This is a genomic window from Streptomyces sp. DS1-CR2, from assembly GCF_055760475.1.
Window position 1 is genome coordinate 8,639,224 of sequence record NZ_CM147085.1, and the last position, 54,676, is coordinate 8,693,899.

The window sequence follows — 54,676 nt, forward strand, 5'->3', positions numbered from 1 at the left end:
CGGCGGGCGGTCGAGATCCCAGTCCGCGGGCGGCCGTCCGTCCGGGGTCAGGTCGGGACCGGCCATGATGAACCCCCGCTGGTCCCGCAGCACCGTCCCCTCCAGCCAGCCGGTCAGCGGCGCCGCCCCGATGAACACGAACAGCCATTGCGCGTCGACGAGTTCGGTGTGCCCGGTCGCCACGTCGCGCAGGGTCAGCTGTTCCAGATGACCGGAGCCGTGGGCGGCCTCGAGGACGGTGCCGGTGCGTACGGAGATGTTGGGCGCGTCCTCGATCTGCTGGACGAGATAGTGCGACATCGAGGCGGACAGCGACTGGCCCCGCACGAGGAGGGTGACGGCCTTGGCGCCCCTGGCCAGGAACATGGCGGCCTGTCCCGCCGAGTTCGCGCCGCCGACGATGTACACGTCGTGCCCCTGGCAGGCACTCGCCTCCGTCAGCGCGGAACCGTAGAAGACCCCGCACCCCGTGAGTCCCGCGAGGCCCGGGGCGTCCAGCTGCCGGTACGACACACCGGTCGCGAGGATCACGCTGTGCGCGGAGACGGAGGAGCCGTCCGAGAACAGCACGGTGCGCGCGGCGCCGTTCACCTCCAGGCCCGTCACCTCGCGGGCGGTGAGGATCTCGGCGCCGAACCTCGCGGCCTGGCGCCGGGCCCGTTCGGTGAGCTGCGACCCGGACACGCCGTCCGGGAAGCCGAGGTAGTTCTCGATCCGTGAGCTCTGGCCCGCCTGTCCGCCGGTCGCCGAGCGCTCCACGAGCACCGTCCGCAGCCCCTCGGACGCGCCGTAGACGGCCGCACCGAGCCCCGCGGGGCCGCCGCCGACGACGACCAGGTCGTAGAAGTCGGCCGTCGGCGTCGTCGCCAGGCCCACCCGCGCGGCCAGCTCCGCGTCCTCGGGTTCGACGAGCGCGGTGCCGTCCGGGGTGATCACGATCGGGAGCCGCGAGCCGTCCTCGCCGGCGGCGGCCAGCAGACACCGGGCTTCCGGATCCTCGGACGAGTACCACCGGTACGGCACCTGGTTACGGGCGAGGAACTCCCGTACGTCCGACGACCGCGCCGACCACCGGTGCCCGACGACCTTCGTCGTGGGCACAGGCTTGCGGTCGGTGGCCCGCCAGGTCTCCAGCAGGTCCTCCACGACGGGATAGAGCTTCTCCTCCGGCGGGTCCCAGGGCTTGAGGAGGTAGTGGTCGAGGTCGACGACGTTGATCGCGTCGATGGCGGCGCTCGTGTCGGCGTACGCGGTCAGCAGGACCCGGCGCGCGCCGGGATAGATGTCGATGGCCTGCTCGAGGAACTCGATGCCGTTCATCTCGGGCATCCGGTAGTCGGCCAGGATCACCGCCACGAGGTCGCCGCGCAGCTTGAGCTCGCGCAGCGCGTCCAGGGCCGATGCGCCGGACTCGGCGCGGACGATTCGGTACGACTCGCCGTAGCGGCGCCGCAGGTCCCGGGCGACGGCGCGGGAGACCCCCGGGTCGTCGTCCACAGTCAGAATGACAGTGCGCGCTGGGCCTGCGGCCTGTGCCATTGCGTCTTCCACCCCGAACTCATCGGCGTCTCGCCCCGGCGCCGGCCCCCGCGAGCGTGCGCGGGGGAGCGGCCGGAGAACCCCATCGTAGGTTCGATCGCCCGGGTCTGCGCTGGAACGCCCGCGGGGGTGCACGCTCAGGACACGAGGCGTGCGCTCTGCGTCAGGTCGCCGGGGTCCGTGTTCGCGCCGCACAGGATCACGGCGACCTGCTCGCCGGGTGCGGGCGTGTAGACCCCGGAGGTCACCGCCGCGAGCGCCGCGGCCGCCGCGTGCTCCACCGCGAGCCGCCGGTCGTCCCACAGGGCCTGACGTGCGGACACGATCGCCTCATCGGTGACGAGAACGGACCGTACGTGGTCCTGGCCCGCCCATTCGAGCGCCATCTCGGAGGTGCGGCGCGCGCCGAGGGAGTCCGCCGCGACCGAGTCGACCGGGACGTCGACCACTGCGCCCGCCCGCAGCGCGGAGTGCAGGGCGCAGCAGCGCTCCGGCTCCACGGCCACGACCCGCACGCCGTGCTCCCGCGCCGACGCGGCGATCCCCGTGAACAGCCCGCCGCCGCCCACCGACACCAGGACGGTGTCGACGCCGGGCCGCGCCTGAACGATCTCCTCCATGACCGTGCCGGCACCGGCCGCGATCAGCGGGTGGTCGTACGCGTGCGACTCCAGGGCGCCGCTCTCGGCCGCGTACTTCTGCGAGGCCGCAAGCGCCTCCGCGTACTCCGAGCCGACCTGCCGGACCGAGGCGCCCAGGCGCCTGAGCCTGTCGACCTTCACGGCGGGCGCCGTCTCGGGGACGAATACGGTGGCCTGGACCGAGTGGCGGGCCGCGGCCCAGGCGCAGGCGAGCCCGGCGTTGCCCCCGGAAGCGATGACGACGCCCGCGTCCGGCATCAGGCCCGCCTCTATGTGGCTGCTCACGAAATTGACGGCGCCGCGCGCCTTGAAAGACCCGGTGTGCTGCAGGAACTCCAGCGCCAGCCACCCTTCGGCCTCGCCGAACGCACCGTCGAACGCACCGTCGAACGCCCCGTCGCCCACGGGAGCCGGCACGAGCGGGCGAGTGTGCCCCGCGATGCGGTCGGCCGCGGCCCGTACGTCGTGGAAGGCAATGGTCACGAGCTTCTCCTCGGATGTGCGCGTGGTGACTGGTGGTGACGACCCTACGGAATGCTCGGCCTGGGCCTCGCGGCGAGCGTGCTCATCGACGCCACGGTCGTACGACTGCTGCTGGTGCCCGCGGTGATGACGCGTGATGACGCTCCTCGACCGGTCCGCGTGGTGGACGCCGCGCCGGCTCGACCGCGTCCTGCCGCACCTCGCCGCGGAGGGCGACGCGGAAGCACCACCTGCCACCGTCAAGAGCCCCTGACCACCCGCCAAGGTCCGCGAACTGGACATCTCCGCGTTTGAATGCCGTGTGCAGCTAACCTGTGCCGGTCCATTCGACAGGAGGCGTCAGTGAGCAACGGACGGATCGTCGCCGCCCTCGACGGGGCCTGCGTGCGCAGGTTCACGACGGGCCAGGTCATCCTCGACGACATCAACTGGACGGTGCGCTCCGGCGAACACTGGGCCCTGCTCGGTGCCAACGGTGCCGGCAAGACCAGCGTGCTCCGCCTCATCGGCGCACTGATGCACCCCACCACCGGCACCGTCGAGGTCCTCGGCCACCGCCTCGGCAAGGTCGACGTACGCGAACTTCGCGCACACATCGGCCTGGTGTCGAGCGCGCAGCGCGTGCCGCAGGACCTCACCGGGCACGCCGTCGTCCTCACCGGGCACACCGGCACCGTGCAGCCGCTGTGGCGCGCGTACGACGCCGACGTGCGCGAGCGCGCGCACTTGCTCCTGGCCGAACTCGACATCAAGGAACTCGCCGACCGGCCCTACGGCGTCTGCTCCGGCGGTCAGCGGGCCCGTATTCTCATCGCCCGCGCGCTGATGGCGGACCCGTCCCTGCTCCTGCTCGACGAGCCCTTCAACGCGCTCGACCTGCCCTCGCGCGAGGACCTCATCGACACCATGCGTCAACTCGCCGAGGAGCGGCGGGAGTTGGCGACCATCACCGTCACCCACCACCTGGAGGAGCTGTCGCCGGCGATCGGCCACGCGCTGCTCCTGCGCGACGGCCGCGTTCTCGCGGGGGGCCGGGCCGACGAGGTGCTGACGGCCGCCCGGATGACGGAGTGCTTCGGCCGCCCCATCGAGGTGTCACGCCACGGGGGCCGCTGGCTGGCCCGCTCGGGCACGGCGGGTTAGCGGGTGTCCGGCGGAGCTTGGCCGGGGTCGCCCTAGTCTTCGTCCTGCACCGCCTCGGGCCACGGCGCACCACGACGACCGAGCACTGCAGGAAGCCGACGGCGAGTTGGCTGTCCACGGCGCTGCCGACCGTCCGGATGAGGCCTGGGCGGTTCGGCGCGGCGAGCCGGGGCCTCTCGCTCGGCCCTAGACCCACCCGGTGACAGGCGGCCGGTCGCCCCATCCGGTTGCCGCCAGCACCTCGTGGGCGATGTCCGCGACCGTCCGCCCGTCGGTCGCCACCCGCACGGTGTCCGCGGGTGCCCGCTCGTCCAGGAGGCGTGCCTTACGGGCGCTGCCCCGCAGCTCCTTCTCCAGCTCCGAGCCGATTTCCCGGGCGGTCAGCCGCTCTTTGGCGGTGGTGTCGGAGGCGGTGAGCAGGACCCGTACGATCCGGACGCCCGCTCCCATGGCGCGTTCGAACATGCCGGCCGCTTCGGGCAGCACACTGACCGTGTTCGTGTAGATGAGGCGGCGGTAGCCGCGCCGGGCGAAATTGCTCCACACGGCCGTCAGATTGTCCTCGGTGACCCCGGCCCGGTGCGGGTCGCCCTCCGGCGCCGGATGCACCTGCCCCATGAAGTCACCCTCGATCACGGCGTGCGACACCTCCATGCCGCGCAGGAGGGCCGACACCTCCCACCCCACGGTCGTCTTGCCGACACCGGCCCGTCCGCCGAGAAGCAGCACTTCCGCATCACTCATGAGAGCAGGGTGACAGGGGGCGGCGGTCTCGCGCGATCCGAAATCGCGCGATCTTTTGAGCCGCGGGCCCTGGACCTCAAGTGCGGTTGAGTTTCTAGGCTCGGATGCACCGAAGGATCGTGCGCACCGGACGGAGCGAACCAGCCATGGAGTACTCGCACAACGACGCGGAACTGATCGAGCAGCCCATCGGCTACTGGGCCTGGGCCGCCTACAAGGCAGTCGTCACCCGCACCAGGGGCGCCCTCGCGGAGAAGGGCACCACCCAGCCGCAGTGGTGGGTCCTCGCGCAGGTCGCACGGGCCGAGCACGTCAAGACGCGGGGTGAGGTGTCCGAAACCCTCAGCGGCTACCTCGACGCGGGAGAAGCCGTCCTGGCGGAGGAGATCGACGCGACGATCGCCCGCGGCTGGCTCACCGAGGACGCCGAGGGGAGGCTCTCGCTCACAGCGGCGGGCAAGGACTTCTTCGACGAACTGGCCGCGCTCCAGGGGGAGTTGTGGGCCGAGCGGCACGCGGGCATCTCGGACGAGGAGTATCTGACCACCCTCAAGGTGCTTCAGCGCTTCATCCACAACACGGGCGGGCACGCCTGGCACCACTGACGGCGGCCGGGCGGTCCGGCCATCGGACATGGAACTGGTTCCGCGAAGATGTACAACACCCGCTAAAAGCACCCGAAGCGCTCACGGGGCGGTGCGGGCGTAGCGGCCGGGGGTGGTGCCGAGTACGCGCTTGAAGTGCCGGGTGAGGTGCGACTGGTCGTAGAAGCCGGCGGCGGTCGCCACTTCGCCCGGCGGCTGCCCGTCTAGGAGCAGGCGGCGGGCCAGATCGACGCGGCGGGACATCACGTACTGGTGCGGCGGGATGCCGAAGGCGCCGCTGAAGGCGCGTACGAGATGGGTCGGGTGGGCGTGGACGAGACGCGCCGCCTCGTCCAGGGCGATGCCGTCCAGGAGCCGTGCGTCGAGGAGGTCCCGCAGATCGTGGGCGACGCCCCGGCCGGGCCGCTCGGTGTCGGGGGAGCCGGGGCGCAGGTGGGTGCGCAGCCGTTCGCCGATCAGGGCGAGGCGGCTCTGCGCCTCGAACTCGTCGCCCCGGTGCTCGAGCGCGCTGTGGAGTTGGCCGACTCGGGTGCGCAGGACGGGGTCGGTGAGGTCGGGCCCGTCCACCGCCGCACCGATGAAGGACTCGTCGAGCTGCGTCATGTCGAGGTAGAGGACGCGCTTGCGGAAGCCGTGTGCGGTGGCGGGCGACCCGTTGTGCGGGACACGCGGCGGAAGCAGGCTGACGGTGTCGTCCGGCGTGCCGCGCTCGTGGCGGTCCAGGTGGTAGCGGACCGCGCCGTCGTCGACGATCAGCAGCGTCCACGCGTCGTGGACGTGCATGGGGTACGCGTGCTCGGTGAAGTGGGCGTGGAACACCTCCACGACACCCGCGACCTGCGGGCGCCAAGCGGAGATCTCCGGCCGGGGCACCATGCAAGGAACGTACAAGACCTGACCGGGGTGGACAGCGCAGTCTCGAAACATGAGAACGATGGACGAGACCCTCACCGACATTGCGATCCAGACGCCGGCGTCGACCCCGGCCGGGGCGGACGACCCTTCCGGCCGCGCGCCCGTCCGCTTCGACACCAAGATCGCCGTCCTGCTGCGCGACGACCTGGAGCCCTGGCAGCGGCTCAACGTGACCGCGTTCCTGGTCAGCGGGCTCGGTACGGCGGCGCCCGAGGTGGTCGGAGCCCCGTACGAGGACGCCGACGCGACCACTTACCTGCCGATGTTCCGTCAGCCGGTGCTGGTCTTCGAGGGGTCGAAGCAGACCCTGACCACGGCGCACGGACGCGCCCTGTCCCGCTCGCTGCCGACAGCGGTGTTCACGGCGGAGCTGTTCGGTACGGGCAACGACGGGGACAACCGTGCGGCGGTCCGGGCGGTGCCCGCCGACCAGCTGGACCTGGTCGGCATGGCCGTGTACGGCGCGCGGGGCGCCGTCGACAAGGTCCTCAAGGGGGCACGGATGCATCCCTGAGAGATACGCCTCCGGGCGCTTTTAATCGGGTGCCCGGCACGGGCCCGGTTCCCTACACTCGCCACGTATCCACGCCGCTGCCCTACGTCGCAGCGCGCGCCGTGACAAGTGAGGGGAGCCGGGCCGTGCGTCACCGCACCGCTGTCGTCGTTCCCCGGTCACGGTTCGAGGTGATCCTGGTGTCTCGGTGTGCCCGGCACCGGCTGCGCGGCCGGTACCGGACCCCCGCGACGAACATCTGACACCTCACGTGTCCGCACCACCCTGAACCGACCCTTCGGCAGGGCCCGTTGCGTTGTACGTCCGGTCATCGCGCTGCCTCTGTGTGGAACCACCCGAAAGGCCACAGGCGTGCGTACCAACCTGCACCGTCATGACACCGACCCCCTGACCGCCGTCCGCAACGTGGGCATCCTCGCCCACGTCGACGCCGGCAAGACCACCGTCACCGAACGGATCCTCTACGTCACCGGCGCCACCTACAAACGCGGCGAAGTCCACGACGGCACCACCGTCACCGACTTCGACGTCCAGGAACGCGAACGGGGCATCACCATCTCCGCCGCGGCGGTCAGCTGCGCCTGGGACGGGCACCGGATCAACCTGATCGACACTCCGGGCCATGTCGACTTCGCCGACGAGGTCGAGCGCTCCCTGCGCGTGCTGGACGGTGCGATCGCGGTGTTCGACGCCGTCGCGGGCGTCGAACCGCAGAGCGAGTCGGTCTGGCGTCAGGCCGACCGGCACGGTGTGCCGCGCATCGCCTTCGTGAACAAGCTCGACCGTGCCGGTGCCGACCTCGACACGGCGGTCGAGTCGATGCGCCGGCGCCTCGACACGGTACCGATGGTGGTCCAGCTGCCGGTCGGCCGCGAGGACGCGTTCACCGGAGTCGTCGACCTGATCCGCATGCGCCTTCTCGTGTGGCGAGAGGGCGGCGACACGTACGAGGAGGGGCCGGTACAGGCAGAGCTGCTCGAGGAGGCGCGGCGGCGCAGACGGCTCCTTGAGGAAACGGTGGCCCAGCTCCATCCCGGCGCGCTGGAAGAGTTCTGTGACGGATCGGCCCTGTCCGCAGGGACGATGACCACGGCGCTGCGTGATCTGACACGCAACGGTGAGGGCGTCGTCGTGCTGTGCGGATCGGCGTACCGCCACCGCGGTGTCGAGCCACTCCTGGACGCCGTCGTCGCCTACCTGCCGTCACCGCTCGACGTGCCCGCGGTCCGCGGTGCCGTCGGCGACGACGAGCAGGAGCGTGTCTGCGATCCGGCGGCGCCGCTGGCCGCGCTGGTCTTCAAGGTGCAGGCGACCCCTCGTGGGCGTCTGACCTATCTGCGGGTGTACTCGGGAACGGTGCACAGAGGAGAGGCGGTGTGGGATGCGGGCGCACGGCGTACGGAGCGGATCGGCCGGATCCTGCGCGTCCAGGCAGACCGGCACACCGAGGTCGAGCACGCGGTGGCCGGTGACATCGTCGCGGTGGCCGGCGTGAAGGCCGCCCGCAGCGGCGCCACCCTGTGCGCGCCCGGCGCGCCTGTCGTCCTCGAACCGCCCACGGTGGCCGAACCGGTCGTCTCCGTGGCGGTCGAGGCACGCAGGAACGCCGACAGCGCCCGGCTGGTGTCCGCGCTGGCACGACTCGTGGAGGAGGACCCCTCGCTCGTGGTCAGGACCGACCGCGAGAGCGGCCAGACGGTGCTGTCGGGCATGGGTGAACTGCATCTGGAGGTGGCGGTCGAGAAGATCCGCCGGGCCCACGGCCTGGAGGTCGGCGTCGGCAGGCCGCAGGTGGCCTACCGGGAGACGGTCTCGCGCGGGGTGTCCGGACTGGTGTACCGGCACGTCAAACAGGAGGGAGGAGCGGGCCAGTTCGCGCACGTCGTCATTGATGTGCAGCCTCTGCCGGTGACGCAGGACGGTACGGGCGACGGCGCGGCGGAGTTCGAGTTCCGGTCGGTCGTCACCGGCGGACGGCTGCCGCGGGACTACGTGCAGGCCGTGGAGGCCGGATGCAGGGACGCCCTGAGCGAGGGCCCCCTCGGCGGCCACCGCGTCACCGGGGTACGGGTCACGCTCACCGACGGGTCCACGCACCCCAAGGACTCCTCCCCGATGGCGTTCCGCACGGCCGGCCGCTTCGCGCTCAGGGCGGCCTTCCGGGCCAGCGCCATGGCCCTCCTCGAACCGGTGGCCGAGGTCACGGCCACCGTGGCCGAGGACGCCGTGGGCGGGGTGCTCGGGGACCTGGCCGCGCGCCGCGGCCAGATCTCCGCCTCCGCGATGCGCGCCGGCACCGCGGTCGTCACGGCGACGGTGCCGCTGGCCGAACTGTTCGGCTACGCGTCCCAGTTGCGCGGCCGGACCCAGGGCCGGGGCACGTTCACCAGCCGGGCGACCGGCTACGCCCCGGTGCCGGATACGGTGACCGACCAGGTGGTTTCGCGGTAGCCACGAGAGCGCAGGCCCCGTCCGTCCGAGGACGGGCGGGGCTGTCCGGCCGTTGCGCGGGCCGAAGTCGAGCCCTTGTGCTGACGGGCCGGACTCGACTCCCAGGGCGTGGCGCCGACGGCCTCCCCGGCTGCGTACCTTCGCCCTGTGCAGCTCATCGAGATATCCGATCTACTCGTGGACCGCGACCCCGGCACGCGCCTCGCCGCCGCGGGTGACCGCAGCGTCACCCGTATCGCAGCCGGGCTGGCGTGCGACGACGACGGGAACCTCGATCCGCTCGCCGTGGACCGCCGGCTCGTCGCCGTCCACACCGAACTCCAGCGGCTCAGCGACGAACTGCGCCTCGGCGACCGCATCGCCGAACTCCTGCGTCCGCTGCTCGCCGTGATCCGCACAGCCGGGCGGACCGACGGTCCGCTGCGGGGTGTCGGGCTGCACGAACTGCACCCCGAGAGCTACGGCTACGACGGCGTGACCCAGTTCGACTTCTATCGCCAGGACGGCGCCCGGCGATAGACAAGAACGCTCGCTCTCACGTGTCGAACTCGCCGTGCCAGGCCCGGTCGAGGAGATAGGTGGGCAGATACGGCGACTTGCTGTCGACCGGGAACTCCGAGTCGAAGGCGAGGCGGTGAAGGTCCACCGCACCGACTCTACGAAGACGTGCGGGAGCCGGTGACAGTCGGGCCCGTGCGTGCGGACCTGGTCGAGCTCGTGTAGGCGAACCGGGGCAGGAAGAACTGTGTGACGGGGCCGACGGCCAGGGCGTACAGCACGGTGCCGAGCCCCACGCCGCCGCCGAGCAACCACCCCGCGGCGAGCACGGCGATCTCGATGAACGTGCGGACCACGCGGATGGTACGCCCGGTCAGGGCGGACGCTCCGGTCATCAGCCCGTCCCGGGGCCCCGGACCGAACCGTGCGCCTACGTAGACGGCGACGGACAGGGCGTTGGCGAATATCCCGGCGAGGAGGAGCCCGACGCGTTCGGGAAGTGGCAGGCCCTCGGGGACGAGCGCGAGCCCGAGGTCGGACGAGAAGGCGATGACGACGATGTTGGCGGCGGTCCCGAAGGTCGGCCGCTGCCGCAGGGGGATCCACAGCAGCAGGACGGACACACCCACGACGGCGGTGAGTGTGCCGAAGCTCAGCGAAGTGTGCTTCTCCAGCCCCTCGTTGAGGACGCTCCAAGGGCTCAGCCCCAGCGCGGAGCGCACCATGACGGCCATGCTGAATCCGTACAGGGCGAGGCCGATGAACAACTGTGGCAAGCGGCGGAGCGGGCGTTCCCTGAAGCGTACGTAGGTGAGTGGGGGAGTGGTGCGGGTGCCGCCACCGGGCTTGCGGGGTGCGGTCGCCGGGTTCCCGCCGCGTCCGGGAGGCGGGGGCGTTGCGCCGGTGTCGTCGCTCTGGGGTGCCGCCTTCTCGGGGTGGTCCGTCATACCCGTGTCGTGCCGCATGTGTGTCTGTCTCCGCCCTGGGTGTCGTATGCCTTCAAGGCCATTGCGGCAACTCTGTAGAGTCATTGGCCCGCATGACATGGCCAATCTGGGGAGAATGGTTTGACTGACGCGAACGCCTTCCTGCCCGTGGACAGGGTGGGCCGCGCGGACCGGACGCTGGGCAGCCGTCAGCTCGCCGCGATGCTTCCTGACACCTCGGGCACGAGACCCGCCTACCGCCACCTCGCGCAGGCGATCAGCGCGCTCATCCTCGACGGACGCATCGCGCTGCATGTCAAACTCCCCGCCGAGCGCGAACTGGCCGCAGCCCTCGCCACCAGCAGGACCACGGTCACCGCCGTGTACGACCTGCTGCGCGAGAGCGGCTACGCGCACAGCCGCCAGGGATCGGGCACGTGGACCGCCCTGCCCGAAGGCCGCACCCCCAGTGGCATCACGCGCCTGCTCGGCACCCCGGACACCGCGATCGACCTGGCCAGAGCCTCGCCCGGGCTGCCCCGGCAGACACTCGTCGATGCCCTCGCGCACATCACCCCACAACTGGCCGAGCAGGCGCACACCCCCGGCTACCACCCGTACGGCCTGCCCGACCTGCGCGCCGCCATCGCCGAGCGCTACACCCGACGCGGTCTCGCCACCCTGCCCGAACAGATCCTTGTGACGTCCGGCGCGCAGCACGCGCTGACACTCGTCCTGGGGCTCCTGAGCAGCCCCGGCGACCGGGTCATGGTCGAGAACCCGTCCTACCCCAACGCCCTTGACGCCCTACGTCGAGCCCGGCTGCGTACCGTGTCCGTCCCCGTGACCGACACCGGCTGGGACATCGAGATCACCGAATCGACCCTTCGCCAGGTCGTGCCCCAACTGGCCTACCTGATCCCCGACTTCCACAATCCGACCGGGTGCCTCATGCCCGAGCAGGAGCGGGCGCGCATCCTGCGCGCGGCGGAGCGCTCCGGGACATGGCTGGTCATCGACGAGACGCTGGCCGACCTCGCGCTCGACGTTCCCGCCCCGCCTCCCTTCGCCTCCCACGCCGCGAAGGGCGGCACCGGCCAGATCATCGCCATCGGCTCGATGAGCAAGACCCACTGGGGCGGCCTGCGCATCGGCTGGCTGCGCGCACCCGCACGGCTCGTCACCGAACTCGCGGGCCAGCGCGTGGCCACCGACATGGGCGGATCGGTCGTCGACCAACTCCTGGCCCTCGCCCTCCTGGACCGGTCGGACGAGCTTCTGCCGCCCCGTCTTGAGCAACTACGGCTACAACGCGCGGCGTTGGCCGACGCGCTGGGCGAGCACATGCCGCACTGGACCTGGCAACTGCCGCCCGGCGGGCTGTCGTTCTGGGTCGACCTGGGCGAACCGGTCGCCTCCGCGCTGTCCGAGCGGGCCCTCGGCAACGGCGTTCGGATCGAGAGCGGCACATACTTCGCCACCGACCCCGGCATCTTCGAGCAGCGGATGCGCATCCCGTACACGACCTCGGCGGACACTCTGCGCGAGGCCGTCCACCGCATGGCGACCGCGCTCGCCGCCGGCCTCCCATCGGCATCAGCCGCGCGCAGACCGCACTGGGTGGTCTGAGCGCCAGCGCCCGAAGGAGATCACTCGATGCCGTCCCCTCAGGCGAGGGGGCGGCCGAGGTCCGCGCCGAGCTGGTGGTACGCGGCGGTGACCGTCTGCGCCAGGAGGACGGCGATGGTCATGGGGCCCACCCCGCCGGGAACGGGAGTGATCAGGCGGGCCCGCTCGGCCGCGGTGTCGAAGTCCACGTCGCCGACGTTGCCCGCGTTGTAGCCGGCGTCGATGACGACCGCGCCGGGCTTGATGTCCTCGCCGCGGATGAGCCGGGGCCGGCCCACCGCCGCCACCACGATGTCCGCCTCCCGCACGAACGCGCTCAGGTCGGCAGTCCGCGAGTGGCAGTACGTCACCGTGGCGTCCCGGGCGAGCAGCAGCATCCCGGCCGGCTTGCCGAGAATCGCGCTCCGTCCCACGACGACTGCGTGCCGGCCCGCGAGATCGACGTCGTACTCGTCGAGGAGCCGCATGATCCCGCCGGGTGTGCAGGAGACGAACCCGGGCAGCCCGAAGGCCATCGCGCCGAACGAGCTCATGGTGACGCCGTCGACGTCCTTCTCCGGAGCGATGGCCTCGAAGGCCGCGCGTTCGTCGATGTGCGGGCCCACGGGGTGCTGGAGCAGGATTCCGTGCACCGACGCGTCCTGTGACAGTTCGCGCAGGGTGGCGACCAGCTCCGCGGTCGTCGTGGTGGCGGGGAGCTGGACGCGCCGCGACTCGATACCGGCCTTGGCGCAGCGGGCCTGCTTCATACGGACGTACGTGACGGAGGCGGGATCCTCGCCCACCAGCACGGTCGCGAGGCAGGGGGCTGAGCCCGTTCGCCTCACCAGCTCCGCCGCCTTGCCCGCGGACTCCTCGACGAGGCGCCGGGCGGGGCCGGTGCCGTCCATGAGGTGGGTTGTCTGTGTCGGGGACATGGTCGCCTCCCAGGCGTCATTGACGACTCGCCCAGGCGCACGGCATACATCGACCCTTTGGTCAGGCCGCTCCCCGGTGGTTCTCCACCTCAGCGCCAGTCACGGCCCGTGTGCCACTGTAACGGCTTCGGCCAGCCGCGCGAGAGCCGCGGCCTCCTCGCTGCCGTCCTCGGCGCTGAACGCATGCACGACCAGGCCCGTCTCGCCGGGAGCTGCCGGTACGTGCAGCGTCTCGAAGTCCAGCGCGCCTGCGCGCGGCGGGGCACGATCTCGGCGCCCGCGATCCTCCTATTTGAACGCGTTCAAATATCTGCGCTAAGGTGATGCCGACACGATGAGGGGGCTCCATGAAGATCGTGATACCCGGCGGCACCGGGCAGGTAGGGACGATCCTGAAGCGTGAACTGGCCGCAGCGGGACACGAAGTCGTCGTCCTCACGCGGCGGCCCGTGCACGACGGCGAAGTCCGGTGGGACGGCGAGACCCTGGGCCCGTGGGCCGAGGTCGTCGACGGCAGCGACGTCGTGATCAACCTCGCCGGACGCAGCGTGAATTGCCGCTACACACAGGCCAACCTCCGGGCCATGATGGATTCGCGCGTGCGGTCCGCCGAGGTCGTCGGCGAGGCCGTCTCCGCCGCCGCGCGACCTCCGAGGGCGTGGCTGCAGATGAGTACGGCCACCGTCTACGCCCACAGCTTCGCCGCACCGAACGACGAGACAACCGGCGTACTCGGCGGCGACGAGGCCGGCGTACCGGGCTACTGGGGGTACAGCGTCGAGATCGCCAAGGCGTGGGAGCGGGCGCAGGAGCGGGCCGACACCCCGCACACCCGCAAGGTCGCCCTGCGCGCCGCGATGGTCATGAGCCCCGATCGCGGCGGCGTCTTCGACGTCCTCCTGCGCCTGGCCAGGCTCGGCCTCGGCGGTCCGGTCGCGGGCGGTGGCCAGTACGTGTCCTGGATCTACGACCGTGACTTCGCCCGAGCGGTCCGGTTCCTGATCGAACGCGACGACCTGGACGGGCCCGTGAACCTCGCCGCCCCCGAGCCGCTCCCGCAGCGTGACTTCATGCGTGCGCTACGCGCGGCCTGGGGCGTTCCGGTGGGTCTTCCCGCGACGAAGTGGATGGCCGAACTCGGCGCGTTCGCCCTCCGCTCGGACACCGAACTCCTGCTGAAGAGCCGCCGCGTGGTCCCGGGCCGGCTACTCGGCGCGGGCTTCTCCTTCGGCCACGCCGCCTGGCCCGATGCCGCCGCCAACCTCGCCCGACGTGTACGCGGTGGGCGTGACGTCACACGGGCCATGGCGGACGGGCTCGTGTGAGGCGGGGCGTCTCCGTCGGGCGACCTGCGTCGTCACCAGGGGAGCGGGCCCTCCGCGGCGACGTACGTGCCGGTCGGGCCGTCGGGGCCCAGCTGGGCCATGCGCACGATGATCTCGGCGCCCTCCTCGACGGTCTGGGTACCGGTGTGGGCGTTCAGGTCCGTCGCGGTGTAGCCGGGCTCGACGGCGTTGATCCGCATGCCGGGGAACGCCTTCGCGTACTGCACGGTGATCATGTTCACCGCCGTCTTCGACGCCGGGTAGGCGACTCCGGGGTACGCGTGGGTCGGCGTACCCGCGTCGGTGACCCGGGTCAGCGAGGCCAGGCCGCTGCTCAGGTTGACCACGACCGGCGCGTCGGACTTCTGCAGCAGGGGCAGGAACGCGTGGGTGACACGTACGACGCCGAAGACGTTCGTCTCGAAGGTCGACCGCATCTCATCGGCGGTCACGTCCGCGGCGCCGATCACGCCGCCGTCCGGGGTCCGGCCCTCGATGCCGGCGTTGTTGATCAGCACGTCCAGGCCGCTGTCAGCCTCGATCGCCTTCGCGGCGGCGTTTACGGACGCGTCGTCCGTGACATCGAGCTGGACCCAGCGGGCGCCGAGCTGCTCGGCGGCGCGGCGGCCGCGCTCGGCGTCGCGGCTGCCCACGTAGACGGTGTGGCCTGCGGCGATGAGTCGACGGGCGGTCTCGAATCCGAGACCCTTGTTGGCTCCGGTGATGAGTGTTTTCGTCATGTCACCAGCGTGCGGCCCCGCACTGCGATCAGCCAGGAGTCCCGTCTTCCTGGGACTGGCGGTACCAGGCGGGTGCCGGGCGGCTCCCAGGCGCGGTCCCGGCGTCCCACGCCCGGCCCCAGGTGTGGTCCCGGGCGTGGTCTCATCGAGTGACGCCTCGACCTCAGCTTTAGGGTGAGGGTTCGGTGATCCTGGGGGTGCGCCTCGTGCGGGGTGCGGCCCGTGTCACCGGCCGCCGAACGTCCTCCGGTAGGCCTCTGGCGGCAGGCCCGTGACGCGGGTGAAGTGTCGCCGGAGCGTGGCGGAGGTCCCCATACCCGTCCGTGCCGCGATCCGCTCGACGGTGTCGTCGCTCGACTCCAGCAGCTCCTGCGCCTCCCGCACGCGCTGGCTCAGCAGCCACCTCAGGGGTGCCGTCCCCGTGACGGCGTGGAAGTGCCGCACCAGGTTGCGGCTGCTCATGCCCGCCTGGCGGGCCATGTCCTCGACGGTGAGCGGCTGGTCGATCCGGGCCAGCACCCAGGGGAGCAGATCGGCGAGCGGGTGGTCGCGCCCGTGCGTCACCGGCGCCGGGATGAACTGCGCCTGGCCGCCGTCCCGATGGGGCGGCGTCACGAGGTGCCGCGCCAGGGCGTTGGCGACCGTCGCCCCGTGGTCCGTGCGCACGATGTGGAGACACAGGTCCATCCCGGCCGCTTTACCGGCGGACGTGAGGACGCTGCCCTCGTCGGTGAACAGCACCTCGGCGTCGACCCTGACACCCGGGTACCGCGCCGCGAGCCTTTCCGTGTGCGCCCAGTGAGTGGTGGCGCGGCGGCCGTCGAGGAGTCCGGCCGCGGCCAGGACGAAGGCGCCGGTGCACAGCGAGGCGATCCGGGCGCCTGCCGCGTGGGCGGTGCGCAGCGCGTCGAGCAGTTCCTGCGGAGGCTCCTGCTCGACGTCGCGCCAGGCCGGGACGATCACCGTCTGCGCATCGGCGACGGCCTCGAGTCCGTGGGTGGTGTCGGCCCGGAGCCAGTCGCCGACGCGGGACCCGGCGGGTCCGCAGGTGGTGAACGAGTACCAAGGCGCGGCCAGGTCGGAATGGTCGGAGCCGAAGACTTCGAGCGCCCCCGCGGCCTCGAAGAGCATCGTGCCTTCGGGAAGCGCCATCGCAACCGAATGCGCAGCGGAACGTGCAACGGAAGGCGCACTGGTAGGCATGTCTGAAACTGTACGCCCCTCGTCATTCCTGCCACTGGCTGGGCGGGCATCGCGCCAGGATCATTGCTGTCGCACCGCACACCACCGCCCTTCGGACACTGGAGCCAACGATGAGCAACACCCTCTCGGGACCCGCCGCGCACCACACCGCCGGGTCGCTCGACGGGCGGCCGGTCGTCGTCTTCGGCGCCTACGGACACACCGGCCGTTTCGTCGTGGCGGAGCTGCTGAGACGGGGAGCGACGCCGGTGCTCGTCGGACGGGACACGGGCAAGCTCGACGCGGTGCGCGACCTCGCTCCCGGCGCGCCCGTGCGTCAGGCGCTCCCCGACGACGCGGCCTCCCTCGACCGGGCCCTCGAAGGAGCGGCGGCGGTCATCAACGCCGCCGGACCGTTCCTCGACACGGCCCGCCCCCTGGTGGAAGCGGCCCTCCGCGCGGGCATCCCCTACCTGGACGTCGGGGCCGAACAGGCCGTCACCGCCGACCTGTTCGACACCTATGGCGACCGCGCAAGGGAGGCCGGGATCGCCGTCGTTCCGTCCCTGGCGTTCTACGGCGGGCTGGGTGACCTCCTCGCCACCGCCGCTCTCGGCGACTGGCCGGACGCGGACGAGATCACGCTCGCGTACGGCCTCGACAGCTGGCACCCGACGCAGGGCACCCGCCGCACCGGCGAGAGTAACGCCGGACGCCATCTCACCTACACCGCAGGCAAGTTGAGCCCCTTCTCGTATGCGCAGGAAGTCTCCCCGTGGACCTTCCCGGAACCGCTCGGCAAGCAGGACACCCTCGTGTTCGCGACGGCCGACCAGGTCACGCTCCCGCGCCACGTACGCACCCCCGAGGTGCGCGCGGTGATGAACCTCGCGCCGCTGCGCGACATCCGCGCGGAGGACACCCCCGAGCCCCTACCCGCCGACGCCGACGGCCGCTCCGCGCAGTCCTTCCTCGTGGAGGCCGTGGTGACCCGCGGCGACGCGACGCGCCGCGCGGTGGCGGGAGGCCGTGACATCTACGCCGTCACGGCGCCGCTCGTCGTGGAGGCCCTCGCGCGCATTCTCCAAGGTGACCGCGTGGTGACCGGCGTGGTCGCGGTCGGCGAAGCGTTCGACGCCCAGAGCTTCCTGCACGCACTCACGCCCGAGCACCTGACGCGCCTCGAGCTGCCGACCGAGCGGAGCTGAGCCCGGAGTTCCGCGCGGGATGGCGTGCCAGGAGCGGGGTGGGAGTACCGTGAGGCTCCTGCGGGCAAGTGTCTCCGGAGTGCGCATCGCCCCAACTAGACGTGTATATACGGGTGTTGACCGTCCGTCGAGTGGTTGGCTTTCGGCCAAGACGGGACCCGTTGAGGTCCGGTCCACTCATGGGTGCAGCGCGCGTCCGCCCGGCCGGATCCGCTGTCGAGCGACCGGCAACCCTGGCCCGGCCGCATCGAACCGGCCATCCCTGCCTGACAGTCGTAATGATCTTGGGTAGGTTCCTCAGGGCTCTCGCCCGCGGGGCGCGTCATCCTCCGGCCCCAAGATCCCGACCAGGCAGGAGCCACTTCATGGGACCGCAACCCGTCGCAATCGACCCGGCCGGTGCCGACGTCCACGCCGAGGCCGCGCGGCTGCGCGCCTCGGGCCCGGCGACGCTCGTCCAGCTCCCCGACGGCCCCGAGGCATGGGCCATTACCAGCCACAGCCTGCTCAAGGACCTGCTGACCGACCCACGTGTGTCCAAGGACCCCAACCTGCACTGGCCCGCGTGGCAGCGCGGCGAGTACCACGAGTCCTGGCTGGCCACCTGGGTCGGCGTGAACAACATGTTCACCGCGTACGGGAGCGACCACCGACGGCTGCGCAAGCTCATCGCACCGGCGTTCACGGCCCGCCGCACCGACGCCATGCTGCCCGCGGTCGAGCGCATCACCGCCGCCCTCCTGGACGAACTCGCCACGGCGCCGCGGGGATCCGTGGTCGACCTCCGCGAGGGCTTCACGCACCGGCTGCCGATGCAGGTCATCTGCGAGCTGTTCGGTATCCCCGAGGGCGACACCCGCGCCGAACTGGCCCGGCTTTCCGAGATCATCATGACCTCCGTCGACCCGCAGGAGGCGGGCGCCGCGTTCGTCGAAATCCAGGCGCTGCTGAAGGGGCTGGCCGCGCTGAAGCGCGAGGAACCTGCGTCGGACCTGACCAGTGTGCTGGTCGCCGCGCGGGACGAGGAGGGTCAGCGGATGACCGAGCAGGAGCTGATAGACACGCTCCTGCTCGTCCTCGTCGCCGGCCACGAGACCACGGTCAACCTCATCGGCAACGCCGTTCACGCCCTGCTCACGCACCCGGAGCAGCTCGAAATGGTCCGTGCGGGCAAGCTCGCCTGGAACGACGTGATCGAGGAGACCCTCCGCTGGGCCCCCAGCGTGGTCAACCTTCCGCTCCGGTTCGCCGTCGAGGACGTCGAGATCCCGGACGGGCCCACCATCCGCAAGGGCGAGCCGATTCTGGCGTCGTTCGCGGCCGCCGGGCGCGATCCGCGGCAGCACGGGGACACCGCCGACCAGTACGACGCACGCCGCCCGAGCGCCGAACACCTCAGCTTCGGCCACGGAGTCCACCGCTGCCTGGGCGCACCTCTGGCCCGTATGGAAGCCGCGATCGCCCTCCCGGCCCTCTTCGACCGCTTCCCCGACCTGGAACTCGCCCTGCCCGCCGAGTCGTTGGAACCGGCCGGCGGCTTCATCGTGGGAGGCCTGAAGGCGATTCCCATGAGGCTGACGAAGGACTGACCCCGGGGCCTCGGATGCGCGCGGCGGCCGGAGCTCCGCAGGCTCAGCCGGCCACCGCGCGCACCGGGACCGAGGACCAGCCGCGCAGCGTGTTGTGCACGAACGGGGTCTTTGGACCGGCGGGTTCCAGGCGTGTGGGCCAGGGCGCGCAGCAGGTCCGCCGACGGCCGGCTCGTGGACCGCGCCGACCGGGGCTTCGCGCCGATCCGTCGCCGCTCGGATGTGTGTCCTGGGAAAGATCCTTCGCCGATGGCGTGGCCAGGAGGGGACGCGGTCGTTGGTCAGCGCATGAACGACCCGCGCAAAAGCATTCCTGCGCCCCGACCGCGTCACGGTACCCCGTTGGGCACGGGCGGGGCCGCCTCGCCGACGCCCATTTACGACGCGCTCGTGCATCAATGGCGCGCCCTGCACCGCGAGGTCCCGCGCCCGCCCACCACACGGCAGGGCTGGGTGCGCGTAGATCCGCAGGACCTGTTCCGCCGTGGTTGAGCCAATCCCACAAGAACCATTGCACAAGAGTTCTTGTGTAAGTAGGGTCGCCCGTATGGCCCCTCCGATCACTGATTCTCGGGTGCTGGCCGCGATGGCCCACCCGGTCCGTCGCCGCCTGCTCGACCTGCTCAAGCTCGACGGCCCTTCCACTGCCAGCGCACTGTCGCAGGCGACGGGCGAAGCCGTCGGCAATGTGAGTCACCACCTCAAGGCGCTGGCCGCCGCGGGGCTGATCGAGGAGGCTCCCGAACTCGCCCGCGACCGCCGGGAACGGTGGTGGCGGCGCACCACGCCGAAGCTCCTGTGGTCCTCCGTCGACTTCGCCGACGACGCGGCGGGGGAGGCCGTCGCGCAGGCCGCCGAGTCCCTCAACCTCGAGCGGCAGATCAACCAGGTGCGCCGCTGGGCCGATCAGCCCCGGTCCGAGCAGCAGCGCTGGCCGCTCGGCCCCTTTGCCGCCGAGGTGTGGCTGCGGATGACCGATGCCGAACTCGCCCAGTTCAAGGACGAGATCGTGGAAGTCATGGACAGGTGGGCCGACCGGGAACTTCCCGACGACGGCCAGGAACGGGAAAAGGTCTTCACCTTCGCCCGTGCCGTACCGGGTCACCCGTAAGCCGCATCCGCAAGGCGCATCCGCAAGCCGGACCCGTAAGGCGCTTCCGCGTACAGCGCATACAGCGCCCGCGACCCGTGCCACCGCAACAGCACACGCAGTCAGTCACGCTCACGAAAGCAGGAGCCATGTCTGTTTGGTTCATCACCGGCGCCTCGCGCGGCCTGGGAGCGGAGATCGCGCGGGAGGCGCTGGCGCGAGGGCATGAGGTCGTCGCCACCGCGCGCGACGCCGAGGCTGTGCGCCGCGCCTTCCCGGACCCGTCCGACGCCCTGCTCGCCGTCGACCTGGACGTCACCGAGGAGGCGACGATACGCACCGCGGTCGATGCCGCGCTCGCGCGCTTCGGCCGCATCGACGTCCTGGTCAACAACGCGGGGCGCGGCCTCCTCGGGGCGGTGGAAGAGGTCTCGGACGCGGCCGTACGCGACGCGTTCGACATCAACGTCTTCGGGGTGCTCGCCACCCTGCGGGCCGTGCTGCCCACGCTCCGGGAACAGCGTTCGGGCCACGTGATCAACATCGGCTCGGTCGGCGGTTTCGCCACCGCTCCCGGCGTCGGCCTGTACGGCGCGACGAAGTTCGCTGTCGAAGCCGTCACCGAGGCCCTCCACGGCGAACTCGCCCCCTTGGGCGTCCACGTCACCGTCGTCGAACCCGGCGGCTTCCGCACCGACTTCCTCGACGCGTCGAGTCTCTACACCGAACCCCACGTGATCGACGACTACGCGCCCACTGCCGGCGCCACCCGCAAGGCCCTCGCGGACGTCAACCACCGCCAGCCCGGAGACCCCGCCAAAGCGGCAGCCGCCGTCGTCGGCCTGGCCGAGACCCCCGAACCCCCGCTCCGCCTCCTGCTCGGCGCCGACGCCGTGGCCCGCGTCGAGGCCAAACTCGACCTCGTCACCCGCGAACTCGACCGGAACCGGGCCCTGGCCATGTCGACGGACCTGGCGTGACATAGGGCGCCCAGGACCCGTTCACCCGCGCCCGGAGAATCCCGGACGGCGTATCTCAGGGCGCCGGGCGACGATCTTGTGCGTACGGTCGGCGATGGGCGCCCTGACAGGACGGCGCACCCGGGCGGCCTCGCGGACCACTTCGCACGTACCGCGAGGCCGCCCATCACCGCCTCCGGCAGGGGAGGGACGCTCGCCAGCAGGTCCCCGATGAGCAGGACTTGCGCCACCCCAGCAGGCTCGTACGCACCCCACGCCACGCCGTCTGCGCTCACGTCTAGGCCACCCTCCGCGCGGAGACCGACGGAAACGCACCCCCCGACTCGGTCCTGCGCGTGCTGACCGAGGCGCAGCGCCTCGCGCCGGCCGTCCGCGAACTGGCCTGGGGCGGCGCTGCCGTGACAGCGACGCCTCGCCGGACCGGATCACTGAGTGTCCGCCTCGCTGCCCACCTGGCGGAGTCCGCCGCCGAGCTCCTCACCGACCCCGGCATCGCCAGGGTCAGGCAGCGCGAGGCCGAGGACTGCGTGCTGCTGTTCCTGCCTCCCCACCCTCGCCGCCGCTGGTGCTCGGCCGCCCACTGTGGCAACCGCGCGCGTGGCTGCTCCTACCAGCGCCACAAATCGTCCACGGCCAACGGATGGGCGGGGCTGGGGAGTTGGGTGCCGGACCCTCGTACCCGAGTGTGTCCATCCGTTCGCGAGGCGTGGTTCCGATCAACCCCTGAGTCTGTGAAACTTGAAGAGTCACGCTCGACGTGGCAGCCCCCGCCGTCCCATCCCCGTGACGGCGGGGGTGCTACGCCGTCACATCGCGGCGAGCGGCGTCGGCGCGTTCACAGACCGAGATCGCTGAGGCCCGGGTGGTCGTCGGGGCGGCGCCCGAGCGGCCAGCGATAGGTGCGCTCGGACTCCTCGATCGGCAGGTCGTTGATGCTCGCGTGGCGGGTGCGCATCAGGCCGTCGTCGTCGAACTCCCAGTTCTCGTTGCCGTACGAACGGAACCAGTGGCCGGAGTCGTCATGCCATTCGTAGGCGAAGCGGACCGCGATGCGGTGGCCGTCGAAGGCCCACAGCTCCTTGATGAGCCGGTAGTCCAGCTCCCGGTTCCACTTGCGCGACAGGAACTCGACGATCGCGTCCCGGCCGGTGATGAACTCCGCGCGATTGCGCCAGCGTGAGTCCTCGCTGTAGGCCAGGGCGACCTTCTGCGGGGAGCGGCTGTTCCAGCCGTCCTCGGCGAGGCGAACCTTCTCGATCGCAGTCTCGCGGGTGAAGGGAGGGAGAGGTGGGCGTGTGGACATGTTGCCTGCCTTCGCATGGTCAACTGGGGCTGTTCCAACAGGAGAACGTAGGCTTTCGGCGCGTAGGCGACCAGGACACGTTCGATCAGTACAGGATCGAGCACGGCCAGCCGGAAGCAGAGGAGGGGCGCATGGCGAAGTCGTACCGTGTCGGACTCGGGACGCGCGCGGTCAACCGGGTGTTCGCGACCATGACCCGGCTGGGGATCGGCAAGGGCTACCGCTACATCCTGACCGTGAGGGGCAGGAAGTCGGGCCGCCCGTACTCCACCCCGGTCGACGTGATGTCGGCGGGCGGTGAGCGCTGGCTCGTCGCCGCGTACGGGGTCAGCGACTGGGTGCGCAACGCGCGCGTCGCCGGCGAGGTCGGCCTGAGCCGCGGCGGCCGGTCGCAGAACCTGCGCGTGGTCGAACTCGGCCCCGAGGAAAGCGTCCCCGTACTGCGGCAGTACCTGCGGGAAGTGCCGGTCACCCGGGCCTACTTCGACGTGACGCTCGATTCGACCGACGAGGAGTTCGCCGCGGAGTCGGCGCGGCACCCGGTGTTCCACCTCGTGTCGTTTGCCTGAATTCGTGTACGACTGTCCGTCCCCGATCGGGGTGTTGCCGGGAGCGGCGTGCGTGACGCGGGAGACGTTGAAAGTACGATCGCCCAATGTCTGATACGACCGAAACCACGCCCGGCTGGCTCACCTCCGACGACCTTGAACTGGCGCGCGCCCGCATGCCGATCCTGTACGTCGAAGCCGTACCGGTGCGAGTCGACAATAATGGTGAAGTCACCCACATCGGACTGCTGTTGCGCATCGGGCGGGACGGGACGGTCAGCCGCTCCTTCGTCTCCGGCCGGGTGCTGCACCATGAACGGGTCCGTGACGCGCTGCTGCGTCATCTGGAGAAGGACCTCGGCCCGGTCGCCCTGCCGCGCGTGCCGGCGTCCCTGCAGCCTTTCACTGTCGCCGAGTACTTCCCGACGCTCGGCGTCACGCCGTTCCACGACCCGCGCCAGCATGCCGTGTCGCTCGCGTACATCGTCCCTGTGAGCGGTGACTGCCGGCCCCGGCAGGACGCGCTCGACCTGGTCTGGTTCACCCCGGAGGAGGCCTCGTCGCAGATGGTCCAGAACGAGATGCCGGGCGGGCACGGCGTCCTCCTGAAGCAGGCCCTCGCGCACGTGGGGGCCCTTTCCTGAACGATGGTCCAGGGGGATGTCGCGTGAACGCCGCGGCGGCTCCCCGGCAACTACCTCAGAGGTAATCGACCCCTCAAACGCCCCCGGTCTACGTTCGGGTCCTCGTCTTTGCACCGCGAGGACCTGAACGAGGGAGCCCGACCGTGCCCGCCTATGGCTTCGCGCATCTCCGCAGCCGCCGGCATCACGCCGACATCATCGAGTACCTGGAGCGCATCCAGGCCACGCTCGACCCCTTCGAGGGCCGCTTCGTCATCCACGGTCCGCCCGCCGAAGTGGTCGAGGGGAACTGGCCAGGCAGCATGGTGCTGATCGAGTTCCCCGGCCTCGCCGAGGCGCGTGCCTGGTACAACTCGCCCCCGTACCAGGACATTCTGCGGCTGCGGACCGACCACGTCGAGGGCGATCTGTTGCTGATCGAGGGCGTCGGACCGGCCTACGACCCGACCGAACGGGCCGCGAAACTGCGTGCGGAGGCGGCGCGGCCGGGCGAGTGGCCGAGGCCCGAAAGCGTCACCCTCAGGACGCGGTCGGGGTCGGCGAGGCGCCTGTCCCGGACTTCGAGCGCGCCCCGTCGCACACGAGGTTGACGATGATCGTGACCGGCGTCGCGGGGGACGCGGCCGTCGCGGGCGGGAGGGTGGCCGCCGCCGTCCAGTTGCCCTTGCGCAGGGTGAGCGACGCGCTGCCGATGTCCGGGCCGCTCTTCCAGCCGTGGTCGGAACGGGCACGGGCGAAACCGGACTTCAGGGCCGCGGCGGCCTTCGCCGACTCACCACGGCCCGTCAGCCGCTCGGTGCACTCGATCACGATCTGATCCTGGGGTGCCCGATCGAGCGTGACGCCCTCCGCCGCCAGCGCGGACGTCAGCTCGCGCACGGCCGTGTCCGCCGACAGGCTCGGTTCCGCGGACCGTGACGGAAGCGGGCCCTTGTCGTCGATGAGGCGGGTACAGCCCGTCGCGGCCGCTGTCGCGGTCACCGCCATGACCAGTGCCACGATGTGCGTCGTCACCTGACGGCGTCGCATGATCCCGTCCATCCCCTCGAAGCCACATGGCAGACCAGTCTCCCATCCGTGACCTGCGGGACTGCGGGACCCCGGCACTGCGATGCGGTGACCGTGTGTCCAAGGGAATAGCGGCGTCAGATCGGGACTTGAACCTGTATATGACCGACACTTCGTTCAGCCCGCGCACGCTGCTCGCCCAGAGCCGACTCGGTGTTCTCGCCACGATCAAGTCGGACGGCCTGCCTCAGCTTTCCCCCGTCATGCCCTTCTACGACGAGGAGGCCGGTCTCCTCTACGTCTCGATGACCGAGGGACGCGCCAAGACGGCGAATCTGCGCCGTGACCCGCGCGCCGCCCTGGAGGTCACCAGCGCCGACGGCTGGTCATGGGCCACGGCCGAGGGCCCGGTGACGCTCGTTGGACCGGGAACGGACCCGCACGGCCCCGAGGTCGAGGCCCTCGTGAGGTATTACCGCGCCGCATCCGGCGAGCACCCCGACTGGGACGAGTACCGGTCGGTGATGGTGTCGGACCGCAGGGTGCTCATGACGATGACAGTCGAGCGCGTTTACGGGTCACAGGCAGGCTGACGCGTTCGCCGGGTCACTCCTCGTGAGGGAACTCGCAGCCGGCGCTGTCCGCAGCGGTTCTCCGGCGGGCGCTTCGCCCCCGATTACGCACAGTGTTACAAAGGGGATATGACGCAGTCCCTCGGGCGGCCTGCCGCCCGATACGAGGGCGCCGTTCCCGGGGAGCCACGGCCCTCCTGGGGACAGAGCCTCCGCTCCCTTGTCAGCGTGCACAGCGTCGCAGGCCAGGTGTTTCTGCTGCAGCTGACGCTGACCGTGCTGCTCGTCGTCGCGGCCGGCACGGCACTCGTGCTCCAGGCCAGGGACTCCACCATGAAGGAGGCCACGCGTCGCTCGGTCGCGACCGCCGAGGCGTTCGCCCACTCCCCGGGGACGCTGAGGGCCATGAAGTCCGCCGACCCGAGCGCCGTACTCCAGCCCAGCGCGGAAGCGGTCCGCAAGGCAACCGGCGTCGACTACGTCGTGACCTTCAGCCCGGCGGGCATCCGCTGGTCCCATCCCGACCCGAGCCTGATCGGCAAGCGCGTGACCGGCTCGTTCGCGACCGCGCTCGCCGGTCACACGGTCACCAGCACCTCCCGTACGTCCGTCGGCCCCGCCGTGAACACGACCGTCCCGGTCCTCGACACCGACGGCTCCGTCGTCGGCCTCGTGGGCGTCGGGATCACCGTGGAGAACGTGAACGCCGGGGTGTCGGGCAAACTGCCCATGCTCCTGGGGTCCGCCGCGGGCGCCCTACTCGTCGTGACGGCCGGGTCGGTCCTCGTGAGCAGGAGGGTGCGGCGCCAGACCCACGGCCTCGATCCTGCCGAGCTCTCGCGGATGTACGAGCACCATGACGCGGTCCTGCACGCCGTGAAGGAGGGCGTGCTCATCACCAGCGGGGACGGCTGCCTGCTGCTCGCCAACGACGAGGCGAAACGGCTCCTCGGACTGCCGCCGGGTGCGGAAGGGCGGGCTGTCGCGGACCTCGGTCTCGCCCCGCACATGGCCGAACTCCTCGTCACCGAACGGGTCGTGACCGACGAGGTGCACCGCGCGGGCGACCGCCTGCTCGCGGTGAACGTACGGCCGACGGCCCTGTACGGCGGGCCCGCCGGTAACGCGGTGACACTGCGGGACTCCACGGAACTGCGGGCCCTCGCGGGCAAGGCGCAGTCGGCCAGGGAGCGCCTGCAACTCCTCTACGACGCGGGCGTACGCATCGGCACGACCCTGGACGTCATACACACCGCGGAGGAACTGGCCGATGTCGCTGTCCCCCGCTTCGCGGACGTCGCCACCGTAGAACTCCTGGACGGCGTCATTCGGGGCGGCGAACCCAGCGGAGACACCGCCCAAATGCGCCGCACGGCCGTCACGGGCATCTCGCGCAAGGACGTGTTCTATCCCGTGGGCGAACTGATCCGGTACGCCCCCTCGACGCTGATGGCGATGTCCATGAGCAGCGGCCACGCGGTACTCGAGGACGATCTGGGCGTGGCAACCGCCTGGCGAACGCAGGACCCCGAGCGGGCCCGGCGGATTCTGGAACACGGCATCCGTTCACAGATCAGCGTGCCCCTGAGCGCACGCGGCGTCGTGCTCGGCCTCGCGAACTTCTGGCGCATGGAGAGCACCGGGGCCTTCGAGTCGGAGGACCTGTCCACCGCCGAGGAGCTGGCGGCCCGCGCCGCCGTGGCGATCGACAACGCCCGCCGCTTCACCCGCGAACACGCCATGGCCGTCACCCTGCAACGCAGCCTCCTGCCGGGCGCGCTCCCCGAGCAGTCCGCGCTCCAGGTCGCCCACCGGTACCTGCCCGCCGAAGCGGGGGTCGGCGGCGACTGGTTCGACCTCATCCCGTTGCCCGGAGCCCGCGTCGCCCTCGTCGTCGGTGACGTCGTCGGGCACGGCGTACGCGCGGCGGCCACCATGGGGCAACTGCGCACCGCAGTCCACAACTTCTCGTCTCTCGACCTGACCCCGGACGAACTCCTGAGCCACCTCGACGAACAGGTCGCCCGCATCGACGCCGACGTGGCACGCGAGGGCGACGGCGCGGGGATCGTCGGGGCGACCTGCCTGTACGCGATCTACGACGCGGTCACCGGACACGTGACGATGGCCTCGTCCGGCCACCCCGGACCAGCCGTGGTCCGCCCCGACGGCACCGTCACCCTCCTCGACGTACCCGTGTCCCCGCCCCTCGGACTCGGTGACGGCATGCCGATGGAGACCCTCGAACTGCTCCTGCCCGAAGGCTCCCAACTCGTGCTGTACACCGACGGCTTGATCGAGGACCGGCACCGCGACTTCGACACCGGCATCGAGCTGTTGATCGCCGCCCTGTCCAACGGAGCGAACCGCACACCGCAGGAGACCTGCACGGACGTCCTCGACGCCGTGATGCCGGAACGGCCCGACGACGACGTCGCCCTGATGGTCGCCCGTACCCGGCTTCTCGACCCCGGCCGGGTCGTCGAATGGGACGTGCCCCCCGATCCGGCGGCCGTCGCCCCCGTACGCGCCGCGTGCCTGCGCCGGCTCGACGACTGGGGCCTCGACGGGATCGCGTTCACCACCGAGCTCATTCTGAGCGAACTGATCACCAACGCCATCCGCTACGGCACCCAGCCCATCAAGGTCCGCATGCTGTACGACCGCACCCTGATCTGCGAGATTTCCGACGGCAGCAGCACAGCACCCCATCTACGCCGGGCCGCCACCACCGACGAGGGCGGACGAGGACTGTTCCTCGTCGCCCACTACGCCGAGCGCTGGGGCACGCGCTATCCGCCGCGCGGCAAGGTGATCTGGGCCGAGCTGTCCCCGTCCAGCGGAGAACAGGACCTCGTACCCGACCTCAATGACGACTTCCTCGAGCAGTGGGTCGAACCGGAGATGTGAGGGGGCGTCATGCCCATCGACATGCTCTGGCAGGGCTTGATCAGTCGGTGATCAGTCGGTGATCAGTCGGTGATCAGTCGGTGATCAGTCGGTGTCCGTGGCGGCGTGGACGGTGAGCCGGCGACGGTCCGGCGCGAGCGTGTCGATGCCGTAGCCGGCGCAGACGTCGTTGTGGAACCACTCCGCGTCGGCCTCGAAGTGGAACCACGTGCGCACTGCTCACTTCTGAACCCGGCGTGCGGGTCGCTGCCTTGGTGGGCTTACGTGTCGACGGACGCCCGCAGCCGCGCCCTCGCCCGCGACAGGCGCGAGCGGACCGTGCCCGGTGCCACGCCCAGAATCTCGGCGGCGGCCTCGGAGTTGAGCTCCGACCAGCCGCACAGGAGGACGACGTCGCGCTCGGCGCGGTTCAGCGCGTCCAGTGCCGTGCGTGCGGAGGCGACCTGCTCGGCGTCCGCGATGCGGTCGACCACCTCGTCCGCGAAGTCCGGCAGGTGCTCGCAGGCGGGCAGCCGGGCCAGGGCCGCGCGGTGACGGCGGGCCGAGCGGGACTGGTTGCGCAGGACGTTCAGGCCGACGCCCAGGACGAACGGCCGGAGCGGGGCGTCCTCGCGGCGCACCGTCTGCCGGAGCCGCCATATCTCCAGGAAGGTGAGCGAGACGACGTCCTCGGCCTGTGCCCAGTCGCCCGTCGCGCGCAACGCCATGCGGTGCACCTCGGGAGAGGTGTCCTCGAAGAGCTCCGCGAAGGCATCGGCGTCGCCCGCCCTGATCCGGGCGCGCAGTGAGTCCTCCATGACCCCATGTCTCCGTCCCGTGGCAGTCGTTGCGTGAGCCACGCCATGGTGCCGGCCGCCGGCGCAACACCGGACGACTCGCAGGCGCCCTACCGGTGAACACCTGGTTGAGTGCTCAAAAAGAAGGGTGTCGGCCGCAACACACGGGTCTGACCGGACAGTCCCAGACGTGACCAGGACTCCATACGCCGCAATGCGCGCAAGAACGCACGCCGGACAGACAGCAGCCGAACCCGCCACGCAGTCGACGGGGACGGTCGAAGAGAAGCCGGCGTCCATCACCGGGCGCCCTTCACCTCCTCGGGGCGCGACACACGCCGCGCCTGGGCAGCGCCCTGACATCCAGGGGCTCCGGGCCCTCGCCGTCACTCTGGTCGTCCTGGGCCACGCCGGGGTCACACGGTTCAGCGGCGGCTACGTCGGGGTCGACGTCTTCTTCGTGATCTCAGGCTTCCTCATCACGTCCTCGCTCCTGCGCGAACTGTCCGCCTCCGACCGCATATCGATCCGTGCGTTCTACGCCCGCAGGGCGCTGCGCCTGCTCCCCGCCTCGGCCCTCGTCGTCCTGGTGACCCTCGCCGGATCGTGGCTGTTCCTGTCGAAGATCCGCTTCGCCGAGTACATGAGCGACGCGTTCGCCAGCGCCCTGTACGCGGTGAACTTCCGCCTCGCGGCCACGGGCACCGACTACCTCGCGGAGGGCAGCCCTCCGTCCCCGTTCCAGCACTTCTGGTCGCTGGCCGTCGAGGAGCAGTTCTATCTGGTGTGGCCGCTGCTCCTGCTGCTCGGCTGGCGGCTGTCGAGGCGGCGCCGCGCGCTCCTGGCATCCCTGGTGGCGCTGTGCGCGGTGTCGTTCGGGCTGAGCGTCTACGTGACCGGGCAGTCGGCGCCGTGGGCCTACTTCGGTTCGCACGCGCGCGCCTGGGAGCTGGGCGCCGGAGCGCTGGTCGCGCTCGCCCTGCTCCGGCCTCCGCGTCTGCCGGCCGGCGTGGCCGTGGCGATGACGTGGGCTGGACTCGCCTGCATCATCGCCGCCGCGCTGCGCTTCGACGCCGACACGCCCTTTCCGGGAACGGCCGCGGCGGCACCCGTCATCGGCGCCGCCCTCGTCATCGTCGGCGGCACCTCGCCGGCGTGGCCGCGAGCGCGCCGGATGCTCACCGCACGGCCGGTGACCTGGCTCGGCGGCCTGTCGTACAGCTGGTACCTGTGGCACTGGCCGTTCTTGGTCATCGGGCCGAAGGCGCTGGACAGGCCTGCCGGCACGCACCTGGAGCTGGCCCTTGGTGCGGCCGCTCTGCTCCCGGCCTGGCTGACCCTGCGTCTGATCGAGAATCCGGTGCGCTTCCACCGGGCCCTGCGCGGCCGTCCGGGCCGTGGCCTGCGGCTCGGCCTCGCCCTGACCGCCGTCACCGCGTCCACCGCGCTGATCGCGGCGGCCTTCCCGCCGTCGATCAGCTCCGGCGAGCCCGCCCCCGTACTCAAGGACGCCCTCGCCTTTGCCCCGGACCCCGGCGCGCGCCTCACGCAGGCCCTCGGCACGACCGGTACCCGCCTGCCGGACAACCTCACACCGCCACTCACAGGGATCACAGACGTACGGTCCGCCGTGTACCGGGATGGGTGCCACCAGAACTACGCCAGCACGAGCGCACCCATGTGCGTGTACGGAGACCGGTCCTCGAAGGACGTCGTCGTACTCTTCGGCGACTCCCACGCGGCCCAGTGGTTCCCGGCGCTCAACGTCCTTGCCCTGCAGCACCATTGGAAGCTGATACCGATGACCAAGGCCTCCTGCAAGGCGGCTGCGGTCACCATCGTCAACGCACGCCGTCCCTATACGACATGTGACCGCTGGCGCGCCGACGCGCTCTCGCGGATCGAGAAGCTCCGTCCCTCACTCGTCCTCGTGTCCTCCTCCGACGCGGGCACCCCGGCGCGGACGATGCGGGACCCGCTCGCGGGATGGACCGACGGCTACGTCCGGACGTTCCGGAAACTCTCGCGATCAGGCGCCCGGGTCGTTGCGCTCCTCGACACACCCTGGCCTCGCGAGGACGTACTCGACTGCGCGGCCATCCACCCCCTGCACCTGCGGGACTGCTCGGTCCGCGTCCCCAAGGCGTTGCACGACGTGACCCGCAGGAACGCCACGAAGGCAGCGGCACGTTCGACCGGCGTCTCCGTGATCGACCCGCAGCCCTGGTTGTGCACGACGCACGGAGACTGTCCCGTCGCGGTGTACGACACTTTCGTCTACCGGGACGAAAGCCATATGGCAGAGGACTACGCCGAAGCCCTGGCGCCCGTTCTGGGAAGGGCGTTGGAGGTCAGGAGCGGGAGCTAGCGTGCCAGGCCCTGCGAACCCGGCATGATCCGCCGGACACCCCCTAGATGATCGATTCCAAGGGATCGGCTGCGCGCATAAGGGGAGGGAGCCCAACGTCAGTGTGTGAAGACAGAGTTGGACTCCCTCGCCACCGCACTCTATGTGAAGACCGACGACCTGCTGAAGGCATCGCCGCATCTGGCGCCCTGGCGTCCGGCGGTCGGGATCGCTCCGCGACTGACCGATGCCGAGCTGGTCACGCTCGCGATGGTGCAGGCCATGCTGGGCTTCACCTCCGAGGCCAAGTGGCTTCGCCATGCCCGTTCCCACCTGCGGCATCTCTTCCCCTACCTGCCGAAGCAGCCCGGCTACAACAAGCGCCTGCGCAAGGCCGCCGAGCTGCTGCGGCGGGTGACCCGGCTGCTGGCTACCGACACCTCTGTATGGAGCGACGACGTGTGGATCGTGGATTCCACGCCGGTGGAGTGCGGACGCTCCCGCGAGACCGTCAAACGCTCCGACCTGGCCGGATGGGCCGAGTACGGGTACTGCGCCAGCCACAGCCGCTTCTTCTGGGGCCTGCGCCTGCACCTGGTGTGTACCCTGCAGGGCCTGCCGATCGCCTTCGCCCTGACCGGGGCCAAGGCCGACGAACGCGAGACCCTGCTGGACCTGCTCGCCGCCGAACCGCACCTCGTCGCTGCCCGGCCTGGACAGACGCTGATCGGCGACAAGAACTACTTCGGCCGCGACTTCGAGCACCAGGTGGCCGAGCAGGACATCCGGCTGCTGCGGCCGGCCCGCAAGGGCGAGCCGGAACGGCCCGGGGCCCCGCTGTTCAAGCCGTTGCGGCAGGTCATCGAGTCGGTCAACGAGACCTTCAAGGGCCAGCTCAACCTCGAACAGCACCGAGGCCGCACACCGGCCGGCGTGATCGCCCGCGTCATGCAGCGCATCCTCGCGCTGACCGCCGCGATCTGGCACAACGACCACACCGGCCAGCTCGTCCTGCGCTCACTGACCGCCTATGACCACTGATCCCTTGGAATCGATCATCTAGTGCGGCGACGTGACCGGGAACTCCGTACCGCAGGGGCCGCCCCCCTCCGCCTCGTCCAGGAAGACCTCCTGGCCCTCCAGCGTGAACGTGCGGTAGTGGCCGGCGATGCGGCGGGCCGAACGCGGGGCGTAGTGGCACACGAAGCTGCGGCGGAACCGGTCCGTGGTCGTGTTCGGTTCGGAGCCGTGGACCAGGCTGCCGTTGAAGAAGAGGACGTCGCCCGGCTCCATGTCGACGGGCACGCGCGCCAGGCCCGCCGGCGGTGGCACGTACTCCCTCGTGAAGTACGTGTCGGGGTCGGCCTCCTCGGGGCAGAAGAGGTCCATGAGGTGCGTGCCGGGGACGACTTCGAGCCCTCCGTTGTCGCGGTCCACGTCGTCGAGCGCCACCCACGCCGCGACACACGTGCCCGGCTCGACCCGCAGATAGAAGTTGTCCTGGTGCAGCGCCTGCCCGCGTGCGCCGGGAGGCTTGAAGTACAGCATGCTCTGCGCTGCTATCGGCTCCTCGTCGATCAGCTCGGCGACGATCGCGGTGATCCTCGGGTCGAGCAGGTAGCGCATGGCGGTGTCGTCGATCAGGTGGGGGTGCATGATGCGTGGGTACTCGCGCAGCGGATCGTGCGGGCCGTCAGGATTCTGCGCCGACGGCTGGAAGTGGCCTGGTACAGCGCCTCGTTGGGGATATTCCATGAAACTGTCGGTGAGCGCGGCCGCCTCTTCGCGTGACAGGAGCCGGCGGGCGATCGTGTAGCCCGAGGCCTCGAAGGTCGAGATATCGACTGTGTCCATACAACGACCGTAGAACCGCGTCGATGTGCCAGGCTATGCGCGTGTCCGCCACAGACCTTCGCGAAACTGCTGCGCCGCCCCCGGGTGTCCTGATCGTCGGCCGCCACGACGGGCAGCCCGACTACGCGGTCCGCAGGACGGCCGGCGCCCCGAGCTGGCTCCTGTTGTGGACGGAGTCCGGTGCCGGTCACGTCCGCCAGGGCGGCGCCGGGACGGTTGCGGGACCGGGGAGCCTGGTGCTGCTCGCGCCGGGTGTACATCACACCTACCGGACCGCGCCGGACACCGAGTACTGGGGGCTGTGGTGGGCCCACTTCCTGCTGCGCCCCGGCTGGGAGCAGCGCCTGCGCCCGTACGACCTCGGCAGCGGCTGTCACGTGATGCCCGATGTCCACCCCGGAGCCCGTACCGGCGTCGCCGCGGCGCTGCGGCAGGCGCACGCCGACAGCCGCTGGACCGGCGCCGGCGCTCCGCCCCGACCGGTGAGCGCCACGCGCCGCACCGTCCCGGCCTCGGTGGCGACGCGCCCGGACGCCGCCGCGCTGGCCCTGGGCTCCGTGGAGCGCGCCCTGCTGCTCGCCACCTCCCCGTCCGGCGTCACCGGCCCCGGCGACGCGCGCGTGCGCCGCGCCCAGGCCCTGATCGACGCCGACCCAGCAGCCGCGCACACCGTCGACTCCCTTGCCGCGGCGGTGGCGCTGTCACCCTCACGGTTCGCCCACCTGTTCGCCGAGGAGACCGGCTCCACGCCGATGCGGGCCCTGCGGGAGGCGCGGCTGCGGCACGCGGCGTGCTTGCTGACGGGTACCGAACTCACCGTGGCCCAGGTGGCCGCGGCCTCGGGCTTCGCGGGGCCGTTCCACTTCAGCCACGCCTTCCGCGGCAGGTACGGATCGCCTCCGAAGCAATACCGGTCCGCCGCCGGATGAGGACCGGCCTACGGCACGGACGCGGTGTCACGCATGCGCGGACAACATGGCTCGGCGGCCCCCACAGCCGGCCCGGCGATGGCAGAGTCTTGCCCATGCTGACCTTGACGACGCCGCAGCGCAGACGGTGCGCCGCGCTCGCACTCCTGCTGAGCGCCGCTGCCGTGACGCTGACCGGCTGCGGCGAGGAGCACGCCGCGGACACGGCGGCCGGACTGCCGACCTCATCCGCGAGTTCCAGCCCGCCTCCCTCGCCTTCTTCCGCCACGACGCCTCCTTCCGCTTCCCCTTACGTGGAGCCCGGAGTGGTCGACGGCGCGCCGCACATCGGCGACAACAACGCCTACCGCCGCGCGGGCGACATGTCGCCCGCCAGTGAACAGGACGCGCGGCGGGAAGCCGCCCGCATCGAGCCCGTGCTCAAACGCCTCTGGGGGCAGAAGGAGTGGGACCCCGAGAGCGTGCGCGCGGCACTCCTCAAGCTCGGTTACGCGCAGGAGGGGAGCGGCGACGGGGGCGAGCGGGCCGGCGGGACGCTGAGCGTACGGGGGATGGACGCGCGCTACGAGACCGACCAGTACGTCACGCCCGAAGGCGCACAGGTCGGCCTTCGCGTGCATGCCGACGCATGCGTCACGGCGTTCGTGCAGGAGACGAACTACGAGGTCAAAGTCAATGGCCCGTACATGGAGACCGGCTGCTTCGAGCCGCCCTACGGCCATTGAGCGCCGGACTGGTGTCCGGCGAGTGTCTGGGTGCCGATGACGCCGAGGAGCGCGAGGCGCTCGGCGTCCTGGGTGCCGGGCTCGGCGGTGTAGATGATGATGCGCAGGCCGGTGCCCGCGACGCTGAGGATGTCGCAGTCCAGCGTCAGGGCGCCCACCTCGGGATGATCGATGGTCTTGCGCGACGCCGCGGCCTGCCCGACGGCGCCGGAATCCCACAGCTCGGCGAAGCGGTCACTGTTCGCACGCAGTTCCGCGATCAGCCGCCGCAGCCGCTGGTCCTGCGGATAGCGGCTCGCCGCCGCACGCAAGTCGGAGACCTGCGCCGTCTCGAGCGCGCGCAGGGACTCAGGCGTGTGGCGGACGCGGCCGGCCGCGCCGAGGAAGTTGCGCCACACCGCGTTGCGCTCGTCGCCGTGCCGCTCGCCCATCAGCGCCGTGTACAGGGGGTTGGCCAGCAGCAGCGTCCAGGTGGCGTCGGAGACCGCGACGGGCGTCCCGGTCAGCCGGTCCAGCATCCGCTGGACGCTCGGCGTGATGAAGGCGGGCACCGTGCCCTGCCCCGGCGGTACGAGCCCGGCCAGATGGAACAGGTGCTCGCGCTCGCTCGCCGATACGCGCAGCGCCCGGCCCAGCGCCTCCACGACCTGTTCCGAGGGGTTGGTCGCGCGGCCCTGTTCGAGGCGGGTGACGTAGTCGACGGAGATACCGGCCAACATGGAGAGCTCCTCGCGGCGCAGCCCGGGGGCGCGCCGGCCACCGCCGACGGGCAGCCCGGCCGCCTCCGGCGAGACCCGGTCACGCCAGCGCCGCACCGTGTGCCCGAACTCCGTGGTCGCCATGACTCCACTGTGCACCGCCCGGCGCGGATCTACCTGGTACTGGGAGTCCCACCCGGTGAACCCGAACCCGTGACGATCAGGCGACGACCACAACCTGTTGAGGCCTTCGAAGGTCTACTCCGGTCAAGGCGGCCGAGCTCCGCTCCATGAACTCGTCCGCGCCGAACGCCTGTGAAGGGTGCCTGGCTCGTGTTCGTCTTTCTGGCACTGCCCGCTCTGCTCGCGATCCCCGTCTGGGTCGTCGCGGTGGTCGTCAAGGTCATCTCCGTCGCCCTTCCCGGCCGCCGGGCGGACTGGTCACTGGATCTGGTGCGGTGGTGTGCCGCGATGGCGGCGGCAGCGGCAGTCGGCCTGTACGTGCTGGGACTCGGCGCGGTGCAGTTGTCCGAACACGAGTCGCAGAGCGGCGCCTCCTCGTCTCCGGCGCCCTCATGCCGCGACGCCGTCGACGACAGCACCCTCCAGCACCTGGTCGGGCACCGGACTTCCTATGTGCCGCTGCGCTTCGACTGCGTGCTGGACGACGGAACCACCTACCCCAGCAGCAGTGGCTACGCGTGGCTGAACGGCCTCACCGCCGCGTTCGGTGTAACCGCCGGCGTACTGGTGGTGACGGCCGGGTCCGTCACCGAGCGCAGGGCCCGGGCGCATGCGAACGGAGCTAGCGTATGAGCGTGGGGGGGGGAGAGACGACGTAGGGGGCGTGGAGACGCGGCGACTGAGGCGCGCGCCGCGCGTCGAAAGGACGGTGAGCCGGCCATGACGGACGACGAGCGGCAGATCCGGGCCCTGGTCGAGCGATGGGCCGCGGCGGTGCACGCGGGCGACATGAAGGGCGTCCTGGCCGACCACGCCGACGACATCGTGATGTTCGACGTACCGCCGCCCCACGACGGCGTCCGCGGCCTCGACGCCTACCGCGAGACGTGGCCGCCGTTCTTCGAGTGGCAGGCGCAGGGCGCCGTGTTCGATCTCGTGTCGCTCGACGTCACCGCCGGCGACGATGTCGCCTACGCCCATGCTCTGCTGCACTGCGGAACGCCGGACGACCTGGCCGCGCAGCCGGAGAACCGCCTGCGCCTGACGCTCGGGCTGCGCAAGGAGGAGGGACGCTGGACCGTGGCGCACGAGCACCACTCGTTCCCCGACACCTCGGGCAGCGACGCGTAGGGCATGAGCCGTGGAGGAGCGGGGGCCGGTTCACACGGACTCCCGCCCCCTGATCAGGACCCTGCCCTGCTGGGCCCGGCGCGCTCAACCGGCAGCTGTGCCGAACCACTTGGACAAGTGGCTGAGCAGATCCGGCTGATCCTCACCGACCCACGCCACGTGACCGTCCGGCCGGAGCAGTACCGCGGGCACGTCCAGTTGCTCGCTGACGTCGAGGACGTGGTCGACCCGGTCCGCCCAGCCCTCCACCGAGAGGTTGCCTGTCCGGTCGAGGAGCAGCCCGCGGCCGTCGTGCATCAGCTCGTACAGGCGGCCCCGCTTCAGCTCCACGTCCCGCATTCGACAGCCGAGCAGTTCGTGACCCTCGCCGAAGTCGTAGCTGACCCCGACCGCGGTGATGATCCCGGTCACGTACCGGTTCACCTCCTCGAAGTCCATCAGCTTCGAGAACAGCTCACGGAGCGCGGTCGCACCCGGGCCGGTCCCCAACAGGGTGATCTGCGCACGGGTGTTGTCCAGCACGCGGGCACCCACCGGGTGCCGCTCGGCGTGGTAGGTGTCCAACAGCCCCTCCGGCGCCCAGCCGTTGACCGCTGCGGCCAGTTTCCAGCCGAGGTTGAAGGCGTCCTGGACCCCGAGGTTGAGCCCCTGCCCACCGGTCGGCGGGTGGATGTGTGCCGCGTCGCCGGCCAGGAACACACGGTCGACCCGGTAGCGCTCTGCCTGTCGGGTGGCATCGCCGAACCGGGACAGCCAGCGCGGCGAGTGCACCCCGAAGTCGGTGCCGGCGATCGCCAGCAGCCGCTGCTTGAAATCGTCGAGGGTCGGCGCGGTCGCACGGTCCTCGGACACTTCAGCGGCGGGCACGACGATGCGGTACATCCCGTCTCCCTGGGGGATGACGCCGAATCGCAGCTGGGTCTTGCGGACTTCCTCGACGACGGCGGCCATCGTCGCCGGATCCTCGGTCGCCCCCATCTCGCCCAGCAGCGTCTCGATCGTGGCGGGCTCGCCGGGGAAGCCGACGCCGAGCTGCTTGCGCACCACGCTGCGGCCGCCGTCACACCCGACGAGGTAGCGCGAGCGCAGCTGCGTGCCGTCGGTCAACTCGACGGTCACGCCGTCCTCGTCCTGGCTCACACCGGCCACCTCGCACCCCCGCCGGATCTCGGCCCCGAGTTCGAGTGCACGCTCGTTGAGCAGCCGCTCGGTGACCGGCTGCGAGGCGGTGACGCCGAACGGGTGAGCGGTGTCCAACCCGTCCGGCCAGGGCTTCACGATGCCGCCGTAGAGCCCGCCGACGCTGAACTTCTCGCTGACCGCGAGGAACCGGTCCAACAGGCCGCGCTGGTCCATCATCTCCACGCTGCGCGCGTGCAGGCCCTGTCCGCGGGACTCCTTCGTCGGCTCGTTCAGCTTCTCCAGCACGACCACGTTCACGCCGTGCAGCCGCAGCTCACTGGCCAGCATCAAGCCGCTCGGTCCGCTGCCCACAACGATGACATCGATCATGAAATCCCCTACGTGACGAGTTGAACAGCGGCCGGGCGGTCCGCGAAGTCCGGCAGCGATGGCGACGATGAGGCGGGTCACGCATGCCCCGTACACGAACAAAGCGCATGTACTACGCGAATCCTTGACTTCCGCAGGTCCTGGCCCAGGCCGGCCATTCTGCGGCACGACCGGGGCCTTGCCGCAAGGCCCCCCGTGCGCTATATGTTGAAGAGGGCAAGGGAGTGGACACTCTCCTTGCCCTTTGTCGTCTGCTGGGCAGTCAAGGCCGGTCGGAGCGGACTGCATTTCGAGGACACGGTTACGTCGACGCTGAAGAGTGCGTACTGCAAGGCGGAGAATGCTGCGATAAAGCGCGTCCCGTGAGATTGTGATCGACGGCCGCGCTTTTGAATTCCCGTGAGAAAGGGAGATGCGCGTGGCCCGTACCGGACGTTTCCGATACGGGCCACCGCTGGGCGCGTGCGGGCTAGTTGACGGCCGCCAGGTCGGTGATCTTGCGGGTCCGGAGGTCCGACTGGACCTTGATCTTGGTGACCTCGGGGTTGGCGCCGTCGCTCCAGGTGAGCGTGACGAGCGAGGTCGCGTGGCCGGCGCCGGAGCCCGTGTAGTCGACCTTCCACTTCACGGGCACGTTCTGCGCGAACAGGATCCCGTCGGCGTGCTCCTTCGCCTCGAACGCGGCAACCTTCTTCTGCGCCGCCGCCGACAGGTAGAAGGAGCGCAGCGCCTTCGCGTCGGCGCCGGCGGCCGGGTCCTCGTTGTCCCAGATCGAGTCGATGTACGCACCGTAGAAATCGGCGACGCGGTTGGTGGTGCTTCGCGGGTCGCCCTGGGACGGTGCGGGGGCGGCGACGGCCGTGGTGGGGGTGGACGTGCCGGCTAGGGCCGGGGTGATCGCGGTGAGGGAGAGCGTGGCCGCGACAGCGGCGGAGGCGAAGAGAGCGGTGCGGGTGCGAGCGTGCATGGTCGGTGAAACCTTCCCCGTCATTCGGTGCCGCAGTGAATCCTGCGGGCTTCTGGTCACGGGATAAGACTGCACTCGCGGTCCGCCAGTTCCAGCATTCTTCGAATTCTTTTTGCGCGTGGCCGCGCGCATGGCATTCAAGAAATGGTTGTGCGGTCGGATGCAAAAATGACGGCAAAATCGCGCCTGCGTGCAGGCGCCTGAGTATCCGTACTCAGGCCAGGATCCGGTCGGCGCAGGGGAGTTCCGTTCCTGGCCGAAAACGAAGAGCGGAACGCTGGTTGGTCTGCGCAAGGGTCATGGCGCACGCCGGCGGCGAGCTTGTCCGTACAGCCGGTGTCTCCATAGGTTGACCCGATGGGTCTCTTCGGCAAACTGACCGGCAGGCACTCCGACGGGGCGTCAGGCCGTGGGCAGGCCGTTGATCAGCGCGGTGAGCTCGGCCAGTTCGTCCGGAGTCAGGTCGGTCAGTGGCGGCCTGACCGGGCCCGCGCTGTGGCCGACCGCGGTCATGCCCGCCTTCACGATGCTCACCGCGTAGCCGGGCCGCCGGTTGCGGATCTCGGTGTACGGCAGGACGAAGTCGCCCAGGAGCTTGATGACGGTGTCGTGCTTGCGCTCGCGGACGGCGCCGTAGAACTCGAGGGCGAACTCGGGCAGGAAGTTGAAGATGGCCGACGAGTAGGTGGTGACGCCGAGTTCGAGGTAGGGGAGAGCGAACGTCTCCGCCGTGGGCAGGCCGCCGATGTAGGTGAGGCGCTCGCCGAGACGGGCGTAGATCCGCGTCATGGCGTCGATGTCGCCGACGCCGTCCTTGTAGCCGATGAGGTTGGGGCAGCGGTCGGCGATGCGGGCGAGTGTGGGTGCGGTGTAGACGGCGTTGGCGCGGCTGTAGACGATGACGCCGAGCGAGGTGGAGCGGCACACGGCCTCGACGTGGTCGGCCAGGCCCTCCTGCCCGGCCTCGGTGAGGTACGGCGGGAAGAGCAGAATGCCGTCGGCGCCCGCGCGTTCCGCGGCCTGCGTGTACTCGACGGCCGTACGGGTGCCGTATCCGACCGGGGCCAGGACGGGCGTCGACTCGGGGGCGCTCTGCACGGCGGCGGCGACGACGCGCTCGACCTCGGCGCCCGTCAGGGAGAAGAACTCGCCGGTGCCGCCGGCGGCGAACAGGCCGCCCACCTCGTACCCGGCCAGGCGCGTGATGCTGTCGCGGTAGGTGCTCTCGTCGAAGGAGTGGTCGTCGGCCGTGAAGTGAGTGACAGGGAAGGACAGCAGGCCGGATCCGATGCGGCTGCCGAGCTCTGACGGGGTGTAGGACGACGTCATCTGCGTTCTGCTCCTGGAGTCGAGGTAGGGCGTGATGGGTGCCCCCGGTGACGACGCTACGAGCAACGACTCATGCCGGTCCAACACTGATTTCGCATCCGGTGATACAGGATCGGTATTACGCGACGGGGGAGGTGCGGGCATGCCTCCGGCGCCCCCTTGAGGAGGCGCCGGAGGGGTGAGTGTTATGCCATGAGGCGTCAGTGGCGCTTGCCGGCCTCATGGGTGGCCTGGGTCCAGGCGCGGGCCTGGTCGGTGAGGGTGATGCCGAGGCCGGGGCGGGACGGGACGTGCATGCGGCCGTCGCTGATGGTGAGGCGCTCGTTGAACAGCGGCTCCAGCCAGTCGAAGTGCTCCACCCACGGCTCGATCGGATAGGCGGCCGCGAGGTGGAGGTGGATCTCCATGGCGAAGTGCGGTGCCAGCTGGAGGTTGTGGTGCTCCGCGAGCGCCGCGAGCTTGAGGAACTGCGTGATACCGCCGATGCGCGGAGCGTCGGGCTGGATGATGTCCGCCGCGTTGTTGCGGATCAGCTCCCAGTGCTCGGCCACGCTGGCGAGCATCTCGCCGGTGGCGATGGGGGTGTCGAGCGAAGCGGCGAGCGCGGCGTGCCCCTGGGCGTCGTAGGCGTCGAGCGGCTCCTCGATCCAGACGAGGTCGAACTCCTCCATGGCCCGGCCCATCCGCTGGGCGGTCGGCCGGTCCCACTGCTGGTTCGCGTCGACCATCAGCGGGGCGTCGTCGCCGATGTGCTCCCGGACGGCGGTCAGGCGGCGCAGGTCCTGCTTGCGGTCGGGGTTGCCGACCTTGATCTTGATGCCGCCGATGCCACTCGCCAGGGAGGCGGACGCGTTGTCGAGCACCTGCTCGGTCGGGGTGTGCAGGAAGCCGCCGGAGGTGTTGTAGCAGCGTACGGAGTCGCGGTGGGCGCCCAGGAGTTTGGCCAGCGGCAGGCCCGCGCGCTTGGCCTTGAGGTCCCACAGGGCCACGTCGTACGCGGCGATGGCCTGGGTGGCCAGACCGCTGCGGCCCACCGAGGCGCCGGACCACGCCAGCTTCGTCCAGATCTTGCCGATGTCGCTGGGGTCCTCGCCGAGCAGATTGTCGGCGATCTCCCTGGCGTGGGCGAACTGGCCGGGGCCGCCGGCCCGCTTGGAGTAGCTGAAGCCGATGCCCTCGTGCCCCTGCTCGGTCTCCAGTTCCACGAAGAGGAACGCCACTTCGGTCATGGGCTTCTGGCGCCCGGTGAGGACCTTGGCGTCGCTGATCGGTGTGGCCAGCGGCAGCGTTACGGAGGAGAGCCTGATCCAGGAGATCCTGTCGAGCGTCGCCTCGCCTGCGACGTGCGCGGCGTTGGTGGTCGTGTGGGTCTTCGTCACCACTGCGTGTCCCTGGGGTGTGAGGCGGATGCGCCCGGCCGGCCGGCAGGCCGCGCCCGGCCGTGTCGGCGGGCCCTGTCGGCCTGTGGCCGACGGAGGCGTTGACCCTTGAAGCTAGAGTCGGCGATTGATCCACGTCCAAGACCAATTTTGCATGCGCTGATACCCGGAGGGCATCATTGTTCACGCTGGCACAGCTCGTGAGCTTCGTGGCGGTGGCCGAGGAACTGCACTTCACCCGCGCCGCGGAGCGCCTCCAGATGACGCAGCCCCCGCTGAGCCGGCAGATCCAGCTCCTCGAGCACGACCTCGGAGTACAGCTCCTCGACCGCACCAACCGGTCCGTGCGGCTCACCCCGGCAGGCCGCACCTTCCTCAACGAGGCGCGCCACATCCTGCGCCAGTCCGAGCACGCGGCCCTAGCCGTACGCCAGGTGTCGGCCGGTGAGGCCGGAGCCATCGCCATCGGATTCACGGCGGCCAGTGCGAACTCGGCCCTCGGCACCCTGCTCGAAGTGGCCCGCTCGGCCATGCCCCGAGTGGAGGTCGTGCTGCGCGAACTGGTCACCCGCGACCAGCTGGAGGCCATTACCGAAGGCTCCCTCGACCTGGGCATGATCCGCCCCGCGAACACCGGGCCGGACCTGGAGACCCGGCCCGCCGTCAGGGAGGGTCTGCTCGCCGCCCTGCCCACCGGCCATCCGCTGGCCGCGCGCGAGGGCGACCTGCGCGTGGAGGACTTCGGCGGGGAGCAGGTGCTGATGTACTCGCCGGTCGAGGCCCGCTACTTCCACGAGCTGCTCGTCAGCATCTTCCGCGCGGCCCAGGTCGCACCCGTCTTCACCCAGTACCTCAGCCAGGTGCACAGCATTCTGGCGATGGTGAACGCCGGCTGGGGCATCGCCCTGGTCCCGGAGGCCGCGGCTCAGATGAGGTTCAGCGGGATCACGTACAAGCCGCTGTTCCTGAGGGAGCCCAAGCCGGTCGAGCTGAATCTGGTGTGGCGCAAGAACAACGACAATCCGGCGTTGGAGGCCCTGCTCCGGCACCTGTGACGCAGCTCAGGGCTCACTCACGAGGCACCGACTCACCGCCAATCGGGCGCCCCCGAGCGAGGCGACAACACCGCCTCGATCTTCGTCTGTACGTCCCGCATCACGGCGACGACGCGTTCCTGGCGTTCCCCGGTGAGGCGGGCGACCGGGACCGAGCAGCTGATGGCGTCGACCGCCGGTGTGTCGTACCGCAGGGCGAAGCCGAAGCCCGCGATACCGATCACCGTCTCCTCGCGGTCGAGGGAGTAGCCCCGCTCGCGGACGCCCGCGAGGTCGGCGAGCAGCACGGCTCGGTCGGTGTGCGTGTTCGCAGTGAGGGCGGCCAACGGGCCGTCGCCGAGCGGTAGTTCGCCATCCGCACGCTCGGCGAGCAGCGCCTTTCCGAGGGCGCCGGCGTGCGCGGGGACCCGGCGGCCGACGCGGCTGATCGTGCGCAGGTACTCGTGGGACTCGCGGGTCGCGAGATAGACCACGTGCGGACCGTCGAGCCGCGCCAGGTGGATCGTCTCGCCGAGTGCGTCCGACGCCTCGTCGAGGTATGGGCGCACGGCGCGCACGCGTGGGTCGCTGTCGAGGTAGCTCGTACCGGTGAGGAGGGTGCGGATCCCGATCCCGTACAGCGAGCCGGTGGTGTCCGTGCGCACCCAGCCGCAGTCGACGAGGGTGCGCAGCAGTTGGTACATGCTGCTGCGCGGCACGTCCAGTTCCCCGGCGAGTTCGTCCAGGCGCGCGGGCCGGTCGCCCCGCGCCGCGAGCAGCTCCAGCAGCGCGACCGTGCGCAGCGCCGACTTCACCCCGCGAATCCCTGATGTCACCTGTGTCCCCCTGCTTCCCGTTGCCGGTCATCGTAAATCGGCGGGGCTTCACCCATTGACCCGGCCAGTTCACCGACTTAGCCTCCATTCTCATACATGGACGCCATCTGCATATGGGAATCACATCTATGAACAAGATCGGCACGCAACCCGAGGATGTCGCGCAGAAGCTGCGTGACGGGATGGCGAACGGGGTGCTGTCCTTCCCGCTCACGAGCCTTCGGGATGACGGCAGCCTCGACCTGGACGCCTACCGGACGTATCTGACCGCCCAGTTGACCCACGCGCCGGGCGTGGTCTTCCCCGCCTGCGGAACCGGGGAGTTCTTCTCGTTGGACGAGGAGGAGTACCGGGCCGTTGTCAGGGTCACGGTCGAGGTCGCCGACGGGCGGCTGCCGGTGGTCGCGGGCATCGGCTACGGCTGGGCGCAGGCGCTGCGGTTCGCCCGGATCGCGCAGGAGGAAGGCGCGGACGCCCTGCTCGTGCTGCCGCACTACCTGGTCGGCGCCCCGCAGGACGGGCTGGTGGAGCAGTTGCGCCGGATCGCCGCGGGCACCCGGCTGCCGCTGATCGCGTACCAGCGCGACCAGGTCACCTTCAACGCCGACGCCCTGCGCCGGATCGCCGAGATCCCCACCGCCATCGGTCTCAAGGACGGGCACTCCGACCTCGACCGGCTCCAGCGCCTGACACTCGCCGCGCCCGACGGCTTCCTCTTCTTCAACGGCGCCGCCACCGCCGAGATGCAGGCCCGCGCCTACGCAACCGTCGGCGTGCCCGCCTACTCCTCCGCGGTCCACGCCTTCGCGCCCGAGATCGCGAACGCCTTCTTCGCCGCACTGCGCGCGGGCGACGACGAGGCGGTGAACAAGCTGCTGCGCGACTTCTACGTGCCCCTGGTGGACCTGCGCGACCGCGTCCCGGGCTACGCCGTCTCCCTGGTCAAGGCCGCGGCACGGCTGCGGGGTCTCCCGGTCGGCCCCGTACGCGCCCCGCTCACCGACCCGTCCCCGGCCGACCTCGCGGATCTCGAGAAGGTGCTGGACGCCGGGCTGGACCTCGTCGGAGCCGTACGGCGCGTCAACTGACCTTCACACACACGTAGTTGAAGCCCTGCCGCTTCGACGCGCTCACCCCCGTAACCGCCCGACTCACGCTCCACAGTTCAAAGGGGAACTGACTTGCCTCTCGTCGTAGTGGGAATCAGCGTTCTGATTCTGCTCTTCCTCATGACCAGGCTGAGAATGAACGGGTTCGCCGCCCTCCTCCTCGTGGCGATCGGCGTCGCGCTGGTGCAGGGGATTCCGGCGGCGACGATCCCGGACGTCCTCTCGGAGGGCATCGGCGGCCAGATCGGCGACACGATGCTGACCATCGGCCTCGGCGCCATGGTCGGCCGCGTCATGGGGGACTCCGGAGCGGCGCAACGAATAGCCAACCGGCTCCTCGACGCCTTCGGGCCACGCTGGGTGCAGGTGGCCATGGTGGTCACGTCCATGCTCATCGGCGTCACCATGTTCTACGAGGTCGCCTTCATCATCATCGTGCCCATCGCGTTCACCCTGGTGCGGGTCACCGGCGCGAAGCTGCTGTGGGTCGGGCTGCCGATGTCGATCGCCCTGTCCACCATGCACAGCTTCCTCCCGCCGCACCCCGGCCCCACCGCCGTCGCCGCGACCTTCCACGCCTCCGTCGGACATACCCTGTTCTACGGCCTCTTCATCGCCGTACCTGCCGGAGCGCTCATCGCCCTCGCATGGCCGCGCCTGCCGTTCGTCAAGGCGATGAACCCGTCCATCCCCAAGGGCCTGGTCAGTGACCGGGAGTTCACCGACGAAGAGATGCCCGGCATGGGCTGGTCGCTGCTCGTGGCCCTCTTCCCCGTGGTCCTGATCGCGGGCGCCGCGGTGATCGACATGGCCACCTCCGGCGAGAGCCCGCTCCTGCACGCGGTCGCGTTCATCGGCTCGGCGCCGATCGCGCTCATGCTGACGCTGCTCCTGGCGATCTGGGCCTTCGGGCCGCGCATCGGCCGCAGCCTTACGGACGTCAGCGCCTCCTGCGCCTCGGCGGCCCAGGCGATGGCGATGATCCTCCTGGTCATCGGCGCCGGCGGCGCCTTCAAGAACGTCCTCGTGGAGGGCGGAATCTCCGACTACATCAAGGACGTCACGGACAGCTGGGCCATCTCGCCCCTCATCCTGGCGTGGCTCATCGCGGTCATCCTCCGCGTGGCCCTCGGCTCGGCGACGGTCGCCGTCGTCACGGCGTCCGGCGTGGTGCTTCCGCTGCTCGCGGGCAGCGGCATCCACCCCGAGATCATGGTGCTCGCCGTCTCCTGCGGATCGATCGCGTTCTCCCATGTGAACGACCCCGGATTCTGGCTCTTCAAGGAGTACTTCAACCTCTCGGTCATCGAGGCGATCAAGGTCAGGACCACGTACACGACGGTGCTCGCGGTGCTGGGCCTGGGCGGCGTACTTGCCCTGGAATGGGCCTTGGACGTCCTGAGCCTGTGACACACATCAACCCACACACCTTCTGACCACAGGAACCGCAATGACCTTGAGCAAGCAGCCGACCGTCACCGCGTTCGCCGTGTATCCGGTCGCCGGCCGGGACTGCATGGAGCTGAACCTCTCCGGCGCGCACGGCCCCTACTTCACCCGCAACGTCGTCGTCCTCCAGGACTCGGAAGGCCGCACCGGCCTGGGCGAGGTGCCGGGCGGCGAGAAGATCACCCAGACCCTGCGCGACGCCGAGTCCCTCGTGGTCGGCGCGAAGGTGGGCGACTACAAGCGCGTCCTGGGCGAGATCGGAGCCAGGTTCGCCGACCGCGACGCCGGCGGACGAGGCGCCCAGACCTTCGACCTGCGCACCACCGTCCACGCCGTCACCGCCGTCGAGTCGGCGATGCTCGACCTCCTGGGCCAGCACCTCGACGTCCCCGTCGCGGCACTCCTCGGCGACGGCCAACAGCGCGACTCCGTACGGGTGTTGGGCTACCTCTTCTACGTCGGCGACCCCGGCCGCACCGACCTGGAATACGTCCGCGAACCCGACGCGGCCGTCGACTGGCACCGCGTCCGGCACGAAGAGGCCCTGACACCCGAAGCGATCGTCCGCCAGGCCGAAGCCGCGTACGAGCGGTACGGATTCCGTGACTTCAAGCTCAAGGGAGGCGTCCTGGAAGGCGCCGAGGAGGTCAGGGCCGTCCAGGCGCTGAAGGACCGCTTCCCCGAGGCCAGGATCACCCTCGACCCCAACGGCGCGTGGTCGCTGCGCGAGGCGATCGAGCTGTGCACGCCGCTGTCCGGCACCCTCGCCTACGCCGAGGACCCCTGCGGTGCCGAAGGCGGTTACTCCGGCAGGGAGATCCTCGCCGAGTTCCGCCGCGCCACGGGCCTGCCCACCGCGACCAACATGATCGCCACGGACTGGCGTCAGCTCACCCACGCCCTGGCGCTCCAGTCGGTCTCCATCCCTCTGGCCGACCCGCACTTCTGGACGATGCAGGGCTCGGTCCGCGTGGCCCAGCTCTGCAACGCGATGGGCCTGACCTGGGGCTGCCACTCCAACAACCACTTCGACATCTCCCTCGCCATGGTGACCCACTGCGGAGCCGCCGCCCCCGGCGAGTACAACGCCCTGGACACGCACTGGATCTGGCAGGAAGGCCTGGAGCGGCTCACCACCGCCCCGCCCCGGATCGTCGACGGTGAGATCGCGGTGCCCGACGCCCCGGGCCTGGGCGTCCAGCTCGACATGGAGCGGCTCCTCGCGGCCCACGACCTCTACAAGACGAAGGCCCTCGGCGCGCGCGACGACGCCATCGGCATGCGGTATCTCGTCCCGGACTGGCAGTTCGACAGCAAGCGCCCGTGCCTCGTCCGCTAGCGCTCGGCGGGCACATGGTCATGGGGACCGGCTGCGATGGCGTACGGTGGTGTCTACCGACGCGGGGTGGAGCAGCTCGGTAGCTCGCTGGGCTCATAACCCAGAGGTCGCAGGTTCAAATCCTGTCCCCGCTACTGACGGGCAAGGCCCGGATCCTTCTGGATCCGGGCCTTGCTGTGTCTGAAGCAGATGCGGGATGCGGGCCTGGTCGCGTGGCGGTGGCCACACGGGCCGGACTGCTGGTGCAGGCACCTGGAACACCCTTGGTCGTACGACCTCGGCCGTGGTGGTCGTCCTCTTCTTCGAAGCGCGAGCCGATGCCGGTCTCCTGCGCGCCTGGATCATGATCCCGGTCGGCTCCGTCATCTCGGCGGTCTTCGGGTTCGCGATGACCCGCTACTGCGACCGCAAGGCGCTGCACCGCCTGACCCCGCAGCCGTCCGAGTGACCCACGTGCGGGATCGGCAGGTGAAGGCCCGGGACTTACGCGGCCTTCACAACCTCGCCACGTATCGCCGCGGACCACTCGATGACGAGAACTTCGTATTCCCGGCGCTGCTCCGCGCTCAACCGGCCACCGCTGCACAGCATCAGGCAGCGGATCTCTTCGTTCAGATCGTCGGCGGACCGCACGGAACCAGGGATCGGAGTGGTGGACATGTGAAGAAGCCTAGAGGGTCGGTGTGACAATCGGCGTCGCTGGCCCGCGGGGCAGAGGTCGGGAGCTGCCCGGCCGGTCGGCCCTGACCTGGGAGATTAGGCTTGGAGTCGGCCACTCCGCGCGAAACTGTGACCTTGGCCTCACGTAGTGTCGCGGCGCTCTGAGACGCCCAGGAGGGCGAGTTGGTGTCCGCGTCGGTGTCGTCGTTGCCGGGCTCGGCCCCCGGGGCGCCCGGCGGGCCACGAGCACCGCCAGGGTGATGACGGCCGTCAACGACACGGCGAGCCCGCCCAGGCTTGTGATCGCGCCGGAAATCCACAGCCACGCCAGTTTCAGGTTGAGGTCAGGGTCTGTTCAGGGCGGGGTAAGGCTGCCGTGGCTCCGAGGCGGTGTGACCTGCGTGGGGTGGCGCAGCGCTCCGGGATTGTGGTCGGCCCCCTGCCTGGCGCGTACGGCTCGACAGGTAAAGTCGTCCCCGGACTGCGCCCGCCCCACCCGGACAGGCGCAAGGTCAGAACCACTGTTGATCACAGAGGTGTGCTCCGCGCAGCTACGACCGTTCCTTCTCCCGTCGTCCTGCCGGCCGCGAGCCGCCTGCCCCAGAAAACGTCACCGTGAGCACCGATTCCGTGCTGCGCCAGCAGCCCACTCCCGCCCGCGATTCGCCCCGAACACCGCGCCGAGTCGGTAGGGCACCGGCCCGGCCCACCGCGGCGGCGGCCCTCCACAGCATCAGCGCGGTCACCGCGGTCCTGCTCGGGCTGGTGGCGATAGGCGCGATGATTCACGAGCCGGTCCTGATACCGCCGCTGGCCGCTAGCGCAGCCCTCGTGCACAGCGCACCCACCCTGCCCCTGGCCCAGCCACGGAGCATCGTCCTCGGCCACCTGCTCGGCGCCGGGGCCGGTTACGCGGTCCTCGCGCTCACGAACAGCAGCCCGTGGACGGCGGCACTGGCGGGAGGCATCACGCTCGCCGCGACGATGCTCGCCCGTACTCCGCACTCGGCGGCCTGCGCCACCGCCGTCATCGTCGTACTCCAGACGCCGGCCCCCGGCCGCTTCGTGCCGCTGCTGTTCGGCTCCACCGTGCTGGTCGTGCTGACCGGCTTCGCGGCCTCGCGGGTACGGCGCGGGGCACCGAAGTACCCGGCGTACTGGTGGTGAGTGACCTCCGGGACGGCGTGCCCAGCGTCGGACCATCCGGAGAATTGATGCGGAAACGCGGAAGTGCAGGCCGGCCCGGCGCGGGCCGACCTGGACTTCGCGATCGTGCGTGATCAGGAGAGGTCGAACCGGTCCAGGTTCATGACCTTGTCCCACGCGGCGACGAAGTCCTTGACGAACTTCTCCTTCGCGTCGTCACTCGCGTAGACCTCCGCCACCGCGCGCAGCTCGGAGTTCGACCCGAAGACGAGGTCGGCACGGGTACCCGTCCACTGGACCTTGCCTGCGGAGTCGCGGCCCTCGAAGGTGTTCGCGTCGCCGGCCGTCGCGCTCCACGTCGTGTCCAGGTCGAGGAGGTTGACGAAGAAGTCGTTGGTCAGCGACCCGGGGGTCGTGGTGAGGACGCCGTGCGTCGACTGCCCGTAGTTCGCGCCCAGGACGCGCAGGCCGCCGACGAGGACCGTCAGCTCGGGCGCGCTCAGGTCGAGCAGGTTCGCCTTGTCGACGAGCAGGTACTCGGCCGGCAGGCGGTTGCCCTTGCCGAGGTAGTTGCGGAACCCGTCGGCGGACGGCTCGAGCGCGGAGAACGACTCCACGTCCGTCTGCTCCTGCGTGGCGTCCGCACGCCCCGGAGTGAAGGGCACCTGGATGTCGTAGCCCGCGTCCTTCGCGGCCTTCTCGACGCCCGCGGCACCCGCGAGCACGATCAGGTCGGCGAGCGAGATCTGCTTGCCGCCGGACTGGGCGCTGTTGAAGGTCTGGCGGACCCCCTCCAGCGTGCGCAGCACGGCCGCCAGCTCGTCGGGCTGGTTGACCTCCCAGCCGGCCTGCGGCTGGAGGCGGATGCGCGCACCGTTCGCGCCGCCGCGCTTGTCGCTGGCGCGGAAGGACGAGGCCGACGCCCATGCCGTGGACACGAGCTGAGACACCGTCAGGCCCGAGGCCAGGATCCGGTCCTTGAGGGCGGAGACGTCAGCGGCGTCGACCAGCGGGTGCGTCACCGGGGGCAGCGGGTCCTGCCACAGCAGTTCCTCGCTCGGGACCTCCGGGCCGAGGTAGCGCACGATCGGGCCCATGTCGCGGTGGGTCAGCTTGAACCACGCGCGGGCGAAGGCGTCCGCGAACTCGGCCGGGTTCTCGTGGAACCGGCGCGAGATCGGCTCGTAGGCCGGGTCGAACCGGAGCGAGAGGTCGGTCGTGAGCATCGTGGGGGCGTGGCTCTTCGACCCGTCGTGGGCGTCGGGTACGGACCCCGCGCCCGCGTCCTCCTTCGGTCGCCACTGGTTCGCGCCTGCGGGGCTCTGGTAGAGCTCCCACTCGTAGCCGAAGAGGGTGTCGAAGAAGGTGTTGTCCCAGGTGGTCGGAGTTTTCGTCCAGATACCCTCGAGACCACTGGTGATCGCGTCGCCACCCTTGCCGGTACCGAACGCGTTCTTCCAGCCGAGGCCCATCTCCTCCATCGGGGCGGCCTCGGGGGCCTCGCTGACGTCCTCCGCGGGGCCCGCGCCATGGGTCTTGCCGAAGGTGTGACCGCCGGCGATCAGGGCGACCGTCTCCTCGTCGTTCATCGCCATCCGGCGGAACGTCTCGCGGATGTCGCGGGCCGCGGCGAGCGGGTCCGGATTGCCGTTGGGGCCCTCCGGGTTGACGTAGATGAGGCCCATCTGGACCGCGGCGAGCGGGTTCTCCAGTTCACGGTCACCCGTGTAGCGCTCGTCGCCGAGCCAGGTGGTCTCGGGACCCCAGTAGACGTCGTCGTCGGGCTCCCAGGCGTCGACACGTCCGCCGCCGAACCCGAAGGTGTCGAAGCCCATCGTCTCCAGGGCGACGTTGCCCGTGAGGATCATGAGGTCGGCCCACGACAGGTTCTTGCCGTACTTCTTCTTGACGGGCCACAGCAGACGGCGGGCCTTGTCCAGGTTTCCGTTGTCCGGCCAGCTGTTGAGCGGGGCGAAGCGCTGCTGCCCGGTGTCGGCGCCACCGCGGCCGTCGCTGATCCGGTAGGTACCGGCGCTGTGCCACGCCATGCGGATCATGAACGGGCCGTAGTGGCCGAAGTCGGCGGGCCACCAGTCCTTCGAGGTGGTCAGCACCTCCGCGATGTCCTGCTTGACCTCGGCGAGGTCGAGCGTCTTGAACGCCGCGGCGTAGTCGAACTCCTCGCCGAGCGGGTTGGCCACGGCGGGGTTCTTGGCAAGGATCTTCAGGTTGAGCCGCTGCGGCCACCACTGGCTGTTCGCGCCGTTGCCCTGCGTCGGGTGCGGGGCGCTGCCGTGCACGACCGGGCAGCCTCCTCCGTCCTGTGTTTTCGCGTCTGTGACGATCGCATCTTGGTTCTCAGACATGGGGAATCCTTCCGGACGGGGCGGATCACACTGCTAGGAACTACGGCGGTGGAACGGGCGGGGCGCGGGCCCCGTGGATGGCCTCAGCCTCGTCGATCCAGACAATCGAGACAGGGGTGTTGACCGAACGGATCGTGTCGATCGCGAGGCCGCGGGCCTCCGGGACAGTCCGACACTAGGGCTCAAAGTGAGGCGACGCGGTACGAATTCGGCGGCGTCAAGTGCGCGGAGGGCCTCAGACGGCGTGCAGAGAGCGACGACCGACGCACGACCGCGCGTCCCTCGGAGCTTGTCAACTTCTGTCTCCTGCCGCACTGGAGTCTTCCTGTCCCTTGGCTATCGCCATAACCGATCCTACGATGGACAGAATCCAAGTCAAGAAGTGCACCAATCGCATTTCCGATGGGATGGGAGTGCGCCGGTCAACCTCGGGTATCCCACCGAGCCTGAAAAGGTGAACCGATATGAGTGGCCTGCTTGAGCGACTGCGGGGGCGTGGCTGGCGGATGACCTCTCAGCGGCGCGTCGTGGCGGAGGTTCTCGACGGTGATCATGTGCATCTCACTGCCGACGAGGTGCACGCCCGCGCGGTCCAGCGGCTGCCCGAGATCTCCAGAGCGACCGTGTACAACGCGCTGGGCGAGCTGGTCGCGCTGGGCGAGGTCATAGAGGTCTCCACCGACGGCCGGGCGAAGCGCTACGACCCGAACGCGCACCGGCCGCACCAGCACTTGGTGTGCTCCAGCTGCGGAATCATCCGCGACGTCCATCCGACCGGCGACCCGCTGTCCGGCCTCCCGGCGCAGGAGCGGTTCGGCTTCAGAGTGTCCACGGCCGAGGTGACCTACCGAGGGCTGTGCCCGTCCTGCGCCTGAACCCAGCTGAGCAGCGCGGCGGCCTTTTCGGAGCCGGTGCCGGTGCCGGTGCCGACGGCCGGGTCGCCGGCCGGTACCGGGCCCACCTCGAAGGGGGCGCTGTAGCCGCGTACACCCGTGTTCCGGGCCGTGACCTCGACGGTGTAATCGGCGCCGTCCGGTACCGGGGGCACCGCCGCGACCAGCTCAGTCTCCGGTTTGCTGCTCGCTTTCGAGGCCAGCTTGAACAGGCGCTGCGCCCCGCCCTCGCCGTCGCCCTGCGTCAGCCATACGTCGACCTCCTGTCCGGTGTCGTTGCGCCACCGCACGAAGAGACTGCTGTCCACGGGGTGCACGGAGCCGGCGGCCGGTGACGTGACGGTGACCGTGGCATCGGGCGGTTCGGCGACCGCCGGGGCCGCCGGACCGAGCCAGACAAACAGCGATGCGGCGGCGACGGACAGGAACCTGGTGCGGAGCATGTGACGACCTCAATCCGGTGGCGGGAGGTACGGCCATACCCCTCCCACATGTCCTCGGCGGCGAACGGGCGGGCCCGCAAGCTTCACCCCATGGGGTGCCGCTCCTTTGAACAATTTGCCGGTGCGGCGATGAGTTCCGGCGGACGATGAGTCCTATGAAGCAGCGGACGCACGCGGCGTCCGGCCGAGGAGAGGACGACGCCCCATGCTCACGGACGCGCTGAAGGACAAGGTCGCGGTCATCTACGGCGGAGCCGGCTCCCTGGGAGCGGGTGTGGCGCGGGCGTACACGGACGCGGGCGCGCGGGTCTTCCTTGCGGGGCGCACGGAGGACACCCTGCGGAAGGCTTCGGCCGAGGTGGGCGCGGAGTACGACGTCGTCGACGCCCTGGACGAAGTGGCCGTGGAGGCGCAGGCGGACGCGGTGGTCGAGCGGGCCGGCCGGATCGACATCTCCTTCAACCTCGTGCCGCGAGGCGACCTCCAGGGCATCCCGCTGACGGAGATGTCCGTCGACGACTACACGCGGCCGGTCGTACAGGGCATCTCCTGCCAGTTCATCACCGCGCGAGCCGCCGCCCGGCGCATGGTCAACCAGGGCGGGGGAGTGATCCTCTCCCTCGACAGCGGCTCCAAGAACGGCACCCCGATGCTGGGCGGCACCGGCGCCGCCGACGGCGCGATGGACGCGCTGATCCGCCAGCTCGCGCAGGAGCTGGGCCCGTCCGGCGTGCGTGCCCTGGGCATCTGGACCGCAGGTGTCGCGGACACGCTGACGCCGGAGAAGCTGGCGGGAGCCGGCGCCCCGGACATGGACGAGGCGGCCCTCCAGGGGGTACTCGCCCACCTCGACAGCCTGCGCATGACGAAGCGTTCACCGAGGATCGCGGACATCGCCGCGCTCGCGACCTTCCTCGCGTCGGACGCGGCCTCCTCGGTCACGGGTACGTGGATCAACGCGACGGCGGGGATGTTCCCGAGCTGACCGCCTGGCCGCGCCGGGTCGTCGCCACGCCCCTGATGGGCGCAATGAATCGCGCGTGGCGGGTGAGGGGGGTGTCATTAGTCCGGAAGTACCGTCATCTCACTCGAGGAGAAGAATGCGTATCCGGACCTTTGTCGTCACTGCCGCTCTGGGCGCCGCCACTGTCCTCGCAGGGGCCGGCGTGGCCAGCGCCGACAGCGACGCGGACGCCACCGCCGCCAACTCGCCCGGTTTCCTCTCCGGCAACGTCATCCAGGTGCCGATCGACATTCCGGTCAACGCCTGCGGCAACTCCGTCAGCGTCATCGGACTGCTGAACCCGGCGCTTGGTAACGCCTGCTCCAACAACTGATCTGACGCCGGAGCACCACGGCTGGGCCGGCCCGGGAACTCCCGGGCGGGCCCAGTCCCGTACCGGCCCGGCCGTTGCACGATGACTGGGCTCGCGGCTTCCGCGTAAAATGGACCAGCAGGTCCACAGT

At 70.4% G+C, this 54,676-nt stretch carries 54 protein-coding genes, 1 tRNA gene, 1 pseudogene and 1 riboswitch (1 of these 57 cut by a window edge); of the genes and pseudogenes, 34 read left to right on the plus strand and 22 right to left on the minus strand.

Going from position 1 to position 54,676, the window contains the following annotated elements:
* Both ACY0PA_RS40390 and ACY0PA_RS40395 read right to left on the minus strand, forming a co-directional pair.
* Positions 1 to 1,539: the 5' portion of an NAD(P)/FAD-dependent oxidoreductase gene (locus tag ACY0PA_RS40390; protein ID WP_473082310.1), read on the minus strand. 138 nt of this gene lie to the left of the window's left edge; 1,539 of the gene's 1,677 nt are visible here — the first part of the coding sequence; its start codon is at positions 1,537 to 1,539; its stop codon lies off the left edge, out of view.
* Positions 1,540 to 1,676: 137 nt separating this feature from the next.
* Positions 1,677 to 2,663 carry a threonine/serine dehydratase gene (locus ACY0PA_RS40395; protein ID WP_473082311.1) on the minus strand — a complete coding sequence of 329 codons (987 nt, stop codon included), beginning with the start codon at positions 2,661 to 2,663 and terminating at the stop codon, positions 1,677 to 1,679.
* 51 nt (positions 2,664 to 2,714) lie between these two features.
* On the opposite strand from ACY0PA_RS40395, the pseudogene ACY0PA_RS40400 reads away from it, so the two are divergent.
* Positions 2,715 to 2,916: pseudogene (locus tag ACY0PA_RS40400) on the plus strand (hypothetical protein); the annotation flags it as partial.
* Between the two features lie 89 nt (positions 2,917 to 3,005).
* Positions 3,006 to 3,806: an ABC transporter ATP-binding protein gene (locus ACY0PA_RS40405; RefSeq protein ID WP_473082312.1), complete on the plus strand. Its 801-nt coding sequence runs from the start codon at positions 3,006 to 3,008 to the stop codon at positions 3,804 to 3,806.
* Positions 3,807 to 3,992: 186 nt separating this feature from the next.
* On the opposite strand, the gene ACY0PA_RS40410 is transcribed toward ACY0PA_RS40405, so the two are convergent.
* A complete protein-coding gene (locus tag ACY0PA_RS40410) occupies positions 3,993 to 4,550 on the minus strand; it encodes an AAA family ATPase (protein ID WP_473082313.1) in 558 nt (185 codons plus the stop codon).
* Positions 4,551 to 4,696: 146 nt separating this feature from the next.
* Here ACY0PA_RS40410 and ACY0PA_RS40415 point away from each other — a divergent pair, with 146 nt between their 5' ends.
* Complete coding sequence (locus ACY0PA_RS40415; RefSeq protein WP_473082314.1) at positions 4,697 to 5,155, plus strand: MarR family winged helix-turn-helix transcriptional regulator; 459 nt, start codon at positions 4,697 to 4,699, stop codon at positions 5,153 to 5,155.
* Positions 5,156 to 5,236: 81 nt separating this feature from the next.
* Here the strand turns inward: ACY0PA_RS40415 and ACY0PA_RS40420 are convergent, their stop codons facing one another.
* The gene (locus ACY0PA_RS40420) at positions 5,237 to 6,031 is read right to left on the minus strand and encodes a helix-turn-helix transcriptional regulator (RefSeq protein WP_473082315.1); all 795 of its coding nucleotides are present in this window, start codon (positions 6,029 to 6,031) and stop codon (positions 5,237 to 5,239) included.
* A 49-nt stretch (positions 6,032 to 6,080) separates the two neighbouring features.
* Between ACY0PA_RS40420 and ACY0PA_RS40425 the strand changes: the two genes are divergently transcribed.
* The 3 genes from ACY0PA_RS40425 to ACY0PA_RS40435 all read left to right on the plus strand — a co-directional run bounded on the left by ACY0PA_RS40425 (position 6,081) and on the right by ACY0PA_RS40435 (position 9,554).
* A complete protein-coding gene (locus ACY0PA_RS40425; RefSeq protein WP_473082316.1) occupies positions 6,081 to 6,584 on the plus strand; it encodes a DUF2000 family protein in 504 nt (167 codons plus the stop codon).
* Between the two features lie 351 nt (positions 6,585 to 6,935).
* Positions 6,936 to 9,035, plus strand: coding sequence for an elongation factor G (fusA, locus tag ACY0PA_RS40430; protein ID WP_473082317.1), 2,100 nt, complete (start codon positions 6,936 to 6,938; stop codon positions 9,033 to 9,035).
* A 147-nt stretch (positions 9,036 to 9,182) separates the two neighbouring features.
* Positions 9,183 to 9,554, plus strand: a complete 372-nt coding sequence (locus ACY0PA_RS40435) for a hypothetical protein (RefSeq protein ID WP_473082318.1) — start codon at positions 9,183 to 9,185, stop codon at positions 9,552 to 9,554.
* 137 nt (positions 9,555 to 9,691) lie between these two features.
* On the opposite strand, the gene yczE is transcribed toward ACY0PA_RS40435, so the two are convergent.
* Positions 9,692 to 10,498: a membrane protein YczE gene (gene yczE, locus ACY0PA_RS40440; RefSeq protein WP_473082319.1), complete on the minus strand. Its 807-nt coding sequence runs from the start codon at positions 10,496 to 10,498 to the stop codon at positions 9,692 to 9,694.
* 102 nt (positions 10,499 to 10,600) lie between these two features.
* Between yczE and yczR the strand changes: the two genes are divergently transcribed.
* The gene (gene yczR, locus ACY0PA_RS40445) at positions 10,601 to 12,088 is read left to right on the plus strand and encodes a MocR-like transcription factor YczR (protein WP_473082320.1); all 1,488 of its coding nucleotides are present in this window, start codon (positions 10,601 to 10,603) and stop codon (positions 12,086 to 12,088) included.
* Between the two features lie 38 nt (positions 12,089 to 12,126).
* Here yczR and ACY0PA_RS40450 read toward each other — a convergent pair whose 3' ends face one another.
* A complete protein-coding gene (locus ACY0PA_RS40450; RefSeq protein ID WP_473082321.1) occupies positions 12,127 to 13,005 on the minus strand; it encodes a bifunctional 5,10-methylenetetrahydrofolate dehydrogenase/5,10-methenyltetrahydrofolate cyclohydrolase in 879 nt (292 codons plus the stop codon).
* Positions 13,006 to 13,027: 22 nt separating this feature from the next.
* A riboswitch (ZMP/ZTP riboswitch) is annotated at positions 13,028 to 13,118 on the minus strand.
* A gap of 234 nt (positions 13,119 to 13,352) precedes the next feature.
* On the opposite strand from ACY0PA_RS40450, the gene ACY0PA_RS40455 reads away from it, so the two are divergent.
* The gene (locus ACY0PA_RS40455; protein ID WP_473082322.1) at positions 13,353 to 14,330 is read left to right on the plus strand and encodes a DUF1731 domain-containing protein; all 978 of its coding nucleotides are present in this window, start codon (positions 13,353 to 13,355) and stop codon (positions 14,328 to 14,330) included.
* 32 nt (positions 14,331 to 14,362) lie between these two features.
* On the opposite strand, the gene ACY0PA_RS40460 is transcribed toward ACY0PA_RS40455, so the two are convergent.
* A complete protein-coding gene (locus tag ACY0PA_RS40460; protein WP_473082323.1) occupies positions 14,363 to 15,070 on the minus strand; it encodes an SDR family NAD(P)-dependent oxidoreductase in 708 nt (235 codons plus the stop codon).
* Between the two features lie 225 nt (positions 15,071 to 15,295).
* Positions 15,296 to 16,222 (minus strand): helix-turn-helix domain-containing protein, encoded by a 927-nt coding sequence (locus tag ACY0PA_RS40465; protein WP_383082345.1) that lies wholly within the window; start codon positions 16,220 to 16,222, stop codon positions 15,296 to 15,298.
* Positions 16,223 to 16,383: 161 nt separating this feature from the next.
* On the opposite strand from ACY0PA_RS40465, the gene ACY0PA_RS40470 reads away from it, so the two are divergent.
* The 5 genes from ACY0PA_RS40470 to ACY0PA_RS40490 all read left to right on the plus strand — a co-directional run bounded on the left by ACY0PA_RS40470 (position 16,384) and on the right by ACY0PA_RS40490 (position 22,018).
* Entirely contained in the window at positions 16,384 to 17,460 is a 1,077-nt protein-coding gene (locus ACY0PA_RS40470) for a saccharopine dehydrogenase family protein (RefSeq protein WP_473082324.1), read from the plus strand.
* A gap of 365 nt (positions 17,461 to 17,825) precedes the next feature.
* A complete protein-coding gene (locus ACY0PA_RS40475; protein WP_473082325.1) occupies positions 17,826 to 19,049 on the plus strand; it encodes a cytochrome P450 family protein in 1,224 nt (407 codons plus the stop codon).
* A gap of 547 nt (positions 19,050 to 19,596) precedes the next feature.
* The gene (locus ACY0PA_RS40480) at positions 19,597 to 20,160 is read left to right on the plus strand and encodes a winged helix-turn-helix domain-containing protein (RefSeq protein ID WP_473082326.1); all 564 of its coding nucleotides are present in this window, start codon (positions 19,597 to 19,599) and stop codon (positions 20,158 to 20,160) included.
* A gap of 128 nt (positions 20,161 to 20,288) precedes the next feature.
* On the plus strand, positions 20,289 to 21,119 hold the full coding sequence (locus ACY0PA_RS40485; protein WP_473082327.1) for an oxidoreductase: 831 nt from the start codon (positions 20,289 to 20,291) through the stop codon (positions 21,117 to 21,119).
* A gap of 398 nt (positions 21,120 to 21,517) precedes the next feature.
* Positions 21,518 to 22,018 carry a CGNR zinc finger domain-containing protein gene (locus tag ACY0PA_RS40490; RefSeq protein ID WP_473086587.1) on the plus strand — a complete coding sequence of 167 codons (501 nt, stop codon included), beginning with the start codon at positions 21,518 to 21,520 and terminating at the stop codon, positions 22,016 to 22,018.
* Here ACY0PA_RS40490 and ACY0PA_RS40495 read toward each other — a convergent pair.
* Positions 21,955 to 22,422: a nuclear transport factor 2 family protein gene (locus ACY0PA_RS40495; protein WP_454400874.1), complete on the minus strand. Its 468-nt coding sequence runs from the start codon at positions 22,420 to 22,422 to the stop codon at positions 21,955 to 21,957. The two genes, ACY0PA_RS40490 and ACY0PA_RS40495, sit on opposite strands and share 64 nt — an antisense overlap.
* A gap of 131 nt (positions 22,423 to 22,553) precedes the next feature.
* On the opposite strand from ACY0PA_RS40495, the gene ACY0PA_RS40500 reads away from it, so the two are divergent.
* From ACY0PA_RS40500 to ACY0PA_RS40510, 3 genes are all read left to right on the plus strand, one after another.
* A complete protein-coding gene (locus ACY0PA_RS40500; RefSeq protein WP_473082328.1) occupies positions 22,554 to 22,991 on the plus strand; it encodes a nitroreductase family deazaflavin-dependent oxidoreductase in 438 nt (145 codons plus the stop codon).
* A gap of 86 nt (positions 22,992 to 23,077) precedes the next feature.
* Positions 23,078 to 23,614 carry an NUDIX hydrolase family protein gene (locus ACY0PA_RS40505; RefSeq protein ID WP_100593395.1) on the plus strand — a complete coding sequence of 179 codons (537 nt, stop codon included), beginning with the start codon at positions 23,078 to 23,080 and terminating at the stop codon, positions 23,612 to 23,614.
* Positions 23,615 to 23,757: 143 nt separating this feature from the next.
* Complete coding sequence (locus ACY0PA_RS40510; RefSeq protein WP_473082329.1) at positions 23,758 to 24,204, plus strand: DUF1330 domain-containing protein; 447 nt, start codon at positions 23,758 to 23,760, stop codon at positions 24,202 to 24,204.
* Here the strand turns inward: ACY0PA_RS40510 and ACY0PA_RS40515 are convergent.
* Positions 24,134 to 24,643, minus strand: coding sequence for a hypothetical protein (locus ACY0PA_RS40515; protein WP_473082330.1), 510 nt, complete (start codon positions 24,641 to 24,643; stop codon positions 24,134 to 24,136). The genes ACY0PA_RS40510 and ACY0PA_RS40515 overlap by 71 nt on opposite strands.
* A 140-nt stretch (positions 24,644 to 24,783) precedes the next feature.
* On the opposite strand from ACY0PA_RS40515, the gene ACY0PA_RS40520 reads away from it, so the two are divergent.
* A complete protein-coding gene (locus ACY0PA_RS40520) occupies positions 24,784 to 25,215 on the plus strand; it encodes a PPOX class F420-dependent oxidoreductase (protein ID WP_473082331.1) in 432 nt (143 codons plus the stop codon).
* 108 nt (positions 25,216 to 25,323) lie between these two features.
* Positions 25,324 to 28,104 (plus strand): SpoIIE family protein phosphatase, encoded by a 2,781-nt coding sequence (locus tag ACY0PA_RS40525; protein ID WP_473082332.1) that lies wholly within the window; start codon positions 25,324 to 25,326, stop codon positions 28,102 to 28,104.
* A gap of 84 nt (positions 28,105 to 28,188) precedes the next feature.
* On the opposite strand, the gene ACY0PA_RS40530 is transcribed toward ACY0PA_RS40525, so the two are convergent.
* Both ACY0PA_RS40530 and ACY0PA_RS40535 read right to left on the minus strand, forming a co-directional pair.
* Positions 28,189 to 28,320: a DUF6183 family protein gene (locus ACY0PA_RS40530; RefSeq protein ID WP_473082333.1), complete on the minus strand. Its 132-nt coding sequence runs from the start codon at positions 28,318 to 28,320 to the stop codon at positions 28,189 to 28,191.
* 44 nt (positions 28,321 to 28,364) lie between these two features.
* On the minus strand, positions 28,365 to 28,901 hold the full coding sequence (locus ACY0PA_RS40535) for an RNA polymerase sigma factor (RefSeq protein ID WP_473082334.1): 537 nt from the start codon (positions 28,899 to 28,901) through the stop codon (positions 28,365 to 28,367).
* A gap of 169 nt (positions 28,902 to 29,070) precedes the next feature.
* Here ACY0PA_RS40535 and ACY0PA_RS40540 point away from each other — a divergent pair, with 169 nt between their 5' ends.
* Together ACY0PA_RS40540 and ACY0PA_RS40545 are read left to right on the plus strand one after the other, a co-directional pair.
* Positions 29,071 to 31,248, plus strand: coding sequence for an acyltransferase family protein (locus ACY0PA_RS40540; protein WP_473082335.1), 2,178 nt, complete (start codon positions 29,071 to 29,073; stop codon positions 31,246 to 31,248).
* 105 nt (positions 31,249 to 31,353) lie between these two features.
* Entirely contained in the window at positions 31,354 to 32,268 is a 915-nt protein-coding gene (locus ACY0PA_RS40545; protein ID WP_473079725.1) for an IS982 family transposase, read from the plus strand.
* A gap of 18 nt (positions 32,269 to 32,286) precedes the next feature.
* On the opposite strand, the gene ACY0PA_RS40550 is transcribed toward ACY0PA_RS40545, so the two are convergent.
* Positions 32,287 to 33,081, minus strand: coding sequence for a phytanoyl-CoA dioxygenase family protein (locus ACY0PA_RS40550; RefSeq protein ID WP_473082336.1), 795 nt, complete (start codon positions 33,079 to 33,081; stop codon positions 32,287 to 32,289).
* Positions 33,082 to 33,116: 35 nt separating this feature from the next.
* On the opposite strand from ACY0PA_RS40550, the gene ACY0PA_RS40555 reads away from it, so the two are divergent.
* Both ACY0PA_RS40555 and ACY0PA_RS40560 read left to right on the plus strand, forming a co-directional pair.
* Complete coding sequence (locus ACY0PA_RS40555) at positions 33,117 to 34,010, plus strand: helix-turn-helix domain-containing protein (RefSeq protein WP_473082337.1); 894 nt, start codon at positions 33,117 to 33,119, stop codon at positions 34,008 to 34,010.
* A gap of 95 nt (positions 34,011 to 34,105) precedes the next feature.
* Positions 34,106 to 34,735, plus strand: coding sequence for a hypothetical protein (locus ACY0PA_RS40560; RefSeq protein ID WP_473082338.1), 630 nt, complete (start codon positions 34,106 to 34,108; stop codon positions 34,733 to 34,735).
* On the opposite strand, the gene ACY0PA_RS40565 is transcribed toward ACY0PA_RS40560, so the two are convergent.
* A complete protein-coding gene (locus ACY0PA_RS40565; RefSeq protein ID WP_473082339.1) occupies positions 34,723 to 35,577 on the minus strand; it encodes a helix-turn-helix transcriptional regulator in 855 nt (284 codons plus the stop codon). The genes ACY0PA_RS40560 and ACY0PA_RS40565 overlap by 13 nt on opposite strands.
* Positions 35,578 to 35,766: 189 nt before the next feature.
* On the opposite strand from ACY0PA_RS40565, the gene ACY0PA_RS40570 reads away from it, so the two are divergent.
* Both ACY0PA_RS40570 and ACY0PA_RS40575 read left to right on the plus strand, forming a co-directional pair.
* Positions 35,767 to 36,249 (plus strand): hypothetical protein, encoded by a 483-nt coding sequence (locus tag ACY0PA_RS40570; protein WP_473082340.1) that lies wholly within the window; start codon positions 35,767 to 35,769, stop codon positions 36,247 to 36,249.
* Between the two features lie 87 nt (positions 36,250 to 36,336).
* Complete coding sequence (locus ACY0PA_RS40575; RefSeq protein WP_399976355.1) at positions 36,337 to 36,747, plus strand: YybH family protein; 411 nt, start codon at positions 36,337 to 36,339, stop codon at positions 36,745 to 36,747.
* Between the two features lie 84 nt (positions 36,748 to 36,831).
* Here ACY0PA_RS40575 and rox read toward each other — a convergent pair whose 3' ends face one another.
* The 4 genes from rox to ACY0PA_RS40595 all read right to left on the minus strand — a co-directional run bounded on the left by rox (position 36,832) and on the right by ACY0PA_RS40595 (position 41,937).
* Positions 36,832 to 38,259, minus strand: a complete 1,428-nt coding sequence (gene rox, locus ACY0PA_RS40580; protein WP_473082341.1) for a rifampin monooxygenase — start codon at positions 38,257 to 38,259, stop codon at positions 36,832 to 36,834.
* Positions 38,260 to 38,728: 469 nt separating this feature from the next.
* The gene (locus tag ACY0PA_RS40585; RefSeq protein ID WP_473082342.1) at positions 38,729 to 39,226 is read right to left on the minus strand and encodes a hypothetical protein; all 498 of its coding nucleotides are present in this window, start codon (positions 39,224 to 39,226) and stop codon (positions 38,729 to 38,731) included.
* Positions 39,227 to 39,628: 402 nt separating this feature from the next.
* Positions 39,629 to 40,555: a 5-dehydro-4-deoxyglucarate dehydratase gene (kdgD, locus tag ACY0PA_RS40590; RefSeq protein WP_473082343.1), complete on the minus strand. Its 927-nt coding sequence runs from the start codon at positions 40,553 to 40,555 to the stop codon at positions 39,629 to 39,631.
* Between the two features lie 200 nt (positions 40,556 to 40,755).
* Positions 40,756 to 41,937 (minus strand): L-talarate/galactarate dehydratase, encoded by a 1,182-nt coding sequence (locus tag ACY0PA_RS40595; protein WP_454400842.1) that lies wholly within the window; start codon positions 41,935 to 41,937, stop codon positions 40,756 to 40,758.
* Positions 41,938 to 42,113: 176 nt separating this feature from the next.
* Between ACY0PA_RS40595 and ACY0PA_RS40600 the strand changes: the two genes are divergently transcribed.
* Positions 42,114 to 42,989, plus strand: a complete 876-nt coding sequence (locus ACY0PA_RS40600; RefSeq protein WP_473082344.1) for a LysR substrate-binding domain-containing protein — start codon at positions 42,114 to 42,116, stop codon at positions 42,987 to 42,989.
* Positions 42,990 to 43,021: 32 nt separating this feature from the next.
* Here the strand turns inward: ACY0PA_RS40600 and ACY0PA_RS40605 are convergent, their stop codons facing one another.
* Positions 43,022 to 43,804, minus strand: coding sequence for an IclR family transcriptional regulator (locus ACY0PA_RS40605; protein ID WP_473082345.1), 783 nt, complete (start codon positions 43,802 to 43,804; stop codon positions 43,022 to 43,024).
* 113 nt (positions 43,805 to 43,917) lie between these two features.
* On the opposite strand from ACY0PA_RS40605, the gene ACY0PA_RS40610 reads away from it, so the two are divergent.
* The 5 genes from ACY0PA_RS40610 (at position 43,918) to ACY0PA_RS40630 (ending at position 48,149) form a co-directional block, all read left to right on the plus strand.
* Positions 43,918 to 44,892, plus strand: a complete 975-nt coding sequence (locus tag ACY0PA_RS40610) for a 5-dehydro-4-deoxyglucarate dehydratase (protein ID WP_473082346.1) — start codon at positions 43,918 to 43,920, stop codon at positions 44,890 to 44,892.
* A 93-nt stretch (positions 44,893 to 44,985) separates the two neighbouring features.
* On the plus strand, positions 44,986 to 46,323 hold the full coding sequence (locus ACY0PA_RS40615; protein WP_473082347.1) for a gluconate:H+ symporter: 1,338 nt from the start codon (positions 44,986 to 44,988) through the stop codon (positions 46,321 to 46,323).
* A gap of 40 nt (positions 46,324 to 46,363) precedes the next feature.
* A complete protein-coding gene (locus ACY0PA_RS40620; protein WP_473082348.1) occupies positions 46,364 to 47,701 on the plus strand; it encodes an enolase C-terminal domain-like protein in 1,338 nt (445 codons plus the stop codon).
* A 60-nt stretch (positions 47,702 to 47,761) separates the two neighbouring features.
* A tRNA-Met gene (locus ACY0PA_RS40625) sits at positions 47,762 to 47,835 on the plus strand.
* A 149-nt stretch (positions 47,836 to 47,984) separates the two neighbouring features.
* Entirely contained in the window at positions 47,985 to 48,149 is a 165-nt protein-coding gene (locus tag ACY0PA_RS40630; RefSeq protein ID WP_473082349.1) for a hypothetical protein, read from the plus strand.
* Between the two features lie 35 nt (positions 48,150 to 48,184).
* On the opposite strand, the gene ACY0PA_RS40635 is transcribed toward ACY0PA_RS40630, so the two are convergent.
* Positions 48,185 to 48,361 carry a hypothetical protein gene (locus tag ACY0PA_RS40635; RefSeq protein ID WP_165914507.1) on the minus strand — a complete coding sequence of 59 codons (177 nt, stop codon included), beginning with the start codon at positions 48,359 to 48,361 and terminating at the stop codon, positions 48,185 to 48,187.
* Between the two features lie 615 nt (positions 48,362 to 48,976).
* On the opposite strand from ACY0PA_RS40635, the gene ACY0PA_RS40640 reads away from it, so the two are divergent.
* On the plus strand, positions 48,977 to 49,528 hold the full coding sequence (locus ACY0PA_RS40640) for an HPP family protein (protein WP_473082350.1): 552 nt from the start codon (positions 48,977 to 48,979) through the stop codon (positions 49,526 to 49,528).
* Positions 49,529 to 49,641: 113 nt separating this feature from the next.
* Here the strand turns inward: ACY0PA_RS40640 and katG are convergent, their stop codons facing one another.
* Entirely contained in the window at positions 49,642 to 51,873 is a 2,232-nt protein-coding gene (gene katG / locus ACY0PA_RS40645; protein WP_473082351.1) for a catalase/peroxidase HPI, read from the minus strand.
* Between the two features lie 464 nt (positions 51,874 to 52,337).
* Here katG and ACY0PA_RS40650 point away from each other — a divergent pair, with 464 nt between their 5' ends.
* Positions 52,338 to 52,748 (plus strand): Fur family transcriptional regulator, encoded by a 411-nt coding sequence (locus tag ACY0PA_RS40650; RefSeq protein ID WP_473082352.1) that lies wholly within the window; start codon positions 52,338 to 52,340, stop codon positions 52,746 to 52,748.
* Here the strand turns inward: ACY0PA_RS40650 and ACY0PA_RS40655 are convergent.
* Positions 52,718 to 53,209: a Ser-Thr-rich GPI-anchored membrane family protein gene (locus ACY0PA_RS40655; RefSeq protein WP_473082353.1), complete on the minus strand. Its 492-nt coding sequence runs from the start codon at positions 53,207 to 53,209 to the stop codon at positions 52,718 to 52,720. The two genes, ACY0PA_RS40650 and ACY0PA_RS40655, sit on opposite strands and share 31 nt — an antisense overlap.
* Before the next feature lie 205 nt (positions 53,210 to 53,414).
* Between ACY0PA_RS40655 and ACY0PA_RS40660 the strand changes: the two genes are divergently transcribed.
* Positions 53,415 to 54,194 carry an SDR family NAD(P)-dependent oxidoreductase gene (locus ACY0PA_RS40660; RefSeq protein WP_473082354.1) on the plus strand — a complete coding sequence of 260 codons (780 nt, stop codon included), beginning with the start codon at positions 53,415 to 53,417 and terminating at the stop codon, positions 54,192 to 54,194.
* Between the two features lie 115 nt (positions 54,195 to 54,309).
* Positions 54,310 to 54,546, plus strand: coding sequence for a chaplin (locus ACY0PA_RS40665; RefSeq protein ID WP_473082355.1), 237 nt, complete (start codon positions 54,310 to 54,312; stop codon positions 54,544 to 54,546).
* Positions 54,547 to 54,676 lie beyond the last annotated feature (130 nt).

What these genes read in the sequence shown, in the direction of transcription:
- ACY0PA_RS40410 (WP_473082313.1), bottom strand. Translation starts at nt 4,550, where the DNA reads ATGAGTGATGCGGAAGTGCTGCTTCTCGGCGGACGGGCCGGTGTCGGC.
- ACY0PA_RS40415 (WP_473082314.1), top strand. Translation starts at nt 4,697, where the DNA reads ATGGAGTACTCGCACAACGACGCGGAACTGATCGAGCAGCCCATCGGC.
- ACY0PA_RS40420 (WP_473082315.1), bottom strand. Translation starts at nt 6,031, where the DNA reads ATGGTGCCCCGGCCGGAGATCTCCGCTTGGCGCCCGCAGGTCGCGGGT.
- ACY0PA_RS40425 (WP_473082316.1), top strand. Translation starts at nt 6,081, where the DNA reads ATGAGAACGATGGACGAGACCCTCACCGACATTGCGATCCAGACGCCG.
- yczE (WP_473082319.1), bottom strand. Translation starts at nt 10,498, where the DNA reads ATGCGGCACGACACGGGTATGACGGACCACCCCGAGAAGGCGGCACCC.
- ACY0PA_RS40450 (WP_473082321.1), bottom strand. Translation starts at nt 13,005, where the DNA reads ATGTCCCCGACACAGACAACCCACCTCATGGACGGCACCGGCCCCGCC.
- ACY0PA_RS40455 (WP_473082322.1), top strand. Translation starts at nt 13,353, where the DNA reads ATGAAGATCGTGATACCCGGCGGCACCGGGCAGGTAGGGACGATCCTG.
- ACY0PA_RS40460 (WP_473082323.1), bottom strand. Translation starts at nt 15,070, where the DNA reads ATGACGAAAACACTCATCACCGGAGCCAACAAGGGTCTCGGATTCGAG.
- ACY0PA_RS40465 (WP_383082345.1), bottom strand. Translation starts at nt 16,222, where the DNA reads ATGGCGCTTCCCGAAGGCACGATGCTCTTCGAGGCCGCGGGGGCGCTC.
- ACY0PA_RS40470 (WP_473082324.1), top strand. Translation starts at nt 16,384, where the DNA reads ATGAGCAACACCCTCTCGGGACCCGCCGCGCACCACACCGCCGGGTCG.
- ACY0PA_RS40475 (WP_473082325.1), top strand. Translation starts at nt 17,826, where the DNA reads ATGGGACCGCAACCCGTCGCAATCGACCCGGCCGGTGCCGACGTCCAC.
- ACY0PA_RS40480 (WP_473082326.1), top strand. Translation starts at nt 19,597, where the DNA reads ATGGCCCCTCCGATCACTGATTCTCGGGTGCTGGCCGCGATGGCCCAC.
- ACY0PA_RS40485 (WP_473082327.1), top strand. Translation starts at nt 20,289, where the DNA reads ATGTCTGTTTGGTTCATCACCGGCGCCTCGCGCGGCCTGGGAGCGGAG.
- ACY0PA_RS40495 (WP_454400874.1), bottom strand. Translation starts at nt 22,422, where the DNA reads ATGTCCACACGCCCACCTCTCCCTCCCTTCACCCGCGAGACTGCGATC.
- ACY0PA_RS40500 (WP_473082328.1), top strand. Translation starts at nt 22,554, where the DNA reads ATGGCGAAGTCGTACCGTGTCGGACTCGGGACGCGCGCGGTCAACCGG.
- ACY0PA_RS40505 (WP_100593395.1), top strand. Translation starts at nt 23,078, where the DNA reads ATGTCTGATACGACCGAAACCACGCCCGGCTGGCTCACCTCCGACGAC.
- ACY0PA_RS40515 (WP_473082330.1), bottom strand. Translation starts at nt 24,643, where the DNA reads ATGCGACGCCGTCAGGTGACGACGCACATCGTGGCACTGGTCATGGCG.
- ACY0PA_RS40520 (WP_473082331.1), top strand. Translation starts at nt 24,784, where the DNA reads ATGACCGACACTTCGTTCAGCCCGCGCACGCTGCTCGCCCAGAGCCGA.
- ACY0PA_RS40525 (WP_473082332.1), top strand. Translation starts at nt 25,324, where the DNA reads ATGACGCAGTCCCTCGGGCGGCCTGCCGCCCGATACGAGGGCGCCGTT.
- ACY0PA_RS40535 (WP_473082334.1), bottom strand. Translation starts at nt 28,901, where the DNA reads ATGGAGGACTCACTGCGCGCCCGGATCAGGGCGGGCGACGCCGATGCC.
- ACY0PA_RS40550 (WP_473082336.1), bottom strand. Translation starts at nt 33,081, where the DNA reads ATGGACACAGTCGATATCTCGACCTTCGAGGCCTCGGGCTACACGATC.
- ACY0PA_RS40555 (WP_473082337.1), top strand. Translation starts at nt 33,117, where the DNA reads ATGCGCGTGTCCGCCACAGACCTTCGCGAAACTGCTGCGCCGCCCCCG.
- ACY0PA_RS40560 (WP_473082338.1), top strand. Translation starts at nt 34,106, where the DNA reads ATGCTGACCTTGACGACGCCGCAGCGCAGACGGTGCGCCGCGCTCGCA.
- ACY0PA_RS40565 (WP_473082339.1), bottom strand. Translation starts at nt 35,577, where the DNA reads ATGGCGACCACGGAGTTCGGGCACACGGTGCGGCGCTGGCGTGACCGG.
- ACY0PA_RS40575 (WP_399976355.1), top strand. Translation starts at nt 36,337, where the DNA reads ATGACGGACGACGAGCGGCAGATCCGGGCCCTGGTCGAGCGATGGGCC.
- rox (WP_473082341.1), bottom strand. Translation starts at nt 38,259, where the DNA reads ATGATCGATGTCATCGTTGTGGGCAGCGGACCGAGCGGCTTGATGCTG.
- ACY0PA_RS40585 (WP_473082342.1), bottom strand. Translation starts at nt 39,226, where the DNA reads ATGCACGCTCGCACCCGCACCGCTCTCTTCGCCTCCGCCGCTGTCGCG.
- kdgD (WP_473082343.1), bottom strand. Translation starts at nt 40,555, where the DNA reads ATGACGTCGTCCTACACCCCGTCAGAGCTCGGCAGCCGCATCGGATCC.
- ACY0PA_RS40610 (WP_473082346.1), top strand. Translation starts at nt 43,918, where the DNA reads ATGGGAATCACATCTATGAACAAGATCGGCACGCAACCCGAGGATGTC.
- ACY0PA_RS40620 (WP_473082348.1), top strand. Translation starts at nt 46,364, where the DNA reads ATGACCTTGAGCAAGCAGCCGACCGTCACCGCGTTCGCCGTGTATCCG.
- ACY0PA_RS40635 (WP_165914507.1), bottom strand. Translation starts at nt 48,361, where the DNA reads ATGTCCACCACTCCGATCCCTGGTTCCGTGCGGTCCGCCGACGATCTG.
- katG (WP_473082351.1), bottom strand. Translation starts at nt 51,873, where the DNA reads ATGTCTGAGAACCAAGATGCGATCGTCACAGACGCGAAAACACAGGAC.
- ACY0PA_RS40650 (WP_473082352.1), top strand. Translation starts at nt 52,338, where the DNA reads ATGAGTGGCCTGCTTGAGCGACTGCGGGGGCGTGGCTGGCGGATGACC.
- ACY0PA_RS40655 (WP_473082353.1), bottom strand. Translation starts at nt 53,209, where the DNA reads ATGCTCCGCACCAGGTTCCTGTCCGTCGCCGCCGCATCGCTGTTTGTC.
- ACY0PA_RS40660 (WP_473082354.1), top strand. Translation starts at nt 53,415, where the DNA reads ATGCTCACGGACGCGCTGAAGGACAAGGTCGCGGTCATCTACGGCGGA.
- ACY0PA_RS40665 (WP_473082355.1), top strand. Translation starts at nt 54,310, where the DNA reads ATGCGTATCCGGACCTTTGTCGTCACTGCCGCTCTGGGCGCCGCCACT.